The sequence below is a fragment of the Listeria sp. MAN/IMW/UF464 genome (assembly GCF_058683955.1).
Window position 1 is genome coordinate 576,716 of record NZ_JBZWZP010000001.1, and the last position, 57,671, is coordinate 634,386.

A 57,671-nucleotide genomic window follows, 5' to 3' on the forward strand; every position below is an offset into this window, starting at 1 on the left:
GTAATGATTCCCGAAAAAGGTGGATAGAATTAGTTTGCGTATAACTCATGTTTCCATTTTTAAGGGGATAGTAATCTAACTTTCCCGCACTATCACCTAGGGTTGTAGCATGATTATTCATTTTTTCTTTATTAATACGAATTTTTGTCATGGTTGTTTTCCCTTTCTGTATGTGAAGTTTGTATCATGGTTCTATTATAATGATATTTACACGAGCTGTCATTTAGTAACATTGAAATATAAAGCTAAATTTGAACCTAGAAGATTTAATGTTTTAGCAAAAAAACACCCTCGTTAGTTCTATTTTACATGAATCTAACGAAAGTGTTTTTTTAATTGTTGTCTTTTATAAAAATCTAGTCCATCCAATGTCTTTTCAAAATGAAGAATTAGATATGTCTTCTAACCCCCAACTTACTTCACAAGTAGATCATTATCAAAAAAATCATAAGACTTGCCAATATAGGTATTCTCTTAATCATTGTTTCCATTATACTAGCCAATATTGTTATATCTGTCGTTCATTCTGTTTCGAAATCAAATTTACAATTGCAGCATACTTATTTTCAATTATTTTAGATAATTAACATCAGTAAAAAATTAAACACGCTCTTTTATTTTATTAATAATATTTTTACCAAAAGGTGACAATTGATTATATACCTTTCCGTTTCTATATAACTTAAGCAGTTTTTTTTCGGTTCCCTTTATTTCATTATAATTATCAATTTCATTGCTAATTAAATTTATATCTTCTTTCGGGAATCCTAAATCAGTTAAAATCCTTTCATATCCATCTTCCGAATCAGAATATGATTTTATCATGTTAATACTTTGTATAAACGCTCTATTTCTATCCCTACTAAATAAATTTTTTTCATCAAACAATTCATAAATAGCAATCATTTTCATCATTTTAAATTTTATGAATTTATCGATTTGGAATAATGTGTCAATAAATAAATTAATATCTTCACTAGTATGTTCTTTATAAATTTTAGTAAACTTAGTAATTACTTGCTTCATTCCTTTACCAGAAGTAAGTAAATAATACACAGGATCAAAAGAAAGATATCTTTCTTTATTTTTCGAATCAAAAAATGAATATTTATCTAATTTCACACCCCTCAAGTAGTTATTTTCTTTCAATATTTCATATTTGAGGTCACGAATTACATCAAACTCTTTGTTATGAGAAGTTATAGTATCAAAACACTTAATAAATCTATCAAGTATTCTAAATTCAATACCAGCTTCTATTATTTCGTGATAATTAATATTAAATTTTTCATTAAGTTCATTAGATAAACTATCCACGCTATTTTTCGCCTCTTGTGTTAATTCCTTATCTAAATATAAACATTCATCTTCAACATTAGTAGTACTTATTTCTGAACTTTCAAATACAATATTTAAATCTATCCAATCATTTGGATTATACATATCAAGTGTACTTTGTTTTGTTATAAAAACTTTTCCTCTTATAGGATTTTCTATATTTAGTCTTCCCACTCTCCCTATAAGATTATTCAATTCAAATACATTTCTAGGAGTATCTACTATTACCAATTGATTAGTAGGTGTATTTATACCTTCAATTAGAGTACTTGTACATAGGATAGTATGTATACATCCATCTAAACGTGAAAATTCATTTTCTATGTACTTTCTTAGAAATATAGGTGTTTCCCCATGATGAATTCCAACGCCTTGTTTTAAATACTCAACGTAATACCATTTTGGGTGTATATTTTCTGATATCCACTCAATTATTTCGTTATCTCCACTTCTATATGCTAAATCCCTCTTATTATTAATTTCTAAAAATCGTTTTATGCTTTGGGGAGATTTAAAATAAACAAATCTTTTATCCTCATGATTTCCTAAGTAGTTTACTAACTCGGGCGTATATTCAACTTCATTGTATACTAGATTTAAATTTGTTATAAATTTTTCAATCTGTATATTAGATTTAGCAAAACTAACACTTCTTATGAAAGGGCCAAGTAATAAAATTTTATCTGCTCTACTAAGTAAATACTTATATATATAATTCATTTTAATTAATCTACTATCTTCATTACTTTTTCGTTTGTTGCGATTATTAACCGTATTTTCTGAATTAAGTTTATATATTTCATCATAAATTAACAAATCAATTCTTTTATTATTTAAATATTGCTGAAATAAGCTTGTGTTAATTCTTTCTGGAACAACTATTATTATTTTTTTTGTAGTATCATAATATTGTTTTAACTCTGCATCAGAGGTAATCAACGTATAGCTTTTACCAAAGTAAGTAAAGCATTTTTCTCTTAATTCATTCATTAATGCAATAGTAGGTACAACAAAAACCACGTCATCAATTTTTGAACTATTACGCTTAATATACTCTAAAGCGATAAACGTTTTTCCAAAACTAGTGGGAGCACTTATAAAGAGATTTCCTTTTTGGAGTAACTCTAAGCATTTTTCTTGTTCGCTAGTTAAGATAATATTTTGATTGATGAAAGATTGCCTATTCGCTTGGTTCAATTTAGAAAAAAAACTATCACTCTTTGAATAAATATCTAAATCTGAAATTCCTAATACAGCATCATGAATAGTTTCTTTATCATATACTTTTCTTAAAACCACTTTTCTAAACTCATCCATTTTAATATCTAAATATTTCTCTTCATTTAAAGTCATAATATTTTTCTCCTTCTAGTTCAGACTGTATTTGAAAGAATTTCAGAAAATTTTCTTTATCTAAAATAGGTAAAACAAATATTAGTACTTCAAATTTCTCTTTCAGTTTTTTAACTTTACAGTTTTTTTCAATTATCTTTTTTACTTTTGCTTCTTGATATGTATCAGCGCATATTAAAAAAATAATTAATTTTTCTGTTACATCGTCAGTTATTTCAATTAATTCATGAGTTCTATTAGTTTTAATATTTCTAAACAATTCAGCACTATAATTTAGATCTTCATATAAGTCATCATTATGTTTTTCCAGCGAGTCTACAGCTCTATTTAATGCTTCAGTTAAACTATTATAAAACTTAGCTTCTAAATAATATATTTCTTTTTTTTCAGGTATATAGATAGAGCCATCATTACCATAGACAGCCATAGTAGGGTTTGTTTTAAATATAAGTTTAGGATAAATATATTTATCACTGTTACTTTCAAGAAATTCACTCACCAAACTATGCATTAGAAATTCTCCTATATCTCCCTGTAAAATAGTGTGCGTGGTATCTATTCCCCCTTTTTTTATAAATCCCAAATTTTTTAAAGCACTAAAGCATTTCTTTACAATTAGCCTTTCATCATAGGCTGCATCAGGAGTATATGTGGTAGCTAAATTTATAATATTTCCTTTATCGAAAATTAAATTTGAAATTTTTTTGAATAAAATCTCGTTCTTTGCAGTTAATTCTCTCCAGCTAAAATACTTAAGTTTTATTTTACTAGAGATTTGATCCAATTTCTTATTTCTAAATGCTATATCGTCATCAATATGTAATACTTTATAATAATAATCTTTTTCATAGGTATTATTATCTTTAATTCCTAATTCTTCTATAAGAATATTCGATATTTCACTTCTAACTTTATTGAAAAAAAATCTGTTGTTTTTATAAGTAATTTTACCTACACTGTATTTAACCTTTAAATTATTGGTATAAGCAATAATAAAAAATAAATTTTCATGGTTTCTACTATAAGTACTATAAAAATATTCAACCTCTTTAACACGCTCTGAATATGTGATTTCTCCAGAGCTTTCAAATAAATTATAAACATATTCCGAAATTGTATAATGCATCAACACTTTCATTTTCATTCAATCTCCTTATTTTTAAAATATTTCTCTTTAGTTCATTTTATCACAAAATATTCTAAACAAAAATTTTTACTAGCTTATTAATCCATAAAAATAACGTTTGTTCAAGTCTACTGAATGAAAGACTATTAAATGTTATATATATGTTTTATATTATAATGGAGCACAATATAATAAAAGGATAAACTTTTTTATCAGCGAACAGTATTTAAATTAGCAGCTGATTATAAAATTAAAAACCCTACTTTAAGACGCTTTCATGTTATCTTGCGTAGCCCAACGAAAAAATTTCTAAGTGATCTCTGAGCGATTAACACTTGGCGATATACTATATATAAAAGCAATACATAAAAAATACTACCAAATATTAGATTTTAAGTTATAATAGACTTTAGACGTGTGGTTAGATTTTTAACTTGTGTTTCGCAAGTTTTGATAAAAAAGGTAGAGAGACTTGTTCATTATCCTTACTGTACCATAGGCGCTATTGCCTATAAAACGTAATGAGTAACCACACGGTCTATTTTTTTTGGAGGTAAATAAATATGGATACTTTTGAAGATGTAAATTCATTAGAAGAGCTTGCTAAAATTCTAAAAACACCGAAAAAATTTTTGACTTATATTTTATATAAGAAGAAGGTTGAAAACTCATATACAAATCTCTTAATCCCTAAAAAAAGTGGAGGTCAGAGAAATATTAGCGTCCCTTCGAAAGAATTAAAAGATGTTCAAAGAAATATCGTGAAAGTAATGTTAACACAACAAAATATATTCCAGTTTGAAAATAATATTAAATCTAATATTTCTCATGCTTTTACTAAAGATAAAAGTATTATAACAAATGCTGAAATACATAAAAATAAACGTTTTGTTCTTAATATAGATTTAGAAGATTTTTTTGAAAGTTTTCATTTTGGAAGAGTCCAAGGATATTTTGAGAAGAATAAGAGCTATTTATTCCCTAAAAATATAGCAACAGTTTTAGCTCAATTAACATGTTACAATGGTTCTCTACCACAAGGTGCGCCGTCATCTCCAATAATAACCAATCTAATTTGCAATATTTTAGATATGAAATTATTAAAAATTGCCAAAAAATATAAACTAGATTATTCAAGGTATGCTGATGATTTAACTTTTTCAACAAATAATAAAAACTTCGAAGAAAAGTCAGAAGAATTTTTTTATCAATTAGAAATAATTATTAAACAATCTGGTTTTAAAATTAATCCAAAAAAAACTCGACTCCAATATAAAACATCCAGACAAATTGTTACTGGATTGGTCGTAAATAAAAAAGTAAATGTAACTAGAGAGTTTTATAAAAATACTAGAGCAATGGCAAACTCTTTATATAAAACTGGCGCTTTTACTATAAATGATACAAAAGGTACTTTAAGACAGCTTGAAGGTCGTTTTTCATTTATAAATCACATAAATAAAGTAAATAATAAAAAAAGACAAATAAATGATAAAGAGTTGACATTTAATTTTAGATGTTTAAATGGTCAGGAAAAAGAATTTCAAAAGTTCCTATTTTATAAATATTTCTTTAATAATGAAAAACCATGCATTTTAACAGAAGGACCTACAGATATTCTTTATTTAAAAAGTGCTCTTAAAAACCTCTATGAAGATTATCCAAAATTAATAAAAAAAGTAAATGGAGAATTTATATTCAAAATTTTCTTTTTAGAAAGATTGAAAGACAAAAATACACAAAAAGTATCAAAAATGCAATATTTTTTTGGCTTAGAAAAAGATGGTGCTGATACTATGAAACAAATCTATAACTACTATGTTTCTGATAAAGAGAAGAAACATTGTCCAAATTATAGTGAATTGTTCAAAAAAATGAATGTCACTTCTAAGAATCCATGCATACTTATATTAGATAACGAGCTTAGTGTAAAGGATAAACCATTAAAAAATTTACTAAACTATATAGGTATAGATAAAGAGTGTAATAAGATTGCGGAATTAAAGGAAAAATATTATTTAAATATTACTTCAAATTTGTATGTTGCTACAAATCCCTTAGTTAATGAACTAAAAGAATGTGAAATAGAAGATTTATTAGAAGAAGCTGTCTTAAAGACAGAGCTTAATGGAAAAACATTTGAAAAATCCGAAAAAATTTTTAATAATACTAAAAATTATGGAAAAAGAGCTCTCTCTAAATATGTATGGAAAAATTACGATGATATAAATTTTGAAAACTTTAGACCTCTATTAGATGCCATTGATCAAATAGTAACAAAATATAATGATTAATTAATTTTATGTAAAATAAAGCCTAGAATCTTTTTAAAATAAGGATTCTAGGCTTCTTTTTATCACTATTCCCACTCAACCGTAGCTGGTGGCTTACTCGTAATATCATAAACAACACGATTCACATGATCCACTTCATTCACAATCCGCACCGAAATTTTCTCCAGTACATCCCACGGAATACGTGCCCAATCCGCTGTCATACCATCAATACTCGTCACCGCACGGACAACCACAGTATGGTCATACGTTCTACCATCACCCATAACACCAACGCTACGGATATTTGGAAGAGCTGTAAAGTATTGCCAGATTTCGCGTTCTAGGCCTGCGTTTTTGATTTCTTCGCGCAAGATGTAATCAGAATCACGAACAATTTCTAGTTTTTCTTCGGTGATTTCGCCAAGGACACGGATTCCTAAGCCTGGGCCTGGGAATGGTTGGCGCCAAACGATTGCGTCAGGCATGCCAAGTTCTGTTCCTAGTGCGCGAACTTCATCTTTGAAAAGTGTATTTAATGGTTCGATTAGTTTAAATTGCATATCTTCTGGTAAGCCGCCAACGTTGTGGTGAGACTTGATTGTTTGGGCAGTTGCTGTACCACTTTCGATGATGTCTGTGTAAAGTGTTCCTTGTGCAAGGAATTCTACGCCGTCTAGTTTGTTGGCTTCGTCGTCGAATACGTAAATGAATTCGTTACCGATGATTTTACGTTTTTGTTCTGGATCGGAAACGCCAGCAAGTTTGTCCATGAAGCGTTTTTTCGCATCTACTTTGATGATGTTCATGTTGAATTCGCCTTGTAATGTTGCCATTACTTGGTCAGCTTCCCCTTTGCGAAGAAGTCCGTGGTCAACGAAAATACATGTTAATTGGTCGCCAATTGCTTTATGAATTAACACACCAACAACAGAGGAATCTACGCCGCCAGAAAGTGCAAGCAAGACTTTTTTGTCGCCTACGATTTCTTGGATTTTAGCGATTTCAACTTCACTAAAGTTTTCCATTGTCCAGTCGCCTTTACAGCCACAAATGTTTAATGCAAAATTCTTCAGTAATTCGTTGCCGTAAGCTGAGTGACGTACTTCTGGGTGGAATTGCACGCCGTAAAGCAAACGATCTTCGTCCGCAATACCTGCAATTGGGCAAGACTTACTAGTAGCTGTTACTTCAAATCCAGCTGGTTCCTCGACAACTAAATCGCCATGACTCATCCAAACAACTTGATCTGTTGGTAGGCTAGCAAATAAACGGCTTGGGTTTTCAACGTGAATGTCCGCTTTCCCGTATTCGCGGTCTTTCGCACGTTCTACTTTGCCACCGAAGTGCGTTGTCATTAATTGCATGCCGTAACAAATTCCTAAAATCGGAATTCCCATGTCAAAGATTCTTTCGTCTGCGCGGAAGGCATCTTCGTCATACACACTGTTAGGTCCTCCTGAAAAAATAATCCCCGTTGGATTTAGTGCTTTCATTTCTTCAACTGTAATAGTATGCGGATGTAATTCACTATACACACCGAACTCACGAATGCGGCGCGTAATTAGTTGATTGTACTGACTACCAAAATCTAGAACGATAATTTTCTCTTGCTCGGTAAAGTCTTTCATAATTTTAAACAAAACCACCCTTATCTATAAAATGAAACCGCAAAATCGCGGTTACTTCACAATAATATAAGAAAAGGACAAATCACTTGTCCTTTTCATCTTCTTTCATTTTAACGTTTCCCCTCTAAAGTTGCAACACCTTATTTGGAATTTTTCGCGTTCATTAAGGCTAGACCTTGCGTGAGAATCTTATCCCCGCGCATCCGCCCGAAATCGAGTGAATCAATATTAGCGCAAGGAATATTTAGTTCTCCTAATACTTCCTCCACTGTTTTGTACATATATTTCACTTGTGGTGCTACTAAAACGGCATCGACTTGCTCTTTGTAATCACGGAATTTCCCGGCTGTAATCGCGCCGACCGGTCCCATGACAACAACCAAATCTCGCTCGCTGTATTTTTCGCGAAAACTATCTTTATATTTCACATCATCTGGAAATAGTAGAACAGCGTCCATTCCTTCTGATGTCGCGCTTTTCACGACATTTTGTGCCATTAAGCTTGACGTCGCACCGCCAGCACAAACAATCATCAACGTTTGCATTTGTCATCCCTCCAAAAAAATGATTCCAGGAGAGTCCTAGAATCATTCATGTTTTATCACCTATATGCCTTTTCCGCCGAGTATGTCTAATTCTTGTATTTGTTTTATATCTTTTATTAAAGGTTTGGCGCGTTTAATTGTTTCTTGTACAGCTGGGTTATCAAGAGATGCTTTATGGTGCCCTTTGTCAACCCAAATTTCAGAAACAAACACCGTGTCTGGCTCGGTTTCAGATTCGCTGACAATATACTGAATACACGTGTTGTAATCATCCAATCCTTCAGCCGCTTCAAGCAAAATTTTAACTAAATTATCTTTTTCTCCTGGATGTGTATAAAATGCAGTTAATAAACCATAACCAACTTTCATTTAAACAGCCTCCTATTTCCAGAAATCGTCAAATATAGTAATTGCCATATGGCGTTTATGTTCGGTTTTAATAAACCAATTCTCAATTTTTGCTGCGGCATCTGCTGGAACTTCTTTGCCTTCTAAGTAATCGTCAATTTGGTCATAAGTCACACCAAGCGCGACCTCATCAGGAAGAGCCGGTTTATTATCTTCTAAATCTGCTGTCGGTTTTTTCAAATATAAATGTTCTGGGCAGCCAAGCTCTTTAAGAAGCGCCTTGCCTTGTCTTTTGTTCAAGCGGAACAGTGGATTTATATCCGTTCCCCCGTCGCCGTATTTCGTATAAAAGCCAGTAACAGCTTCCGCGGAGTGATCGGTTCCAACAACGACGCCTTTGTGCATCGCTGCAATCGCGTATTGAACTTTCATCCGTTCGCGTGCTTTTTCATTACCTTTCGCGAAATCGGATAGTTCAACTCCTGCTTCTTTTAGCGCCGCAACACTCGCATCAACCGAAGCTTTAATATTTACGGTTAAGCGATTATCTGGTGCCATAAAATCAAGTGCATCTTGACGGTCCGATTCATCTAGTTGTGTTCCGTATGGTAAGCTCACCGCGAAAAATTGATACTCATCGTCTCCCGTTTCCGCTCGTAATTCGCTTATCGCCATCTGTGCTAGTTTTCCAGTTAAAGTCGAATCTTGTCCCCCAGAAATCCCCAGAACAAAGCTTTTTAAGAACGTATTCTTTTTTAAATATGCTTTTAAAAACTCGACACTTTTCCGGATTTCTTCGTGTGCATCAATTGTTTCTGCCACTTGCATATCTGCTAAAATTCTTTCTCTGATTTCCATTATAATTCCTCCTAAAACGGCATATCTAGTTCAACTGGTGAATGAAGTTGGACACTTTTACGTACTTTTTCGATATTGCGCATCTTGTTTTTCCAACATTTAACGCTTAAATCAACTGGGTATTGCTCCGGACGAACTGTTCGTTTATACTCATCCCAAAGCAGCGCCAAGTTTTCTTCTTTATATGCTTTAATTTCATCTAAAGTCGGCATGTCATAAACAAGTTCCCCATCTTTAAAAATCGGTACAAGTAACTCGCGAGCAGTGAAATTCTCGACGGTCTTCATAATATACGTATGAACTGGGTGGAACATCGTTAGTTTGTCGACATTTTCAAGTGATTCATCCGCTAAAGCAATATAATCACCTTCTGCTTTTAAGCCATCTTCATTCGTAATAATCCGGTAAACTTTCTTCTTACCAGGTGTTGAAACTTTTTCGGTGTTACTAGAAAGTTTAATCGAATCTTGTAAAATATCATTTTCATCAGCAATCGCCGCCATTTTGTAAACTGCTCCCAGCGCTGGTTGATCGTAGGCCGTGATCAGTTTCGTACCCACACCCCAAGAATCGATTTTGGCTTTTTGCGCTTTTAACGACAAAATGGTATGTTCATCTAAATCACTTGAAGCAAAAATTTTCGCTTCTGTAAAGCCAGCCTCATCCAACATTTGGCGCGCTTTTTTAGATAAGAAAGCCATATCTCCACTATCTAGGCGGATGCCGATAAAGTTAATTTTATCGCCCATTTCTTTCGCTACTTTAATCGCATTTGGTACGCCGGATTTTAGCGTATCGTATGTATCTACTAAGAAAATCGAATCAAAATGCGTTTTTGCGTAACTTCTAAATGCTTCTAGTTCGTCGCGGTAGGCTTGAACCATCGCATGTGCCATCGTACCAGACACAGGAATACCGAAAATCTTTCCAGCTCGAACATTACTTGTGGAATCACAACCGCCGATGTAAGCCGCTCGTGTGCCCCAAATAGCCGCATCCATTTCTTGTGCACGTCTTGTACCAAATTCAGCAAACGTTTCGTCGTCAATAACAGAACGAATTCGCGCCGCTTTTGTTGCAATCAGCGTTTGGAAATTCACAATATTAAGCAAAGTTGTTTCAATCAATTGTGCTTCTGCCAAGCTTGCTTCTACTTGAAGGATTGGCTCGGTTTTAAACACGAATTCCCCTTCTTTCGCAGCAAGAATATTTCCTTTAAATTTAAAATTACGTAGATATTCGAGGAAAGGTCCGTCAAACCCAAGTTCATCATGTAAATAAGCAATATCCGTTTCTGTAAAACGTAAATTTTGCATATAATTAATAATTCGTTCCAGTCCAGCAAATACAACAAAACCTGAATCAAATGGCATGTCTCGGAAAAAAACTTCAAATACCGATCTACGCTCATGAAGTCCATCGTCAAAATACGCTTTCATCATATTTAGTTGATATAAGTCTGTATGCAGCGTTAGACTATCATCTTGAAATAAATTTGTCATTTCTTCTGCTCCTATCATAACTAGTTCTTTGCGTTATTATTTATACATAATAATAGCACAAAACAAGCCTACCACCTAATAATTGAACATTACCGGTCTGCCTGTTTTGTGCTACGACTATTTTAAATCATCTTTAATCTTGGAAGTAGAAATACCGTCTGTCCGTGGTAAATAAACAACTTCACAATAAGGTTTTAAGAAGTCAAATTCGCCTTCCCAATCATCACCCATCACAAAAATATCAATATCACGATTTTTAACATCTTCTAATTTTTGTTCCCAGTTACTTTCTGGAATCACTTCGTCGACATATCTGATTGCCTCTAAAATTAATTTGCGATGTTCAAAGTTATGGTATGCTTCTTTGTGTTTGATTCGATTAAATTCATCGGTTGAAATGGCTACAATAAGGTAATCACCTAAAGCTTTTGCTCGTTCTAATAAACGAATATGCCCCCAGTGAATTAAATCAAATGTGCCATATGTAATTACTTTCTTCATCAGCCCACCTACTTTCTTTAGTAGTATATCAAGAAAACAAAAATTTCTCTACTTGTTAGCAGTGCTACTTTTCAAGCTGTTCTTTTAAAAAGGATACAAAACGCTCACTTGAAAATCCATCCGAATATTTATTCCATTTCTCAGCAAATAACCGAACTTTTTCCAAATCAAACGTATTATTTTGTATTACTTCAATTAGCTCAGTCGTTGTAAAAACATGGGGGCCAGGAATGGTTTCTAAAAAGCCATCTGAAAGTCCTCTAGCATTATCATATTCCGTTAAATCATACGTAAAGAAAATCATTGGTTTTTGAAGTAAAGCAAACTCAAACGGAATGGAAGAATAATCAGTAATTAAAATATCCACAACTGGTAGTAACGTTTCAATCGGCGTTTCTTTATCCACATAAATGACAAAATCATCATCTAGTTTCTCTAAATCATTACTAATAGAAGGATGTAATTTTAAAATCAATTGATATTCATTTCCTAAGGCTTGTTTCATTTCCGCAATATCTAAATGTAACTTTGCCATTCCCAACTCATTATCCCGAAAAGTCGGCGCATATAGTAATTTTATTCTGTTTGTTAAATGTAAATGCTCGAATGACCACTGATAATTTTCTTGTAACTGCGCTTCTATGAAGAAATAATCAGTCCGTGGAACACCAAGTTTCAACATGTTCGATTCATCTAGTAAAAATGATTTTTGGAAAATTGATGCCATTTCATCAGAACCAACAAGTACTTTTGTAAAACGCTTATATACTTCTTGAAATCTTTTCTTATCCCGATCTGACCTTTTTTGCGCTGCTTTATCTTCCCAGCCAAATTTCTTAAGCGCACCGTTTGCGTGCCAAACTTGGATACAATTTACGCCATTTCGTAATTTCAAGCCAGCTAATTCCACAAAATAATTATCCGTGACAACCACTTTTGCCGTATTGAGGTGAAACATTAATGGAATAAATTGTTGCAGTGTCTTCGGTTTAACTTTTATAAAGTCTAAAGATAGCTTTGATACGTCTACTCTAGGATCATAGAAGACAATTGTTTTTGGAGTGACATTGGCCAGTTTCATTTGCTTAATAATCGCAGTGGGATTTTCTTCAAAACTTATAAGAAAAACAACTTTTTGCTGAACTGGTAAAAGGCTCGCCAAGAATCCAATTATTTTAACAGCAAGCATATACATATAAATTGCTATTTTTTTCAATATTCCCACCGCCTATTTTTCAGCAAAAACTTTTTTCACTGTTTTCTCTGCTGCGTGCCCGTCTTCCCAAGTACAGAATTGTTCTAAAAAGCTTTCTGCAATTTGAGGAGGATTTTCAAGCATGATTTCTATTTCTGCCATTAAAGCATCATTCATTTCAACAAGTGGTCCTGGGGCATTTTGTTCAAAATCAAAGTAAAAGCCTCTAAGTGTATCGCGATATTCAGCCAAATCATACGTATAGAACAACATTGGTCTTTTTAAATTAGCATAATCAAAAAATACGGAAGAATAATCGGTAATTAATAAATCGCTCACTAAATACAAATCTCTAATATCTTCGTGTTTTGAAGCATCTCGTACAAAATCGCCATACTGCGTGAAATCAAAATGTTCTGCTACGAGATAATGCATCCGAACTAACAGAACGACTTCATCGCCAAATTTTTCTTGCATTTTGGCAATATCAATCTTTAAATCAAACTTATATTTTCCGATTTCGTAAAAATCATTATCACGCCAAGTTGGCGCATATAAAATAACTTTCTTATCTTCTGGAATATTTAAGGCCATTTTGATATTAGCGATTTTCAACTCTTTATCCGCACTAAATAAAATATCATTTCTCGGATAGCCAGACTCAATCATTTCCCCAGTGAAACCAAATGCACGTCTGAAAATCGTACTAGAATACGCATTAGGTGAAATTAAATAATCCCACTTCTGCGCCTCTTTCACAAAATCAGCCTTGTATTGTTCGGTTGTTTGGCCAGGCATATGTACTTCATCGATGTCGACACCTAGTTTTTTCAAAGGCGTTCCGTGCCACGTTTGTACATAAATAGTTTTTTTCGGTTTTGGTAGCTCAAGCGGCAGTCTACTATTAGAAATCCAATATTTAGCTAAGCCCATTTTAAACAACCAATTAACAGAAAAACGCTTAACATACGGTACCCCGTGCGCTTCAAACAAATCAACATACTTCGGATTTACACTCCACAACAACTCGTATTCTGGATTATGCTCTTCCATATATTCAAAAATAGCACGTGGATTACAACTATATTGCTTCCCAGAAAAGCTTTCAAACATCACTAATTCTTTTCTTCGAGGTAAAAATCCTACTAGCTTAAATAGGAAATAATATATTTTTTGTACAAACTTCATCAGGATACTCCCCCCTGTTTAAACTTTCGCTTTAAAGCTTTATTTCTTTTTAATTTTCCTAACACACTCTTGATGACATTTAAATCTATCATTGTTATTTTTTGATTTTTGTCTTGGTAAAACACTTGGACTTTCAATTGATATGGTTTTAACCGTGTCACCACTTTTTCAAGTGTACCCTCTTCACGAACAACAATATCCCAAATTGTTTGGGCTGTTTTTCGTTTTACCACTTTTGTTTGCGCCGTACCTACAGATGTACTAGCAAAGAATTCTGCGCCCTCTGGTAAAGTTTCCCGCGCCTCTTCTAGTAAGAGCTCCACTGTTACAGCTTTTCCAGGACGGTAATTTTCTTTTACTGTGACAAGCGGAACTTCTTCTAATTCTGCCGTCTTAAACTGTACTGGCCAGCCGTTTCGCAAAATTGAAAGCATCATTTCTTTTACAACAAGTGGTGTATTCAGTGCTACAATCATCTCCGGACCAACTTCTTGTAATATTTTCTGTAATTCACGCACAAAGATTTCTTGTTCCTGCTCATTTAATACTTCTTTAAAATAAATGTTTTCTTTATAAAAAAACAACTTGGCATGGTACGCGATTAAATACTGCACATATGGAATCACTTCGCCAAAAATTTCTTTAGAGTTTGTTAAATAAGTTTGGTACACCTTTTGTAAAAATGGCGTATATCTTTCCGGTTGCTTCCAAGCTGAACTTACTAAAGAACCTTTTTGCTTTAAATCACGATAGTAATAGTAACCAGCATCGGCAATCAATCCGTAACTTCTATTTTCAAGCAAAAATTTCGTAATTAAAAGCTGATCTTCCGCAAATTTAAGCGTTTCATCAAAGGCAAATTGCTTCAAACTTTCGAAACGAAAAAAAGTACCGCCAATATAAAAATGAATTGCTTGCGGTTCTTTTTCAATCGCTACAACTCGATTTCCATTTGTGAAACGGTCATTTAATTTATGTGGAGAAATTTTTTGTTTTTTTCCAAAATCATCTAAATAATAAAAAGCTGGGACAAGCATATTAACAGCTGATTGTTCTAGGAAGTTCACCATACTAAAAAGCATATTTGGTGATAACAGATCATCTGCATCTAAAAATCCTACAAAGTCAGTGTCTTCTTGTACATTATGTATTCCAATATTTCTCGCCTTAGAAGGACCACCATTCGGGACATCAAAAACGCGAATATTACTCGGATATTTTTCGGCATAGCTATGAGCAATCGCACTACTACGGTCCGTGCTCCCATCATTAATAAGCAGAACTTCCACATGCTTCAAAAAGCTGTAAGTCTGCTTAATTATACTATCTATGGATAAAGCCAACCTTTTTTCCGCATTGTAAAAAGGAATTATAATCGCAAATTTCATTCTTTTTTCCCTCTCCATATAAAACTGGGAAGTTAAGGTCTCGCATATGAACGCCGAATTTCCTCTCGACTGCCTTGCTTCCTAAATATACTTTAGCAAACAAATTCATAAGCGTATAGCCTAAACTCCCCAATGTTTTATTATATCTTCCACTCCATAACGCTTTTGCCCCATGGACTACGTAAATCAGCTTCAAAGGCTTCGATTACATCTTGAATCGAATGCACCGTATGCACTTCACCAACTAGGTTTTGTAAATATTCTACCCCGCGTTTGTTCGTGGATAGAAATTCTACTGTTTTTTCAAAGTCAACCCGGCCGCTACGACTACTTCCGTAAACTGTAAGTCCTTTTTCGAGTACCATACGTGAGTTAAATTCAATCGGATACTCAGAAACTCCTAGTAACGAAATAGTTCCTTCAGGTTTAATTACATCAATAATCTGACTGACTGCATACTGACTACCCATTCCTCCAGCACATTCAAAAGCTTGATCAATGACTAAATCAGCTGGTACATCATCAATCGAATATGCGCCATCTACAAAAGAAAAGAAGTCTAATTTATATGGTGTTTTTCCAAAAATGTAAACTTTACTTTCTGGATACCAATTTTTTAATAATAAGGAAGTGATAAAGCCTAAGTTTCCATCACCCCATACGCCAAAGCTATCACGGTTAGCGTTACTTTTTCCTTCAAAACGTAAAATCGCATGTACAGCAACAGAAATAAGCTCAGAAAATGCCGCTACTTTCATATTGATGTCATCAGGTAATGCAACAACCCGGTCACGACGCATAAAAACATAATCTTGCATTAAACCATCATAACCACTAGAACGGAATTTACTCGAACGTAAATAGTTCTCAGCAATGACTGGATCATTCTCAAATGGTGTGTTCGGAATCATGACAACTTTTGTTCCAGGTTTAAACTCTTTTGTTGCGTCATAAACGACTTCGCCAACGCCTTCATGAATAAGCGCCATTGGAAGTTTTTTAGAAAGCATTTCTTTTCCTCTAGAACCTGTATAGTAGCGTTGGTCTGCCGCACAAATAGATAAATGAGTAGGTCTAACAACGACCACATCACCAGCTAAAGATTCGTCCACATTGGCAACTTCAAACTGTCTCTCTGACACAAGTCTATATACTTGATTAATCATTGGCTATCCGCTCCTGAATAATCGCATTCGCTACTTTCAAATCATATGGAGTTGTAATTTTTATATTGAAAATCTCGCCTTTAACAAGCTTCACCTGATCGCCAGCAAGCAAACAAATTTTACATGCGTCTGTTAAAATTTGTTTTTTCTCTGCGCTTAAGTTTTGATAATGATTATATACTTTTTTCATATTGAAACTTTGTGGTGTTTGCCCTTGATACATTTGATCTCTGACAGGAATATCTGTAATAAATTCATGATTACTTGATTCAACGATTGTATCAAGTGCTTCAATAACAGTATCTACAGCGCCTGTTTCAATCGCAGCATCAATGTTTTCTTCAATAATTCGGTGCGTTAAAAATGGGCGCACAGCATCATGTGTTACGATAATATCTTCATCGTTTAAACCAAATGTTTTTTCGACATAACGAATTCCGTTCATAATTGTTTCATTACGGTCTTCCCCGCCTTCAATTACGACAATTCGATCATCAGAAATATATTTTTTAATATTATCTTCAGCATGATTCATCCATTCTTTAGGTGAAGAAATAAGAATTTTATCAAATCGTGTATTTAAAATAAATTTTTCTACTGTATGAACAATGATTGGTTTACCATTTAGAGGTAGAAATTGTTTCGGCATGCTAACGTTACCCATTCGCGTACCTTTTCCTCCAGCTAAAATTTGAGCGTATATCATCCTCTAATCTCCTTTAACTGTTTTTTTGACATTGTTAATTATATCATATTTCAAAAAGTAAATCTTACTTAATAAGTTCTTTCACAATTCGTTCAGCAGAGTTGCCGTCTAAATCGTCGAAAAATCTTTCTTTAAACACACGAACTTTTTCTAAGTCAAAATCGTTTGCTTTGATTGTTCCAATTAATTCTTCATTTGTACGTACTATTGGACCAGGAACAAATTCTTCATAATTATAATAGAAATTACGTTCTCCTAGGTAACCCTCCAAATCGTATGCATAAAAGAGCACTGGTTTTTCCATAATAGAGAAATCAAACACTACTGAAGAATAATCAGTAATTAAAATGTCGGTATTAATCAAGACATCATTAATATCTTCATTACTCATATTAAATGCAAACTCTTGTAAATCAAATGGAATACCAACGCCTCGAACTACAGAAGGATGCATCTTTAAAACAAGTACGTACTCATCCCCTAATTGTTCCGCTAAACGTCGAATATTTAAATTCATCACAAATTGTTGGCGTTCACCAGGACCACCACGGAAAGTAGGCGCATAAGTAATGACTTTTTTATTTTTTAAAGCAGGATATTTTCCTTCAAAAACGTTTTTAATATAGGCTTTGTATTCTTCATTGAAAAAGCGATCAGTACGCGGTACGCCAAGTGGCAATACATTTTTTTCATCCACATCAAACGCTTCTGCATAAAATGGCACAATTTCACTGGAAGAAACTACTACTTTGGAATAGTTTTTATGTGCATCTCGTTCAAAACTTTCTGTATTACTATCTGCATAACCGATTGAACTAAAACCGAACTTTTTAAAAGCTCCAGCCGCATGCCAAAGTTGAATAACTTCAGAATCTTTACGAAGAGTTAATCCATAAATTTGGCGATAATAATCATCTAAAAAGATGTACTCAGCAGTTGCAATATCCTTATACATTTTTAAAAGTTCTAAAATAGTTCTTTGCGGTTGCTTCAAATAACCTACTACTTTATAATCTGGCTTTTGTAAAATAATTTCATCATAAACTGCTTTAAATGAATCAGCCAACACATCATGTTTATTCGTTAAAAAGATTATTTTACGTTCTTTTTTCCCTAACTTATAAAATGGAAAAGCTATTCTTCTCGCATAAAAATTACGTGATAATCCTACTAGTTTTTTCCAATTTTTAACAACTACTTTTTCAAATCCAGTCGAAATAGTAGATTTTAGCTTACGTGCTACAAGACGGTTATAGATAGGTTTTACTGAATTTCGTTTAGCCGCTTTTTCACCAGCACGAACTTCTTTAGGATAATCGGAGGATAATAATTTATTCAACGAACCTGGATCTAATTTTTCATAAGCTAATCTCAGCGCTCTTAAGTAACTAGGGCGCGCTTTTTCTTTAATGAATGTATAGCGATTAATAGTTTCAAATGTTAATAGTCTTTGGAATACACCTAGATTATTAAACAAATGGAAATCCATTGAATCTACTAATGTACGGAAAGCATCAAACATTTTGATTTGTGTTTCCGCATCGCCGTTCAACAGAATACCTTTGTACGCAGGCCAAATATCCGTTGCAATAATTCGGTCATGGTAATCCACTCTGATTTTTTGAAGTGCAACTGGATTAGTCACATACTCTTTCAAAAGAGCATCAGACAGCTTTATACTTGCAATAATATCTTTAAAACTTACATAAGGATTCGAAGTAACTATTTGTGATAAAGAAATATCTCCTTCATCTTCTCGTGCACGATAATTATAAATAATTTCATCTACGGTATAAATACTTTTAGATTTCAAATACGCTTCAATTACAAAAGGATGATCTTCTGCAACTTTGATCGAATCTGGAAAACGGATATCTTGTACTACTTCACGAAGGTACAGTTTATTACAAGGTCCTAATGTATAAAGCATTTCCGGATTTTGAATAAGTGTTTTACGTCCGCTTTTAAAAACGCCTTTGTTATAGTGCCCGCCAATAAACCATGAACGATTACTATTAAAACTAACAGAAATACCCGTGACTACTCCTACTTGCTCTTTCTCAGCAGCCTCGTACATGATTTCTAACGCTCTTTCCGGGAGGATGTCATCAGAGTCCACAAAACTAATATATTTGCCTTTAGCAATGCTTAAACCATTGTTACGTGCCATACCTGGACCAGCATTAGGTTCCTTAGCTACGCAAATGTTATCAAAACGGTCGCCGTAATCCATAATTTTTTCGAAGCTTCCATCTGAAGACCCATCATCTACTAGTATAATTTCAATGTCTTTTAGTGTCTGGTTTAATAACGATTCAATAGTTTCATCAATATAATTAATTACATTGTAGACTGGAACTATAGCAGATACTTTAGGTTCTGCTAATTTTGATTCTCTTATAATCTCATAGAGCATTCTTAATCTCCCTTTATACTTTTATTTATTTACTTTCTTCAATCTATTACAATTGCCCATAAATGTCAAGATTACATCGTAAAATGTCCCCTTTTAATGTCCAGCTTGAATTAAGATAAGTGAATGGCGTATAATGAACATAATTATAGCAATATATTTTAAAGGAGAGTACATATGAAAGTAAAAAAAGCAGTCATTCCAGCAGCGGGGTTAGGTACTAGGTTTCTTCCTGCCACAAAAGCTATGCCTAAAGAAATATTACCAATTGTGGATAAACCAACTATTCAATATATAGTAGAAGAAGCAGTTGAATCTGGTATTGAAGATATTTTAATCGTAACAGGGAAAGGAAAAAGAGCGATTGAAGACCACTTCGATTCCGTTCCTGAACTTGAGCTTAACTTACGTGAGAAAAATAAATTAGAATTACTTCATTTAATTGAAGAAACAACAAATATCAATCTCCACTTCATCCGTCAGTCTAAGCCTAAAGGTCTTGGAGATGCCATTCTTCAAGCAAGAGGATTTGTTGGTAATGAGCCATTTATCGTTATGCTAGGTGATGATATTGTTCAAGCTAAAACACCATGTGCCAAGCAATTAATCCAACAATATGAAAAAACACATAGCTCGATTATCGGCGTTCAAACTGTACCTCACGAAGAAACTTATCGTTATGGTATTATTGATCCAATTGATGAATACAGCAAAAATTTATATAATGTTAATGGATTTGTAGAAAAACCCGATCCTAATGAAGCACCATCTAATCTTGCTATCTTAGGAAGATACTTACTAACTCCACAAATTTTTGATTTCCTTGAAACACAAAAACCAGGAGCTGGTGGCGAAATCCAACTTACCGATGCTATTAATAGCCTAAATGAAATCCAACGCGTTTTCGCCTATGATTTTGAAGGTGAACGTTATGATGTTGGAGATAAATTTGGTTTCATCAAAACAACGATGCAGTTTGCTTTAAAACACCCTGAAATAAAAGATGAGGTTGCTAATTTAGTAGATGAGCTTTATTTACAACTTCACGCGAAAGATAAAAAATAAATATTAAAAACGCATGGCTTTTACAGAAGCCATGCGTTTTTTTATCTAATTATCTTAGTTTAACGGATTTCTTTCACGGTATTTAACAAGCTCTAAAAAGTAAACTTGTCTGTTTCTATGCGCTATCGTATCAAGAATTAAACCGCAAATGAAGAACAATATTCCCATTAAAATTAAACCTGTTGCAAGTAGTGCACTTGGGAATTTAAGAACTAAGCCAATTTGAGCAAATTGTATTATGACTGGCAAGCCAACAAGAATTCCTACAAGAACAAATAAAGAAGCTAGCAAATTGAAAAATAGGAACGGGCGACTATTTTTAAACAATCTTACAATAGTCATAATTACTTTGAAACCATCCGAGAAAGTATTTAGTTTAGATTCACTACCTTCTGGACGATCACGGTAATCAATTTCAATTTCTTTCACTAGAAAACGATTTTCTAGCGCGTGGATACTCATTTCAGTTTCAATTTCAAAGCCAGGACTTAAAACTGGCATTGTCTTAACAAAATAACGGTCAAAACCACGGTAACCTGTCATTATATCTCTTAAATTACTTTTAAAAATACGATTAATTGTATTACGCACTAGCGAGTTACCAAAGTCATGGAAATTTCTTTTGTTTTCTTCTGTATAAGTTCCATTACTTAAACGGTCACCAATGACCATATTCGCTTCTTTGTTACGAAGAACCTCTAGAATTTCATGGCAATACTCTGCAGGATACGTATCATCCCCGTCCACCATTAGATAATAATCCGCATCAATATCCGCAAACATCGAACGAACTACATTTCCTTTACCTTGGCGCATTTCTTTACGAACGATTGCACCATGCTCTTTTGCTATTTCAAAAGTTTTATCTTTAGAATTATTATCATAGACGTAAATATCTGCATTTGGTAACTCTTTCTTAAAATCATCAATTACCTTGCCTATTGTAAGCTCCTCGTTATAGCAAGGTAAGAGTACAGCTACTTTCTCATTTAGAATTCCCATGATTCTCTCCTTAAATTTGATTTTCTTTATAATTTTTTAATTTAGTTGCAAAAAAGACTATCGGTACAGTAAACACGAAGCTATAACAATATCTAAAGTCCGTTGCCGGCATAGCAATTGCTATCGTGATAATAGCCATCACCACTGGCGCAAATATAAGCAATTTCTTTTTCGGGCGCTGTAAACATACAGCTGCAATAGCAATAACAAGTAGAACTAATGGTATTGCTCCCTTTAATAAATAATTTTGCCATTCTTCTGTTGTCTTCACAAAAATGTCATCAGTTATTTTCTTTATACCAGGTGCTTTAGATATGGAAATTAGTGGATTTGTAGAGTCCTTAATTCTTTCCTTGTATTCACTGTAACTTACAGCTTCTTTTCCAGTCGCATTTTTATATTCTACTTGATAGCCCTGATATCCTAATTTGTTTATCTCTTCTTCCGATAAACCGTCCGGGAAGAATTTCGCGAAAGCTCTGACATCATATCTCATCTCTTGAATATCTGCTGGAGTATCAAAATATACTTTATAATCTTCTGGAGAATAAAACTGCCAAATAACTGCGACTTGATTTAAGTAAGCCTCCACATAAGTCCCAAAATTGGCCGTCAACAGTTTAAACCAGTTTTTAATATATAGACCAAAATCATCCTCAATAACAGATGAATTATATTCAGCGTCATGTTTAATTGGATCTACAGTATATGGATTATAATCTTTTTTCCAATTTTCTTCAGGCAATATGGAAGTAAAATACTCTTTTAATTCTGGCGTAAAATTACCATTATTGTAAAAAGTAGCTCCAATTTGTTGTGAAGGAATAGCTAATGCCTGGTTTAATGGATTTGGTTGAGCATGAAGTACATTCGTCATAACAAGACTAAATAAAAAGTTCAACCCTAGAGTACCAACAATTACTCCAGTTAATATTAGTCGATAATTTTTCATAAAAATAAGCAAACATAGCAGTGAAACGATTATTATCATAATTCCATTGTTTCGTAAGTTTATGCATACAAAAGCGACTAAAACGAAAGCAGCAAAATGCCACCAATTTTTTAACCATAAACCGTTAGACTGCACTATTTTAAGTATTAACACAGTGAAAAGCAGAATAAAAGCGGCAAATGGAAAATCCTTCCATGCTGTAGCTGAATAAATCATTGCTACAGGATAAAGGGCGTAACCGATAGAAATACAAACGCCAATCCAAATATTTGCACCCATTTTTACAAGTGTATAAATTGCAAAACCTACAATTAATGAACCAACGAGGATTTGAGAGAAAATATAACTGGCAGGCGAATTATAGATAGCACTTGTAGTTTCTATCCACAAGGTATGTAAAAGCGGATGCCACTGACTATATTGTCGAATTCCATGAGCCATTCCCCACTGGAAATAAGAGTCAAAAGTCATTTTTGCTGGATAATAAGCGAGGAATGACATCATCCAGACTACAAAAGGAATACTCGAAAATAGGACAAATAGCGTCCATTTGGGTTTGCGTTCTTCTCTTACTTTATATTCTGTTTTCATTTCAAGTAATAAAAGAAAAACAAATGCAGTAATCACAAAAAAAGTTCCTAATAAAATGATACTATTAAAAATAAAATTCCCGCCGTATGGTCCACCATTATATGATGAAGCCATCCAAAACAAACTAATTACTATTGATGTAATCAATGTTGACCATTGAAGTTGAATGTTCCTTACTTGTCTAAAATAAAGAACTGTTAATACTACTACGAATAACAACCAAGTTAAAGTTAGTTTGAAAGATTCTGAGTAGTAGTTAATAGTAAGTAAACTTAGTATTAGTAACAAGACTCCAACTACAACTCTTTTTTTATTTAACACGCTTATTCTCCACTCCCTACATAAAACATTACTATTGTTTAATATAGCAAAAAAAAGATAGTTACGCAACGACAATTTAAAGCGAGCCCCTACGCAAAAGGCGTAAAGGCTCGCTTTAATTTTATTTACTTATATTTTGGTACATCAAAGTCTTGTCTGTAATTTGATAACTGATTATATAGTTTTTGCATACCTGTAGTTTGTTTATATGCCCAGCCAATATCTGTTGCATACATGTGAGTTCCAGGGTTAGCAGGATTATATCTCATTTTGTAAAGTGTATCTTGACCTTTGGCAATGTAATTTTTTGCAACAAAATCAGCACCACCGATGATAGCTTTTTCAGGAGTATCCCAACCTTGTTTATAAGCGTATTCAGAACCGCCACGTAAAGGATCGCTATCAATAGCACCAATCCCGTACATATTATAAACTTTTTTCGGTGTAACAGGCTTACCACCTACAACACTAACAGTAATCCCATTAGCAAGCTTAGATGAACCATTACCAGTTTCCAAGATAGAGTGGGATATTAAATAAATCTCATTAATATTGGAAGTTTGTGCTGCTTTATTGAAGCTACTTGCTTTATTTGCTAATATTCCTTTTCCAGCGAGAATATTTTTATTCACTTCATTTATATCCACATTAGCTGGTTTAGACAGCACTAGGAATTGTAAATATGCCGCAGTATCTTTTTCAAAATTACTTGGATTTAAATAATAAGAAGTATCAGCTTGTGTGGCATTAACCCATTGACGGTTAAATTTAAAATTATACCACTTGCTTCCATCTGATGCTGTTACAGTATTTAAAATAGTAATTTCTTCTCCACTTTTCAGCTTCCCTTGTACAAAACCAGTTTTACTTGCAGTGCTTCTAACTTGCCCAGAAGCATTGATAGCAACGCCTTTATTTGAACCTGTAGTTTTAATTGCTTCTACATTGATATAAGAGTTAGCTGGCTTTTTATCGGTTTGCGGAACATCTGCCATGATTTTCGACAAAGCAGTTGCAAATGTAATAGGATAGTTCGTTTGTTTGTATGTCTTTTTAATTGGTTGATATGGCGTATCACTAAAGTATCCGATGTTCATGTACCCAACTGAGTTACCATAAACAAATTTAGCCCAATTATTATTATCAACGCTACCTACTTCCATCTCTACTTTAGCGCTTTCTGGAATCACGGTAACAGTTGTACTATCATACGTCCGTGCTTGTCTTAAGTTTATATTTCCAGTAGCATATTTCACACTATATTTGGCATTTGGAGTTTTAGCAGTAATATAGGCAGATTTCATGTAACCAATTCTACCTTTATAAGCTACCTTCATCCAACCGTTTGCATCAGTCGAATTCTGTTCTACATAAACTTTAGCGTTTTTAGGCGCTTGAACAATTATCTCAGAATCGTAACTACGGCTGCTACGGATGTTTAAATCACTAATCGCATAGTTTTCAAAATAGATTTTTGTTGGATCATAAGTAGATAAATATGACTCTCTCATAAATCCAGTTTCACCAGTATTTGTGATAATTTTTACCCAACCGTTATTATCCATCGAACCATCTTCTACATACATTTCTTGGTTCTGAGGAATGGAAGTTACTATAGCTGTATCAAAACTTCTACCGGCACGAAGATTGACAAGATTTGGTGCATAGTAAGTACCATATGTTTTTGTTGGATCAGTTAGAGAAAAATAGTTCGTCTTCATATATCCAACTTTACCTTGATACAAAATCTTTGCCCAACCACTTGAATCAACGGAGCCTTGTTCCATATAAAACTGTTGATTTACAGGAATTGTTGTTACTACAGAAGAATCAAACGTGCGCGATTCTCTCACATTGATTGCACCTGGAGCATAATACTTAATATAATCCAATGTCGGATTAGTTACAGAAAGATAGCCTTCTTTCATATAACCGACATGCCCTTCATAAACAATACGCACCCATCCATCGCTATCTTTGGAATTATCTTCCACATAAAACTTTTCATTCGTAGGAATAGCAAGGAGAATGGCAGAATCAAAATTCCGGTCTGCGCGAAGGTTTATTATACTTGGAGCATAATATTCCCCGTAGCTTCTTAATGGATTTAACATGGTTAAATAATTAATTTTCATGTAGCCAGTATGACTTTTATAAGAAATTTCAACCCAACCATCATTATCTTCAGAGCTAGGTTTTACTTTCACTTCTTCATTTTTAGGTATAGTTGTAACTACGCTACTTGAAAAGTCCCTTTGAGAGCGTAAATTTATATCATTAATTGCATAATAATATAAGGATTCTGAGGCTGCGTATGCTTTTACAGTGGGAAAAAGTACCGTACCTAAAAGCATAATAAGTAACAACTTACAAATTAACTTTTTTATTTTTATTCTAATCAACCACTCTTTCGTATACTATCCTTTATCAGGTAGCATAAAATTATTTAATATCTTTAAAACCAATCTATTATTGTAGTATTAGTCTAAATCATGCATGAAGATCGATTTTAAATTTAGACAACTTGTTCAGTGGTTCCTTAAAAATTGTCTTTTTTTAATGATCCCCTTGTTTCCTTGCCCTCCCTTTTAATTTAATACTAGTCTATATTCTACCAAATTTTAGCCCTTTATGCGTTACATCTTTGTTACAAAAACTTATTAAATATGCGTGAAAAGGACTTTATGCCTATTGACTAGCTTGAGAAATAATAGCTTCCATATAAATTCACTAGCCTCCCATCTAGCTTTTTCCATAATTTGAAGCATGTCTCACTAAAAAATGTAATATTTTTATTTAACTACTAACCGTAAAAATTTTTCATTTGATTTTTTGGTGGTAATTAAATTTTTATGCTAAAATGTAATAATATGATACTAAATACTTGCAAGGAGAATGGAACTATATGAAACCCTATTTAACTAATATTGAATTCCACCAAGAGACTCAAACATGGACTATTTCTGGAACGTGCTCTCTTAAAATCGATGAAATACAAGCACACTACACAGAAATGTTCGAATTCCTTCGCCCTGAAAAGAAAGTAAATCTATCTTTTGAAACAAACGGAAATACATTTACTGCCACTATCCCAATGTCCGAAATAGCAGAAAATTCTATTACAAGTAATAAAACACCGTGGAATTTCCGGATAGTCAGCGGTGGCAAAAAATATCCACTTGAATCTGATGGACCAGTTACAAATAAAGAAATAGCACCAAAAAATGCTTTCTATCAATATCTATTTGAATTTCCAGAAGGTCTAGTTACCTTGTTTAGTAAACCGAAAGATATTACAGCTACACTCACAGATTTTGCTATAACACCTGATACTTTATCTGGAGCAATTAAATTAAATATACCAATTGAACCGGATACATACAGAGCAGAATTAGTTATCAAACGTCGTCCCTATTCAGCTCTTTACCTGTTCCATGAACAAGAAGAAGCTTTCCCAATTGGCACGTTAAAAACTGATTCTCTAAATTTCCAAGTGAAATTGCAAGCACTTTCATCTAATCTACTCGTTGACTCAAACAATGTTGTCGATACTTTCATTCGACTAAATTCGCTTTCTATAAATAAACAACATGATTTTTTCTTAAATATCGATACTTCTATCAAAAACATTATTCCAAGAGAAGTAGAGCTTAGTCAACCGAAACACAGCAAAATAACTACTTATGTGACCGGATCTAATCGTTTGTCTTTCTACTTTAGAAAAAATTATCAAGAAATAGTTAGCCTTACAGCTTTCCAAGAAGATGATAATAAAATTGATCTTCAGTTTTCGATTCCTAAAAGCTTCACTGATAGCAAATTAGTTATTAAAAGAAGAGATTATAAGGCAGCTCTCTTTGAATACTATATAGAGCAAGTTTATCCTATAAAAAAAGGCTTAATGAAAACAGGTACAACTATTTCTAGACAAGAATTTTTATCCGGTAATGTCAATAAAGAAAATGCAATCTGGGACTTCTTTATCCGCTCCAACGATCAACCTGATTTACCAATTTTCATTCCTGACACAATTGATTTATCGAAAAATAAATTCCATAAAGTAGCTAATCATCCATTCCTAGCTAGAATCATTAAAAACGGAGCAAAAAACCTTTCAATCAATACTAATCCTGCTCCTGAATCAAATGCCAACACGCTAAAAATAGCTGTAATGGGATCTTGTTTTAGTAGAAATGCTTTTAATTCTAAACCCTTTTTCAATCCAGATTATAAACGCTTTTTTGAAGTTACGTTTACCCAGTCTCATACTTCTCTTTTTAGTGTTTTATCCAAACCTTACACGGGAGTAAATATTGATGACTACGGTAATATGACAGATAATGAGAGAAGAACACTTCAAGCTGATTTTGATAAAGGCTTCTTTGAAAAACTAGAGAATTCCAACTCTGATTATCTACTATTAGATTTGTATGCTGATGTTTTACGTGGTCCAATTTGGTTGGAAAGTGGAGAAATCCTTAGCTTATCATATATAAGTGAGCAATCAGGTATCCTTAATGATTTACCAATCAAGCGTCTACTCGACCATTCTAATAACGATGCCTTTTTCCAAGAATGGACAAGTTATGCAGATAAATTTATTGAAAAATTATTAACTGTAATGCCAGCTGAAAGAATCATTTTAAACAAAGGTGGCTTTACAACGAAGTATTATGATAAGAATGGCGCGATTCAAGAATATAAAATTAAAATGCGTATCGAGCGCAATAATTATTTCTGGGATCGACTAAATAATTATTTCCTATCTAAAGTCCCTACTGCTCAAGTAATCGACTTTACTAAAAAACCGTATATAGGAGATTACTATTATCCATTTGGTCACTCATTCTCTCACTATGAATCTGGTTACTACAAAGATTTCATGCGTGAAATGATTTATATTACTGAACGCGAAAAAAGAAAGTTAGATAATTAATTAAAAAATCCCCGCTTACTATAGAAGTAAGCGGGGATTTTTTTATAATTTGGTCTCAATATGCTTGTTATCGATTTGAACGACTTGCTCTTCTTGATGAGGTGATCCTTCACTAATCAATCCTTTAAATGATTTACCAGTTGCAACGAGTGAAGCAAACAATACAGTAAGCACGATTAACACTGTTAAGAAGCATTTATCAAATAGTGTTAAGCGATATTTATCTGCATTTGGATTAGGATAAACCTTTTTCTGTGGAGCTTTTTGATGTTCTTTATGTTCTTTTTGATATTTTTTCTTGTAATCATTTGGTTGTTTATTAAACCATTTTACAAATTCATCATATTTTTGAGCAACTTCTTTCGCCTCGCCCATTTCACGAATTTCACCGTGATGCATCCAGATGATTCTGTCACACAAACTTTTAACTTGTCCAAGTGAGTGACTGACAAAGACGATAGTTTTTCCACGTGCTTTAAATTCATTTATTTTATTAACACATTTTTCATAAAAAGTTTGGTCCCCTACTGATAAAGCTTCATCAATAACCAAAATATCAGGGTTAGTATGCACGGAAATTGCAAAACCTAGACGTGAACGCATACCACTCGAATAGTTTTTAATTGGTTGGTTAATGAAATCGCCAATATCAGCAAATTCAATAATACTAGGCATTAGTTTGTTAATTTGAGAACTTTTCATACCATGCATAAGTAATTTTAAGCGGATGTTCTCATAACCGGTCAGCGGGCCTTTTAGCCCCACCGCAATGGCAATTAATGAAGTTTCCCCGTTAATAACAACTTCGCCTTGTGTTGGCGGGATAACACCTGACATAATACTAGAAATAGTCGACTTACCGGAACCATTAATCCCGATTAAACCAACTGTTTCACCATCATGAATATCAAAAGAAACGTCTCGTAAAGCCCAAAAGGATTGCATTTTTTGACTTTTCGGCATGAACAAGCCTTTAATCTTATCTGATTTATTTTGATAGAGGTCATATTCTTTCGACACATGTTTAAATGCAACTTTAATTTTTTTATCCATCTGTCTAACCTCCTATAAATAATCCACGAAGCGTTCGCGGAATTTCATGTGTAGTGTCGCGCCGACAAATAACAATGTCAGAGTGATTAACCAGAAATACATCGTGTATGATGGAGATTCCCAAAATCCACGGTGCATTAAGAATGTTTCTCTAAATCCATTAACAACATAATAAATCGGATTTAGTTTTAAGACATTTACCAACCACTGCGGTAACATTGTCTCTAAATTCCAAACAATACCAGACATGTAAAAAAGTACACGCATAACCGATTGCAACATAATATAATAGTCTCTTACTAATACACTAATCGTTGCATTAAATAATGTAACACTATACAGAAAAGCAATCATCGCTACAAAATAATACAAATATTGTCCCCAAAAAATGGTAATAGGTGTTCCATTAATTGCAAACAATCCTAATAAAATCAGCATCATCGTAAAATAACTAGTTAGATTAGAAACAATCGTTATATTCGGTAGGATACTCATTGGAAAATTCATTTTTGAAACCATATTTATTTTATTGTAAATACTATTCGCACCTTGTAAAATTACTGCACTAATGAAGAACCAAGGTATAATACCTGCAAGCATCCATTCAATGTAACTTGCTCCAGAACCAGATTTTGCATTCATTGCGAATCCAAACACGAAATAATAAATAGCTATTTGGATTAATGGGTTTAAAATCTGCCAAGCTAGCCCGAGATAATGACTTTGATATGTAGCCTTATCTTCATAGCGCGCAATGCGAAATATCATTGGTAAATTTTTAATTTGTTCTTTAATAACTTCCATAACTTGTTTCACAAAAACACTTCTTCCCGAAAAATAATATGGTTTTAAAAACCAGATTCAGCTCACTATTTACTTATAGGCAACTCCTCCACTTAAAACCAAGTACACCTTGTTTGTATTATTTGTCGTCTAAGTTGCCGTATTCTTGCTGTTTATGCATGATCTTCTAAGTGTAAATTGCTTTCTTTATTAGGTGAATCACTTTACTAATAAGCTTTAGCAAAAAATCCACCCTATGTTAAATTACCTTAAAAGTCGTTTTTTGTAAAGCTTCATCTGTCATTATCAAAGAATTAGTTTTCAAAAACTGCTTGAATATCTGCTGCACCTTCTAATAATCTTGGACCTGGACGACTTAATTTATTCGCATCCATTTCAAAAATCTGTTCATTTTTAACAGCTGGAAGGTCTTTCCATGCAGCGCGTTTTAAAATAGTTGCTTTTGCATCTGGATAAACGGATAAAATAATATCCGGTTTTAATTCTACAACTTTTTCTTCATTGTATGGAATAAAACCAGTTTCGGTAACGATATTTGTACCACCAGCAAGTTCAAGCATTTCATTCATAAACGTTCCTTTGCCTGCTGTATATAAGTCTGGGCTAATTTCAATCCACACTTTTGGAGATGTTTTCAGCTCTTTGACTTTCTTTTCAACTGCGGCTTTTTGTTTCTCCATCGAGGCAGTTACGTCTTTTGCTTTTTGCTCTTTTCCAGTTAATTTACCAATTGTTTCAATGGAATTTTCAACTTCTTTTAAATTAGTTGCATCTGGCACGACAAACACATTAATTCCTGCATCTTTGAGTAATTGATAAGCGTCTTTTTCAGTGGCAAGCATAGACTCATGACCAAGTACTAAATCTGGTTTAAGTGCGATAATTTTTTCAGTGTCTACAGTAGTTGAAGTGACTTTTTCGATTTTTTGAGCTTCTTTAGGATAGTCATCGTAAGCCGAAACACCTTTTACTTTATCTCCCAAATCGAGCGCAAATAAAATTTCAGTGTTACTCGGTATTAATGAAACAATTTTTGTTGGTGCTTCTTTTAAAGTGATTTTTTGCTCTGTTGCATCTTTCACTTCAATTTTCTTTGTTTTTTCTGTTGGCGCTTTTGTTTCAGTATTCCCGCATGCAGTTAAAATCACAAGTAATAATGCTACGGCAATTCCTTTAAACCATTTCATATGTAAGTTCTCCTTTTTCAGAAAAAACGGGTGCGAAATATAGCGCTATTGATTCGAAAAAACGTCTGTTTACTACGTTTAAAATATCGATATTTAAAGTTTGCTACTTTAAATTAGCGTTATATTCCCACCCGTTAATCGTTTATGTTTTTTTATTTTCTGTTTACTTCAATTAATAGATCACCAGATTCGATAGTGTCGCCGTCAGAAACATAAATGCTACTAACTTCTCCATCGAATGGCGCTTGAATGGTTGTTTCCATTTTCATTGCTTCTGTGATTAATAATGGATCACCTTTTTTCACAGAGTCGCCTTTTTTCACAACAACTTGAATAACGGAACCTGTCATTGTAGCTCCAACATGTTCTGGGTTTGTTGTATCAATTTTACGGCGGGCAATAACTGTTGATTGAACATTCATATCTTGGATGTTGATTTCACGTGGTTGACCATTTAGTTCGAAATAAATGACACGTGTTCCATCCGCAATTGGTTCACCTATCGAATTAAGCTTGATTAGGAGAATTTTTCCTTTTTCAAGTTCTACTTCAATCGTTTCACCTAAGCGCATACCTTTGTAAAATGTTGGTGTATCAAGGACTGTTACATCACCATATTTACTAATCATCTCTTGATAATCTAGGAATACTTTTGGATATAAGATATAGGAAATGACATCTTTTTCAGATGGTTCATAGCCCATTTTCTCTTTTAGTTCAGCTTTGACATCTGCAAAGTTAACTGGCTCCATTAGAGCTCCTGGACGATCTGCAAGTGGTGTGCGTCCTTTGAGTACTAGTTTTTGAAGTTTTTCTGGGAAACCGCCATATGGTTGGCCAATTTCGCCCATAAAGAATTCGATAACGGAATCTGGGAAGTCGATAGTATCGCCTTTTTCATAGACATCTTCTTCTGTAAGTTCGTTTTGAACCATAAATAGTGCCAAGTCCCCAACAACTTTAGAAGATGGTGTAACTTTAACGATGTCTCCAAACATTTGGTTTACAACAGTGTACATTTCTTTTACTTCATCCCAACGATCGCCAAGTCCAACAGCAATTGCTTGTTGTTGAAGGTTGGTATATTGACCACCTGGCATTTCATGGATATATACTTCTGTTTGAGGCGAGTTAAGTGCGTTGTCAAAGTCTTTATAATAATGACGAACATCTTCCCAGTAATGATTAATAATTTGGGAGTTTTGTGCGTCTAGGTTGGTTTGACGATTACCATTAACTAATCCGTAATAAAGACCAGTCATACTTGGTTGGCTTGTCGCTCCACTCATCGCACTTGATGCTACGTCAACAATGTCAACTCCTGCACTAACTGCCGCTGCATACGTATAAATACCATTACCGCTTGTGTCATGTGTATGAAGGTGAATCGGAACATCTACTGTATCTTTTAATTCCCCAATTAAACGGTAAGCCGCTTGTGGTTTTAAAAGTCCAGCCATATCTTTAATTCCTAAAATATGCGTACCTTGAGCAACGAGCTCTTTCGCCATATCTTTATAGTAGTCAATCGTGTATTTCGTTCTTGTGTCATCATCAATGTCTCCTGTATAGCAGATAGTAGCCTCTACGACCTTCCCTGCTTCACGAACAGCATCAATTGACACTTCCATACCTTTGATCCAGTTTAAGCTATCAAACACCCGGAATACATCGACACCGGATTGCGCTGATTGCTTAACGAATTCGCGAATAACATTGTCTGGATAGTTTTTGTATCCGACAGCATTGGCTCCGCGAAGTAGCATTTGGAACATTACATTTGGAATTTGTTTTCTAAGTGTTTCTAGGCGCACCCAAGGATCTTCATTTAGGAAGCGATAAGCTACATCAAAAGTTGCCCCGCCCCACATTTCAAATGAGAACATATTTGGTAATAAATGAGCCATCGCATCTGCTATTTGGAAAATGTCTTTCGAGCGAACACGTGTCGCAAGTAAAGATTGGTGCGCATCCCGAAGTGTAGTGTCTGTTAAGAGCACTTCTTCTTGTTTTTTCACCCAGTCTACAACGCCTTCTGGTCCTTTTGCATCCAAAATTTGTTTAGTTCCCGGTGCGATTTGCGAACCATAAGGAATTTTAGGCAAACGTGGCTCTGCGTATACAGGTTTGTCACGGTGCTTAATTCCTGGGAAGCCATTTACTGTTACATTACCAATATAGCGCAACGTTTTCGTACCACGGTCGCGAATATGTGGGAATTTAAATAGTTCAGGCGTAGTATCGATAAAGCTTGTATTATAATTACCACTTGCAAAATCCGGATGACGAACAACATTTAATAAGAAAGGAATGTTTGTTTTCACACCGCGGATACGGAATTCAATTAAGTTACGACGCATTTTGCGCGTTGCTTGCTCAAATGTCATACCCCAAGTACATAATTTTACAAGTAAAGAATCATAAAACGGTGTTACTACTGTTCCTTGGAAACCATTACCTGCATCTAAACGAACACCAAATCCACCTGTAGAACGGTATGTGTCTACTCGACCAGTATCTGGCATAAAGTTATTAAGTGGATCTTCAGTAGTAATACGGCTTTGAATTGCAGAGCCGTGAATATGGATGTCTTCTTGTTTAGGAATAGCCACTAGCTGATCGTGAAGCGCATAACCATCTGCAATGAATAGTTGAGATTGAACAATATCAATCCCTGTAATCATTTCAGTAATTGTATGCTCTACTTGCACACGAGGATTTACTTCAATAAAGTAAAAATTATCGCCTTCAACTAAAAATTCTACTGTTCCCGCATTGATATAATCAACGTTTTTCATTAATTTAACTGCTGCATCACAAATACGGTTACGAAGTTCAGAAGTAATCGCATTACACGGAGCAACTTCCACTACTTTTTGGTGACGGCGTTGAATAGAACAATCACGCTCAAATAAATGAACGATATTACCGTGAGTGTCACCAAGAATTTGTACTTCAATATGTTTTGGATTCATAACACATTTTTCTACGTATACTTCATCGTTTCCGAAAGCGGCTTTTGCTTCAGAAGACGCACGTTCAAAACTTTCTTTCACATGTTCTTTTGATTCTACGACACGCATACCACGACCGCCGCCTCCAAGGGAAGCTTTAATCATTAAAGGATAGCCGTTCTTTTCACCGAATTCTTCTACTTCTTTAATACCAGCTACCGGACCATCACTGCCTGGAATTACTGGAATATCAGCTAATAAAGCTTGTTCTTTTGCTTTAATTTTGTCGCCAAACATATCTAGGTGTTTTGATTTAGGACCAACGAAAATAATGCCTTCTTGCTCACAACGACGAGCAAATTCAATGTTTTCGGACAAGAAACCATATCCCGGATGAATCGCGTCTGCACCAGATTCTTTAGCAATTTCAATGATGTTTTCGATATCTAGATACGCATCAATAGGCTTTTTCCCTGCTCCAACCAGATAGGCTTCATCTGATTTATACCGGTGAAAACTTCCAGTATCTTCTTGTGAATAAATAGCCACTGTTTTGATTTTGAGTTCAGTACATGCACGCATAACGCGGATAGCAATTTCTCCACGGTTTGCTACTAATACTTTTTTAATTCGATTCATTTTTTTCCTCCTAACCAACACTGATCTGTTCTATACTTGATACGATGCCTAAATGGACGAAATGATTATGTATACTTTTAAGCTCTCCCTTTTTTAGGCTGTAAAACGGTATATAACTTCAATTATAGTATTAAATGCCATCAGATGTAAATTATTTTCTTTCTAAATATTTAAAACAATATCGAAAACACGAATAAACTGGCTATAAACCGCCAATAACATGCGGTAAAACGAAAAAAGAAAAAGCCAATTAAATGACTTTTTCTTTTGAAATCTATCGTCTTTTTTGCTTTTTGGGAACTTCTTTTTTAGAACCATCTGCACTATACAAACGGTGATATTTATTAAACATCGAAATATTTGCTACAATTCCAAGCATCATGGAAAGAACCATTAATGAAGAACCACCGTAACTGATAAATGGAAGTGTTACCCCAGTTAGCGGGATAAGTCCACTTGCACCGCCTAAATTAATAAATGCTTGAATAGCAATCAAACTTGCAATCCCGTAGCACATTAATGAAGCAAAAGGATCTTTCGCCCTGAGTCCGGTAGAAATCGTTTTAAAAATAATGAAAAACAGCGCTAAAATAATGAACATTACGCCAAACACACCTAATTCTTCTGCAACTACAGCAATAATAAAATCGGTATGCGCTTCAGGTAAATAGCCTAGCTTCTGAACACTTTCGCCGAGACCTTGCCCAGAAACACCACCTGAACCTATTGCATAAAAGGAATTAATTAGTTGATGTCCTTCTTTATCTGCGTATTCAAACGGATTCATAAAGGTCGTAATCCGCGCTACTTTTGTTGGTGATACGATTTCCATTCTGACTTTATCTGGTAAAGCGAACAAAATTAGTGTAAGGGCGACAATGACCCCGACTCCAATTCCAATTAGTTTCATAATTGTTCGAAGTCTCATCCCAGAAGCAATAATAATACAACAGCCAACAAGGAAAATAATAAACGCAGTACCTGTATCCGGTTGAATCGCAATCAAGAAACAAACAAAAGCAAGGAAGAATATTGGTGGCAAAACACCGCGGTTAAAGTCATCAATATAACTTTGCTTTTTCGCATAAATTGCAGACATATAAATAATGACAGCTAATTTTGCAAATTCCCCGGGTTGAAGTGAACGCGGTCCGACTACTAGCCAACTATTCGCATTATTCACCGTCTTCCCAACTAAGAAAATCAGTAACAAAACACCGATTGAGCCAAATACAATTAACATAAGAACTTTATTGTTTTGATAAAACTTAAAAGGGATAAGCGCAAAAAGAACAAAGAAAATAAAACTAATTATAAAGTTTTTTACTTGGCGTGCATAATAGTAGTCAGCAGGTAAATCTTTACCAATAGCTAGAGACCAGCTTGCACTATAAATCATTATAATTCCAAATAAACAAAGCACTATAAAAACAGCAATAAATGCATAATCATATGATTTTAAAATTCGTTTTAACATTGGCATCTTCCAATCCCTGAGAAGTTACTATCCCATCTTGTATTCTATTCTTTCTATTATAAAGGAAAAAGCCTTCAAATGAAAAGAAGAATTGCCTCCTTCTTTTGGCTCATTTTTCCTGCCAAACAAAAAAAGATGTCAGAAAGAATCAGACATCTTTTCAATTAAATCATTATTTTTTGCTCATGGAAAGTTCATGTAGCGCGGATAATTCTTTCTCTAGTGTGGAAATTAATTTTTTTCCTTCTTCCGGTTCAATTAGTCCTAGGCGGGTTGCAAAATTAATTTCACGGGATAAGCCATACATCTGTGTATCAAGAACTTCTTCATATGCTGGACATTGCGGTAATGTTAAATTATCCATTTGAACTTTAATCAACTGTAAGATTCGTTTTGCGTCTTGTTTTAAAAGCTCAATTGCCTCTTCTCTGTGATCTATCTTTTTATTTGCCATCACAGAACCCCCTATCATCCGCTATAATAAGCGCTTTATTTTCATCTTAAGAGAACCCTTAAGTAAAATTTAATACTAGATAAGTCTAGTATATCACAAATTAAAAGCCACGCAAGCAAGAATAGACTAAAATTTTTTGAAAAATCCGCTTTTACTCGCCTTTTTCTATAATCGTGCTATAATACTTGTGTGAGGTGAAGATAAATTGAATGCAAAATGTATCTTATGCGAGCGTGTAGACGAACTAGACAATCGTGAATTTAAAACAAAGCAATTACGTAATAAACCAATTAGAATGTATTTATGTCCTGAATGTGAACATCGTGTAGCTATTAAAACTATCAGTCGCGTGAATTCTGGTCATTTTAATTTCCATAAACCAGTTGTAATGTCGAATAGTGAGTTAAAGAATTTAATAGAAAGTACAGAGAAATAAAAACTACTAACTTAATAAGTATCTTTAAAATAAAATACACCTTCCATTTAGAAGGTGTATTTTTTCTGTTTTATAAATCAGACATTATCTATTTGCTAATAGGAAAGTTTACAGTAATATTCCCCTTGGTTGTTCCTTTAACAGCTGGTGAATTAAAATCATTCGGATTGTTGGCAGTTATTGTTGTACCCTGCTTTAATTTTGCGTAATCTTCATTATTTAACATATAAGTGACATAACCTTCTTGTTTCGTCATTCCCGGGAATACCACGCTAGTATGGTTTAATTGTTTATCAACTGGTATAAAATTCTCTAGGCTCCCACCTTTTGAAATGCCTTTTCCATTTAATGAGATATGATCCGCTTTATAACTGATGGTGGTGTTAGTTGTATTTTGTATAATAACATCTAGTGTAACCACATATCCATCACGTCTACCTAAATAAGATTCTGGTGAATAGGCGTCAATTTGTTTATCAGAGCCAACAACACTTTCCACTTTGTACTTGCTAATAGTTATATTAAGTGGTCCGAAGAAAAACATTTTTGGACTTGTACTATTATAAACTGTCGTAACATTACCTCCCGTAATTGGAAGTGTAGTCGATTGATTAAATGTAGTTAGCGAAATAGAGCTAGCTGCTGGTACTGCCTTTTTTTCTGTATTAGTTTCTGCTTTTTGTGTTGTTTCTTCCTTATTAGGTTGTTCATTCTTTATAGATGCTTCATTCTTTTCAGGTGTATCTTCTGTTTTTTCTTGTGCTTTTTCAGTACTTTTATCTGTGTTTTCTTTGCTGTTAGGTTTTTTTGCATTATTTTTTTCTACTTCTGTATTTTTGGAAGTTTCTTTTTGCTCTTTTTTATCAGCGTTATCTTCATTCCCGCCTCCACAAGCCGTCAATAAACTTATTCCCAAAATAAGAAGAACAAGACTTAACTTTTTCACCTGAATCACTCCTAACAACTCTTTATTTTATTCCTACTACCATTATCTATTACTTTTGGCGGTCTTGTCTAGGAAAAACGACTTAATTTTATATCGTTTTGTTTACAGTTTACTACATAGACTATACTTTTGTAATAAAATCAGATATTCTTTAATGTATAATTAAATTTTAGAAGGGATTTTTGTATTGAATATTAAAAGAAAAAGTATCGTTATTATTTTAGGTTTGACACTCCTAACAACTTTCTCATTACCATCATATGCATCGGCTGAAGATTCTACTACCAACTCTCCTATAGATGCTGAAACAATTCTAAATGATGATACAAATGAATCCATTTACACTCCAAAGGAACAGAGTGAAGCAGACAAAGAAGAGGCAAAAGCAAAACCAACTGAAGAAGTGAATTCAGGCGTACAAGCTAAAACAAACGCTCGCCTTTTTTCTAGCTTGCAAGGCCTTTCTTCCGCTAATCAATACATTATTAATCAAAAATATACCAATCCGGTTATTGAGCAGCAGATAAAGAACTTTGATAGATTTGTTTATAAAGATGGTTATGGCAAGCCAAGAGGTTTTGTAGTCCACGAAACAGCAAACGATAATTCGACAATTACAGGTGAAATTAATTATATGACAAATAATTGGCGCAACGCATTTGTTCATACATTTGTCGACAGTAGTCGCATTATCCAAATCCATCCAACCGAATATGCGGTTTGGGGAGCTGGTTCAAAGGCCAATCCTTATTTTATTCAATCTGAATTAGTTCGCGAAAAAACAAAAGAAAAATTTTATAAATCAATAAACAACGATGCATACTATGTTGCTTATAATTTAAAACAATACGGTTTAAAACCAGTAAATGCCCATAATACAGGTGTTGGTACTGTGTGGTCCCATGATGCTGTAACTCGCTTTTTAGGCGGAACAACGCATGGTGATCCCGTTTCTTATTTTGCTAAATGGGGATATACCTTTAACGAATTTTTCGATTTAGTTAATTACAAATATAATGAACTAACTGTTCCAGCTTTAAAAACGTATTATGCTAATTCTGCTATTAGTCTTAGAACTACTGCAGACTGGTCAAGCAGTATATTAATAAACATTCCTGAAGGCGAAAAAGTAACTATCGATGAAAATTCAGTGACACAAGATGGATTTTATAAAGTTAATTATGGTGGCAAAACTGGTTGGATGAAAATCGGATATTTCTCAAAAAATCCTGTACTCCAAACTTATTATTCCGCTTCTGAGATAAACTTAAGAAGTTCACCGTCCTGGAATAGTTCAATTAAAGGAACACTTCCAACTAACGCAAAAGTTGTAATTAATAATTCTACAAACACTGATGGTTTTTATAAAGTTAATTATAATGGAATGGTTGGCTGGATGAAATTATCTTATTTTGCAACTAAACCAACATTAGAAGACGTTTATGCAATGTCAGATATCAATTTAAGAAAAGAAGCTAGTTGGGATAGCGCCATCGCTTTCACGATTAAAGAAGGCGATAAAGGTGTTCTAAATAATACAACTGGTAAAAACGGCTTTTATCAAGTTACAGTAAATGGAAAAGTTGGCTGGATGAAGAAAGAGTATTTCGCTAATAAACCTGTCCTAGAAACGCTTTATGCTTCTTCTGAACTTAATTTGCGTTCAAAACCAGATTGGGACAGTTCCGTTTCTGCAACACTTCCTGTAAATACTCAAGTTAAACTTAATAACACAACGTTAACTAATGGATTCTACCAAGTCACTGCAAATGGAAAAGTTGGTTGGATGAAACGAAACTACTTCTCCACTACTTCTGTTTTAGAAACACTTTATGCAGAAGATGCTGTAAACTTACGTCAAAGCCCTACTTGGGATAGCCCAGTTGTTGTGAATATACCTAAAGGAGCAAGAGTCTCCCTGAATAACACAACACTTACAAATGATTTCTATCAAATTACGTATAATGGTAAAACTGGTTGGATGAAACGTGGGTATTTCGTAAAATAAACATTAACTAAAAAAGAAGCTATAACCAATAAATGGTTATAGCTTCTTTTTATTAAATTTATTCATAAAAAAACTGGTTGATAACGTTAAATTATCAACCAGCCAGTATATATTATTCAGCAGTTTTTGAACGTTTTGCTGCTTTTTCACGTTCGTTTTTGTTTAGAATTTTTTTACGTAAACGGATGGATTCTGGTGTAACTTCACAGTATTCATCTTCGTTTAGGAATTCTAATGATTCTTCTAATGATAAGTGACGAGGTTTTTTGATAACGTTGGTTTGGTCTTTGTTAGCAGAACGAATGTTAGTCATTTGTTTTGCTTTTACAATGTTTACAGCGATATCGCCTTCACGGTTGTTTTCTCCAACGATCATACCTTCGTAAATATCAGTTCCAGGTTCTACAAAAATAGTACCACGATCTTCTACTTGCATTGTTCCGTAAGTAGTAGATTTACCTGTTTCCATGGATACAAGAACACCACGGCTACGTCCACCAACGCGACCTTTTTGGATTGGTTGGTAGCTATCGAATGTATGGTTGATAATACCATAACCACGTGTCATTGAAAGGAAATCAGTTGTATAACCAATTAATCCACGAGCTGGAACCATGAATTGTAAACGAACTTGGCCGTTGCCGTCGTTAATCATGTTTTTCATTTCGCCTTTACGTTGGCTGATAGATTCAATAACTGAACCCATGAATTCTTCTGGAGTATCAATTTGAACGTCTTCTACTGGTTCACATTTCACGCCATCGATTTCACGGATGATTACTTCTGGTTTAGAAACTTGTAACTCATAACCTTCACGACGCATCGTTTCAATTAAGATAGACAAGTGAAGCTCACCACGACCAGATACTACCCATGCGTCTGGAGAAGCTGTTGGTTCAACGCGTAAAGATACATCCGTTTGAAGTTCTGCAAGTAAGCGTTCTTCAATTTTACGGCTTGTTACGTGTTTACCTTCACGGCCTGCGAAAGGACTGTTATTTGTTACAAAAGTCATTTGCAAGGTTGGCTCATCAATACGTAAAAGTGGAAGTGCTTCTTGGTGGTCAAATGGTGTTACTGTTTCACCAACGAAGATGTCTTCCATTCCTGCAAGTGCTACTAAGTCACCCGCTTTTGCTTCTTTAATTTCGTCACGTTTTAGTCCGAAGAAACCGAACATTTTCGTTACACGGAATTGTTTTACTGTGCCGTCTAGTTTAATTAAGGCAACTGTTTGTCCTACGTGCATTGTTCCACGGAAAACGCGGCCAATACCAATACGACCAACATAGTCATTATAATCAAGTAATGAAACTTGGAATTGTAATGGCTCGTCGCTGTTATCAACTGGAGCTGGAATATGTTCAATAATAGTGTCTAAAAGTGGTTTCATTGTTTCTTTTTGTTCTGCTGGGTCGGATTCAAAGCTTGAAGTTCCGTTGATTGCAGAAGCATAAACAACTGGGAATTCTAATTGATCGTCGTTCGCACCTAGTTCGATGAATAATTCTAGTACTTCATCAACAACTTCTTCTGGGCGAGCAAAGTCACGGTCAATTTTGTTTACTACTACGATTGGAGTTAGGTTTTGTTCTAGTGCTTTTTTTAGTACAAAACGTGTTTGAGGCATAGTACCTTCATACGCGTCCACTACTAAAAGAACACCATCAACCATTTTCATGATACGTTCTACTTCTCCACCGAAATCGGCGTGTCCAGGTGTATCCATGATGTTTACGCGTGTATCTTCATACTTAATTGCTGTATTTTTCGCTAAAATTGTAATACCGCGTTCTCTTTCTAAATCATTGTTGTCCATTGCACGTTCTGCAACTGTTTCATTGTCGCGGAAAGTACCTGATTGGCGTAGTAATTGGTCTACTAGTGTAGTTTTACCATGGTCAACGTGGGCAATAATTGCTACATTACGAATATCGTTTCTTAAATTCAATCTTGTTTCCTCCTAAATTAAAAATCCAAACATTTATCGTGAAGATTAGCCAAAAGAAAGAGGAAAATAGATTTATTTTCCTCCGTCGCTATCGTCTCGTTTAAATCAACTTACCTATTATAGCATAGCTAAGCGGATTTAGCACTATTTTTATTTTCTGAAAATGAGTTTTTTTATGTTGAGCGCTTTCTTTAAGGCAGGTAGTTGTCTAATAGGGTTTGATGAATTTTTGGTGTTGCAACGATGGAACTTCCTTTTTCCAGCATATTGATTTTTGAGCCGTCAATTCGGGTGACAATTCCCCCTAATTCTTCCACGATAATTTTTCCAGCAGCAATATCCCACGGAGCTAAATTAGCCGAAAGATATGCCCCTGCTCGCCCGGTTGCAACGTCCATATATTCAAGTGAAGCTGCTCCGTGAAGTCGTAGCCCTCTTGAGACTTTTACGGCTTCCCACATAGTTGGAAATTTTCTTGTCACACTTAGGTTGGCAATTAGTAGTGCATCTTGCAAATCCATATCTTTATCGATTTTAGGAATTTGTTTGCCATTTACTGTTGCGCCTTTTCCTTTTTCCGCGAAGTATAGTTCATCACGAGTAACATCATAAATATAAGCCAAGTGCCCTACTCCATCTTGATAAATTGCAAGTGAAATGGCAAAATCTCGTTGTTGCTCCACAAAATTAAGTGTGCCGTCGATTGGATCAAGAATCCAAACAATTCCATTTAAATCGGTCACATCATCTGACATACCTTCTTCTCCAAATAAGCGATGGTTTGGAAAATGGTCTTTGATTTGTTTGACAAAAAAAGCTTCTGTTTCTTTATCCATGTTTGTCACTAAATCATTTCGGCCAGACTTTATATCAATGTCTAATGTTTCTTTAAAAGATTGTTTGATTTTTGCTGCTGCTTCCATAATCCATAACCTTGCTAAATAATCTATTTTTTCGCTGTCCATGCTAACACCTCTTTTAGACTCGTTTTGTTTATTTTATCACAAAAATGAATTATCTGAATAGAACAAGATTCTTTCACTTAGAACTTAACTTCCGTATAATGAAACTATATGCAAAATTAGGAGGAAAACAGATGACTTTTAAAGGATTTAGTAAGAAAGATTTTAAAACAATGCAAATTTCTGGTCTAGACGCACGTATGGCTGGAATTCAAAATGATATTCAGCCGAAATTTAAAGCAGTTGGGGAAGAATTAACTACTTATTTAAGTGCCAAACTTGGCGATGAAATGTTTTTACATATTGCTCGTCACCAAAGACGTTCGGTTAACCCACCTGAAAGCACATGGCTTGCGATTTGCCACGATAAACGCGGTTATAAAAAGCACCCTCATTTTCAAGTAGGACTTTTTGATAATTATTTGTTCATCTGGCTCGCTTTTATTTATGAAAATGAAGAAAGCTCAAAAATCGCCAATCGCTTTTTGAAAGAAAAGAAACTACTTGCTGATTTACCTGATACATTTGCGATTTCGCCAGACCATACGGAAGAGAAAACATACCCGGTGCACGGCGGTCAACTTGACGCAACGCTTAAACGTTTCCGTGATGTAAAAAAAGGTGAATTTTTGGTTGGAAAAATTTATCTACCTGACGATAACCATTTATCCCCTGGAAAAGACTTCATCAAAGAGGCTGAAATGGTACTTGATGAGCTTATTCCGCTTTATAAGGCTGCTCTTCAATAAAAGATGTACAAATGACTATAATCTAGGTATAATGGTAGAGTTGTGAATTACTATGGTTTGAAGGAGTTGAGGAACGTGAAAAAGGAGCAGCAAACAGCAAGTGACCCTGGTCCACATCGAAGTATTCATACAGGTGATTTTTCACGGGAACGATACTCTAACCGCGTGAAATTTACCTGTTAAAAAAGGAGGTAAAAAGCATGCATCAAATTTTCAAATCAGATGAAAACGGCAAATTAATTGAATTAGAAGAAGTGACACGCAACTGTTGGATTAATATCGTTGCCCCTACTTCAGAAGAAATTAATAAAATTGCCGATAACTATGAAATCCCTTTGGAGTTCTTAGAAGATCCACTAGATAAAGATGAAAGTGCTCGTATTGAACGCGATGATGATTCAGATTCCGTTTTAATCGTCTGTGACTTTCCAGTAGTTGATGAAGATGATATTCATTACGCTTCATTTGAAACGATTCCGATGGGGATTATTATTACAAAGGATTATTTTATTACAATTTGTACGATTGATTCTTCTATTGTACAATCATTTATTAGAAACCGTATTAAGGGCTTTTATACGCACATGAAAACACGATTTGCCTTACAAATTCTATATATGATTTCAACTACGTTCCTGCGTCACTTAAAACGCTTGAACCGCCAAACAGATGAAATCGAAAAAGAACTACATGAATCTATGAAAAATAAACAGCTTTATGATTTAATGGGAATTGAAAAAAGTTTAGTTTACTTTGTAACAGCCCTTAAATCGAATAAAGTCGTACTCGATAAAATGATGCGTCAAAATATCGTTAAAATGTACGAGGAAGATCAAGACTTACTAGAAGATGTTATTATTGAAAATCGTCAGGGAATCGAAATGGCGGAAGTTCACTCGAATATTTTAAGTGGGATGATGGATGCTTATGCTTCAATTATCTCCAACAATATGAATATCGTGATGAAATTCCTCACTTCTTTTACTATCATTTTGACGATTCCGACGATGGTTTTTAGTTTTTATGGAATGAACGTGAAATTACCGTTTATGGAAACACCTTTAGCTTGGATATTAACGCTTGGTTTTGCTTTTGGGATTGCCGGAGCGCTTGCGATTGTATTCTGGCGGAGGAAATTCTTTTAAAATAAAAAACGAATGTATTGCCTATCAATTTAGGCAATACATTCGTTTTTTTACTTAGCTAATTCGCCGTCAAGTAAGTCGCGTAACTCTTCAGGGCTAATGTGTTCATCAAAAATATGTTCACCAACAATTACAGTCGGTACAAAAACAACATTTGCCGCGTTTGCTTCAGCGATTATTTTTTCAGATGCAGCTTTGTTGTCTTGCTCTGTTAGGCCTAGTGTAGACTCCATATAATCAGCTACTTCTGAAAGACTTAGGCTACCCCATTCATCTTGGGTGCTATAGATTTTATTGATGGTTTCACGCGTTTCTTCTGGTTTAGAATAATCTAAGTAACGATGCGCTACATTTCCGCGTTGTAAAGATTCTTTTTCTTTATCAAATGGTTTAATGATTAATTCGATTTTTCCTGCTTGAATATATTCAGTTAAGACGTCTTTAGATTTTTCATTCCACTCACGACAAAATGGGCAACGTAGGTTAATGAATGTCATTACTTTAACTGGGGCTCCCTTTTCCCCTACGTGTATTCCTGTTTCTGGTGTTACTACTTCTGCTTTAATTTGACTAATATCCATGAAAAAATTCCTCCTCTTAATTATGGTTGCATTTTTATTTTGCTGGTTGTTGCGTTTTTTACGAGTTGCATGACTTTATAGGCCGAATAACCACTTGCTTTTTCAAAGTCTATGCCAATCCGTTTTTCTTCTCCTTTTGCAGGTACTACTTGTTTAAATGCTCGGTATTTTTCTTTGAGTTCAAGTGTATCAATACCTTTTTCATATGCTCGTTCGATAGCTTCTAAAAATTGTACAACAATCGTCATTTCTTCGGTTGTCCAGTCTGGATTTAGTGGATAACTATATTCCATTAACTAATTCCTCCCTTATTATGCAGTAACCCCAATTTCTCGGTAGTTTTTGTTGTAATTCGCTTTAATTCTTTTTGTTCGTCATCGGATAGATTTAACTCCAGTAATTCTCTTACTCCCTCAGCGCCTACAACAGCTGGTACGCTAACGAAAACTGGACTTTCTAAGCCATATGCTTCCTTCACTTCTACGCCTACTGTAAGCACCCTTGCTTCATCTCGTAAAATGACTTCTGTTAATTCAGCGAGCACAGTTACAGTACTAAAGCGGAAGCTACAGCTATCTTTAGTTTCAACAGGAAAATCAGGAATTTTTGTAATCATGTTTGTTAAATTTTGTAAATCATCCGATGTGATTCTTTTTTGTTCTTCGGCTAAATAACTTAAAATCGGTTTGCCACCAAGGAATGCTCGACTCCAAACGGGAATGACATCCTGAGTACTCTCTCCAATAATATAGCCATGCACGTTTTTAGGACTGATTTTAAATAACTTAGCAATTTCTACTTGAAAATAAGAAGTTGCTAGCATGGTGCCAGGTGTAATAATTTGATTTGCCGGCAAGCCAGAAAAATGTTTAATTAAGGAAGCAACAATATTACTTTCGGCAGTCGCCACTAACACTATTCCTTGAAAACCAGTCGCCATCATCTTCTTCACTTTTTCTTTGATTAATGCTAAATTATCTTCATTTGAGAAAGACTCATTTGACATTTCTTCTTGAAAAAAAAGGACGAGATCCGCACTTCGACATTCATTAAAGGTTCCAGTGTTAACGGTTGCTGAAGAATGATAGTAGCTCGCATATTCAAAGTCTTGCACACTTGTTTTAGCTTGTTCATCTATTAAGTAAATCTCGGCGGGTAGTTTTTTTAAAAGAATTGTATGAATGTAGAGATTTTGTAGATTACTTCTGCCGATAACGACAATCTTTTTCTTCTTAGATGGCATATGGGTCTCCTCCTCATCAAGTCTCTTATTGTTATTTTAGCATGCTTCTACGGCAAAAATAAAATAACTTGACCGCATAAATAAAAAGCAATGCTCATTCGCTTTGCTTTTTACAAAATAATCTTATTTTAAGCCATTTCACGTCGTTTTACTTTTAAATAATGCGTTGCAAAACAGAAGAAGATTGGTAATACATAGCTAACGATAATAAGAATAATTACTTCTAAGATTCCTTTACCGATGTAGCCACCAGTCATTTTTACAAAGCCCGTGATTGGAGTTTCGAGAATTTGAATAACGGAACGCCATCCACCTGTATCATGCATGTGATGAATAAATCCTACAATAAAGGCCACAATCGTTAATAAAAAACAAATTCCTGCTACTACATACGCAAACCAAAATAGAGCTTTCTTCCAAGTTGCTGTTTGTTTCTCCATTTTTTCACCTGATTCAATTAGATTTGACTTGTTACGTTCACTTGTTACATTATACTCCTTTTTTTCTAAAACGGATACTTTAAATATTTCAAAAAATGAACTAAAAGAGTTTTTGTGAAATCACGCACTTATTTATATAGATAAAAAGCGGAAATACCCGTAAAGGATACTTCCGCTTTAAGTTGATTACATGTGAATTGGACGACCTAAAGCAAGTTCAGCTGCTTCCATTGTAAGCTCTCCAAGGGATGGATGAGCGTGGATAGTAAGCGCGATGTCTTCAGCTGTAATACCTGATTCGATTGCTAAGCCGATTTCTGAAATAATATCAGAAGCGTTCATTCCGGCAACTTGTGCACCGATAACTAGACCATCTTCTTTACGAGTAACTAGACGAACAAATCCTTCAGGTGCATCTAAAGAAAGCGCACGACCGTTACCGCCGAATGGGAATTTAGCAGCTTTTACATCAAAGCCTTTTTCTTTTGCTTCTTTTTCTGTTAAACCAACTGTTGCAAGTTCTGGGTCACTGAAAACAACAGCTGGAAGTGCTGTATAATCGTTTTCTGCTTTTTCGCCAGCAATTGCTTCAGCAGCGATTTTTGCTTCATAGCTAGCTTTGTGAGCTAGAGGAACACCAGGAACGATGTCACCAATTGCGAAAATGTTAGAAACGTTAGAGCGACCTTGTTTGTCAACTTCTACTAAACCGCGTTCTGTTACTTTAACGCCAGCTTGTTCTAAACCGATTTCGTCTGTATTTGGACGACGACCTACTGTTACTAAAACATAATCAGCTTCGATAGTTTTTGTTTCACCGTTAGCTTCATAAGTTACTTTAACGCCGTTTTCAGTTTCTTCAGCAGATTTTGCAAGTGCTTTAGTAACCATTTCAACGTTTTTGCTTTTCAGATTACGTTTAACTAGGGAAACCATGTCTTTTTCGTATGTTGGTAAGATTTCTGGACCACCTTCAAGGATAGTTAGTTCTGTACCAAGGTTAGCGAATGCTCCACCTAGTTCTGTTCCGATATATCCGCCGCCAATTACGACTAATTTTTTCGGAACTTCTGTTAGTGCAAGCGCACCAGTTGAGCTTAATACACGTTTACCATATTTGAAACCTGGGATTTCGATTGGACGAGATCCTGTTGCAATGATAACGTTATTGAATGTATAAGTTTGAGCGGAGTCAGGGTGGATCACACGCAGGGAATGATCATCCACGAAGAACGCTTCTCCTTCTAACATTTCAACTTTATTTTTCTTAAGAAGGCCTTTAACACCTGATGTAAGCTTGTTAACTACGCCGCCTTTCCATTCTTGTGCTTTTGTGAAATCTAAGTTCACGTTGTCCGCTGTAATACCCATGTTATCAGAGTGTCCAGCTTCTTTAAAACGGTGACCGATTGTGATAAGTGCTTTAGAAGGAATACATCCAACGTTTAAGCACACACCGCCGTAATATTCTTTTTCAATAATGGTAACTTTTTGTCCGAGTTGTGCAGCTCGGATTGCGGCTACATACCCACCTGGGCCTGCACCGATGACTATGGTGTCTCTTTCTTCTGGAAAATCGCCTACTACCATTTTGTTACACCTCCATTAGTAATAATTCTGGGTCGTTTAATAAACGTTTAATATTGTTCATTGCTTTTTGAGCAGTCGCGCCGTCAATTACACGGTGGTCAAAGCTCAAGGAAAGCGCTAGTACTGGTGCTGCTACAATTTCGCCATCTTTTACGATAGGTTTTTGAGCAATACGACCAACACCAAGGATAGCAACTTCTGGGTAATTAATTACTGGAGTGAACCATTGTCCGCCGGCAGAACCAATATTAGAAATAGTTGCGGAACCGTGGCGCATTTCGTCAGCTGTTAATTTACCATCACGTGCTTTTCCAGCTAGTTCGTTGATTTCATCAGAAATTTGGAATACGGATTTTTTGTCAGCATTCTTGATTACTGGCACGTATAAACCGTGATCTGTATCTGCTGCGATACCAACGTTGAAGTAATGTTTGTAAACAAGTTCTTCAGTTGCATCATCTAAAGTTGTGTTAAGCACTGGGAAGTCACGAAGCGTTGCAACAAGAGCTTTCACCATATAAGGTAAGAAAGTAAGTTTGATACCTTTTTCGGCAGCTACTTCTTTGAAACGTTTGCGGTGAGCCATAAGTGCAGTTACTTCGATTTCGTCCATTAAAGTAACGTGTGGTGCTGTATGTTTTGAGTTTACCATTGCTTTTGCAATCGCACGACGAGTTGGTGTTAATTTTTCGCGTGTTTCTGGGTAAGCATCGGAGCTTGCAACTGGTTGTTTTGCAGCTGCTTTTTCTGCTTTTGGTGCTGCTGCTTTTTCTTCTGTTTGAGCAGTAGTTGTTGCTGCAGCTGGTTGTTCGCCGTTTAGGAAAGCATCGATATCAGCTTTAACTACGCGGTTATTTTTCCCAGAGCCTGCTACTTCAGCGATATTAACGCCTTTTTCACGAGCATATTTACGTACAGAAGGCATTGCAATTACAAGGCCATTAGGATCTTTTTTAGATGATGGAGTTCCGTTTCCACCTGTAGCTGGAGCGGAAGTTGCATCGTTGTTTGTAAGTTCAGCTTCTTCTGCTGGGGATTCTGGAGTAGATTCATGACTAGCTTCTCCTTCAAAATCACCTTCAAATGTTACTAATACTTGACCAACTGTTGCTACTGTTCCTTCGCTAACTAAAATATCTTTAACAGTTCCATCTACTGGAGAAGTAATTTCTTCGACAGATTTGTCGTTTTGCACTTCAAAAATGGACTGATCTTCTTCTACTTTATCGCCCGGTTGAATAAACCATTTAACAATTTCACCTTCATGAATTCCTTCGCCAATATCTGGTAATTTGAATTCAAAAATTCCTTTTCCGCTAGCTTGTGCGGGTGCAGGAGTTGATTCTGTGGATTCTGCTTTTGGTGCTGCGCTTTCTTCTTCGGCGTCGTCTTCGTGACCTTCTACGCCATCAAATGTTACTAGTACTTGTCCAACTGTAGCAACTGTACCTTCAGCAACTTTGATTTCTTTAATTGTTCCTGAAACTGGAGAAGTGATTTCTTCCACTGATTTGTCGTTTTGTACTTCAAATAGGGATTCATCTTCTTCAATCTTATCGCCTGGTTGTACAAACCATTTAACGATTTCACCTTCATGGATACCTTCACCGATATCCGGTAATTTAAATGAATATGCCATTTTATTAAGCCTCCTGTAATTTCTAAGGTTCAGATAAACTGAACCTTAGTATAAAAATATTTCTTTCCCCTTCTAAAACTCCCCATAAGTTTTAAAACGGTCATTATTAATTAAAATGCAATAACTTCTTTTACTCGTTCAATGATATCGTTATGATTTGGTAACCAAACTGTTTCTGCTTGAGAGAACGGGAATACGCTATCTGGAGCAGCAACACGCATAACTGGTGCTTCTAGAGAAAGGATTGCATGGTCGTTAATTTCTGCAACGATATTAGCTGCAATACCTGCTTGTTTTTGTGCTTCTTGAACTACTACAGCACGGTTGGTTTTCTTAACGGAAGCAATGATTGTTTCCACATCAATTGGGCTAATTGTACGTAAATCGATAACTTCTACAGATACGCCATCTTTTTCAAGAGCTTCTGCTGCTTTCATTGATTCTTGTACCATTGCACCGTAAGTGATGATAGAAACATCAGTACCTTCACGACGAACAGCTGCTTTACCAATTTCTACTGTGTATTCGCCTTCTGGAACTTCTTCACGGAAAGAACGATATAATTTCATATGCTCTAAGAAAATAACAGGATCGTTATCACGAATTGCTGAGATTAAAAGACCTTTTGCATCGTATGGAGTGGAAGGAATTACCACTTTTAAACCAGGAGATTGAGCCATTAATCCTTCTAAGTTATCAGCGTGCATTTCTGGTGTATGAACTCCACCACCAAAAGGTGCGCGAATTGTAATTGGAGCAGTACGAGTTCCGCCAGTACGGTAACGCATACGAGCCATTTGACCAGCAACGGAATCCATTACTTCAAATACGAAACCGAAGAATTGAATTTCTGGAACTGGACGGAAACCTTCAAGTGCAAGACCGATAGCAAGACCACCGATACCAGATTCTGCTAGAGGAGTATCGAATACACGATCTTCGCCAAATTTTTCTTGTAATCCTTCTGTTGCACGGAATACGCCGCCGTTTTTACCAACATCTTCCCCAAAAACTAATACGTTTTCGTCTTTTTCAAGTTCTACTGCAAGCGCATCTGTAATCGCTTGAATCATTGTTTTTTGCGCCATGATTATTTCGACTCCTTCGCTTCATAGATTGCCAGTTGCTCTTTGATAGGAGCAGTTGGTGTTTCGTACATATTTTTAAGAAGATCAGTTACAGTTTGTTTTGGTGTAGCGTCTGCTTCTTTAATTGCTACTTTGATTTCTTCTTTAGCTTGATCGATAACAGCATTTTCTTTTTCTTCGTTCCAAAGGCCTTTACCTTCTAAGAAAGTACGGAAGCGAACGATTGGATCTTTAAGTTCCCATTCTCCGTCAAGTTCTTTTGTACGGTAACGAGTTGGATCATCACCAGAAAGTGTATGTGGACCATAACGGTAAGTCATCGTTTCGATTAATGTTGGGCCTTCACCAGCAACTGCACGTTCACGAGCGAATTTAGTTACAGCATATACTGCAAGTGGATCCATTCCGTCTACTTGTACGCCTGGGATTCCGGCTGCAACTGCTTTTTGAGCTAATGTTTCAGCAGCTGATTGTTTTTCACGAGGTGTAGAAATCGCGAATTTGTTATTTTGTACTACGAAGATTGCTGGAGCATGGTAAGCACCCGCAAAGTTCATTCCTTCATAGAAGTCACCTTGTGAAGAACCACCGTCACCTGTATAAGTGATTACAACAGCGTCTTTTTTACGTTTTTTAAGACCTAGAGCAACACCGGCAGCTTGCACGATTTGTGCACCGATGATGATTTGTGGTGATAATACATTTAAATCTTCAGGGAATTGGTTACCTACAAAGTGTCCACGAGAGAAAAGGAACGCTTTTGTAAGTGGAAGTCCGTGCCAGATAAGTTGAGGCACATCACGGTAACCTGGAAGAATATAGTCATGTTTTTCAAGTGCATAGTGACTTGCAAGTTGGGAAGCTTCTTGTCCAGCAGTTGGAGCATAGAAACCTAGACGTCCTTGACGGTTAAGTGAAATAGAACGTTGGTCAAGTACACGAGTCCAAACCATGCGAGTCATTAATTCTACTAACTCGTCATCAGTTAAATCCGGCATTAAATCTGGATTTACGATTTCTCCTTTTTCATTTAGAATTTGAACTAATTCAAATTGTTTATGAACAGCCTCAAATTGTTTCTTTACGTCGATAATAGCCTTCTTTGTTTTAGAAGCCATTTCGTATCCACCCTTTCGTCATTCACATTGTACAGTTTCAAATTCTTCATTAGTTAGGTATGCGTTTTATGTAACGCTCGTCCGGTCATTTACCCATCTAAATGAATTCTTTTAAAACTGCCATCCTGATTGTGTATTAATTATAATAGCGTAGTAAAAAGAAAAGTTGTTCTATAGAAAGAAGCAGATTCCGGAAGCTTTTTTCTAAATTCCTATCAACTAATTACGCAGCCTCTCCAGTTATTACCACAAAATCCTCATTGAAAACATGGGTTTTAAGAGAGTTTGTGAAAAAACATTCATTCCTTCACAATGTTTCATAAAAAAACAGGAACTTTACTTTTATTTAAAATGTTAATTCTGTTTTACTCAAAAACAAGAATTTTATTAATACACTAATCTTCTCTCTTAATTTACACTACCAAGATTATGAAGTCAATAAGTTAATCTCTAATTATTTTATCGCTTACAATGGCATTATAACTTAAATCATTCGCTTTCCAGTTCTGTATTAAAAAAAGATAAAACAGATGCAAACTGTTATATAATATTGCAACTCTCGCATTATCACACCTATTTCGACGTTTTATTTATAAAATATTGTTAGTTTGTGAATTCACAAACTTATAAAATTTTTCACCGTTTCGTTTATACGAACAATATATCTATTTTATTTATAAATGTTCGTTATTTAAACTTTGCTATTTTTAACAAATATGCCTTTAGTCCTAAAAAAACACGGTTTTTTCTTGGAAAGTAATATTTCATTCCTTTTTTTTCGTTCTTTTGTTAAAATAAGGATATGTTATTAAAGAACAGGAGAGAATCAAATCATGCTTACAATGGACGATATTGTACGAGAAGGTCATCCAGCACTTCGCGAAGTTGCAACAGAAGTGACTTTCCCGCTTTCAGATGAAGAAAAAAAATTAGGGCACGATATGCTCGAGTTTCTAATTAATAGTCAGGATGAAGAGTTAGCAGAAAAATACGGTTTGCGTGGTGGTGTTGGAATTGCGGCTCCACAACTAGCTGTAACAAAACGTTTCCTAGCTATCCATGTACACGATGAAAAAGATCGTCTTTATAGTTATGTGCTTTATAATCCAAAAATTCGTAGCCATTCTGTACAACAAGCTTGTCTTTCTGGTGGAGAAGGTTGCCTTTCCGTTGACCGTGAAGTTCCTGGTTATGTTGTACGTAGTGAACGAGTGACAATTGATGCCTTTGATGAAAATGGTACGCCACTTAAGCTCCGTTTTAAAGGCTATCCAGCAATTGTTGTGCAACATGAAATTGATCATTTGAATGGCGTTATGTTTTATGACCATATTAATAAAGAAAATCCATCTTACTTGCCACCTGATGTGGATGTATTTGGATGAAATGAATAAAACCCCGCAGGAATCTATATCCTGTGGGGTTTTTATTTTATAAATGTCCGCCAACTTTTTCTATTTTTATATCTAACTTGCGAAATTTACGTTCATAAGCATCGCCTGAAAAAAGAACTAAGTCTAGTTCATCATGTACGAAATTACCAGCTGTATCAATTAAAGTTTCCTCCATTAAACGTGTGTCAATTTTAGCAAAAACAGTATGATAGTCAGCATCTCTAATCGTTTGACCTACCGTACATTCAAAAATAATCGGGCATGAATCTATGTATAGTGCTCCGCTTTCACTTTTGGTTAGCTCAATCTGGTATTCTTTTACTTTATCGATACGCTTTCCGGATGAAAAGCCACCTTGTTCAATTAAATCGAACTGTTTAGTGGTCGGAAAATTCACGGCGAATTTCTCTCCCGGTTTTAAATAGTTGCTCGCGTTACTTTCGGCAGATATACCAATGACTAAAGTATCTCCAAGTGTATACGATGATGATCCCGTTGACATTTGCGCTTCTCCTAGTTCGTTTAAGTAAGTTAATAGAAAAACTGGATAAGCAGGGTAAAATTTGGTTGTGTCTAGTTTCTTTTTCATAGTTAGCACCTCTAGGTTTTAATTTTCTTTCTATTATAAAGTTCGTGAAGTGGAATTACAAGAATAAATCGGAACCTCGTAGATAGCTTCTTGCAGTGATTTTCTGGTAAGATAAATAGGAAAGAAGGTGGAAAACTTGGAACGTTATGATAGACAAATGCGAGTCGCAAATATAGGTAAAATCGGTCAAGAGAAATTGCTTTCGAAAACGATTCTGATTGTTGGTGTTGGGGCAATTGGTTCCTACGCGGCGGAAATTTGTGCGCGCATGGGTTTTGGGAAATTAATTTTAATTGACCGCGATTATGTAGAATTAAGTAATTTACAACGACAATCACTTTATACAGAACTAGATGCGCTCGAGAAACAAGCAAAAGCGTATGCAGCTCAGAAAGCACTATTGTTAATTAATAGCGAGATTGAAGTGGAATATATTGTTGACGATGCGAATATGACAAGTTTAACCACTTTTGCTAAGAAAATTGATTACATACTTGATTGTACGGATAATTTTATGACTCGCGATTTTTTAAACCAATTTTGTTTTATCCATCAAATTCCTTGGATTTTTACTTCTTGTGCGGGAAATTATGCTAATCTTATGCCGATTATCCCTCCTGACTCTGCTTGTTTACACTGTTTGCTTGGTGATATTCCCCAAACAAATGCTGCAAGTTGCAATATTGTTGGAGTTGATGGCGCGCTCATTCCGATTGTCGCAGGAATGCAAGTCTCGTTACTTACACAAATGATTTTAAACCCTGATTTCACTGCAAATACATACTATCAAATAGATAATTGGCAGTTGAATTTCCAATCACTAGCTGTCAAAAAACGCCCTCACTGCACAGGCTGCTCACCTGAAAAAGTACGTTCGGAAGTACCCTTTTCTAAGCAAACTATCGCACTTTGTGGACGAGATACCGTACAGTTTCACCTCCAAAATAAAAGTAACTTCCGCGAAATAAAACAACGATTAGCGGAACAAAAAATGCTTTATACGGAAAATCCAGCTTTACTAAGTTTTAATTATGAAAAATATCAATTTGTTATTTTTAAAAATGGTCGAGTTTTACTGCACGGAACTGAAAATTTAGCGGAAGCAAAGAAAATATACCAACTATTTTTTAATTAAGGGAGGAAGTTATGGAGCAAAAAACGTTTATTAAGGTAACTTGTAGTATTTTGACGATTAGTGATACAAGGAATTTAGAAACCGATACGAGCGGCAAACTGATTCAATCTTTGTTAGAGGCTGCGGGACACCAAGTGATTACACGAGTTATTGTTCCTGACGACGCCCCTCGTATAAAACAGGAAATGGACAAATTAGCAGCTAACGGTTCCTTTTGTTTAATTACAAATGGCGGTACGGGAATTGCTAAGCGCGATGTTACTTATGAAGCTTTATTCGCAACTATTCAGCAAGAAATTCCTGGTTTTGGAGAAATTTTTCGAATGCTTAGTTACGAGGAAGTTGGTAGTCGCGCGATGGTGTCTCGTGCTTTTGCAGGTTTTTCAGAGAGCGGTTTGCTGATTTTTGCCTTACCGGGGTCAAGTAATGCTTCGAGACTCGCTACGGAAAAATTAATTATACCTGAATTGCCGCATTTAATAGCGGAACGACAAAAATAAAACCATCCGGCTCGCGGGCCGGATGGTTTTATTTATCCACCAATTTGGCTCATACGTCGCCAAGTTGGTTTATTAGATTGAACTTCATCTTGTAATTTCAATGCCATTTCATGATTTTCTGGTTTATTATCAATTGCTTTTTGGACAAGTTGCATTAATTTTACTGGTTCATGTATAAATGGACGAATATTCATTTCCTCATCCCAGTACAAACAGGCTTTAATATAGCCATCTGCCGTGAGTCGCAATCGGTTACAGCTATCACAAAAATGCGAGCTAACTGGATGTATTACACCAAATGTTCCTTTCGCTCCTTTAATTCGGAAGTTTTCAGAAGGACCATTTCCGCGAATAGTATCAACTGGTTCATATTCGAAACTAGCATCATCACACGCTTTAAAAATAGTATCTAGTGGCAAATACTTTTCTTTCCAACTCGTACCCGCATGACCAATCGGCATATATTCAATAAAGCGAATATTAATGTCTTTATCTTTTGTAAATTGAAGGAAATCCGTTATTTCGTCGTCGTTTTGCCCTTTGATTAAAACAACATTTAGTTTAATTGGGAATAGCCCAACTTCTTCGGCTTTTTGAATACCATCGAGTACTTTTTGCAAACGGCCGCCACGTGTAATTGCTTGAAAACGATCTGCATGCAAGGAATCCAAACTAATATTAACACGGGTTAATCCTGCTTCTTTCAAGGCCTCTGCTTTTTTCGCCAAATACATCGCATTCGTTGTAATCGAAATATCTTCTATCTCAGGAATTGCTCCAAGCCCACGAACAATTTCCACAATATCGGTTCTAAGTAATGGCTCTCCTCCCGTGATGCGAACTTTTTTGATGCCAAATTTCACCATTAACTCCATAAAACTGACAATTTCATCTTTGGATAGTACTTTTTCATGAGGCAAAAATGTCAGGCCTTCTTCGGGCATACAATACACACACCTTAAATTGCATCGATCTGTTACTGAAATCCGAATGTAATCGTGTACCCGCCCAAATTTATCCTTTAATAATTGCATAAAACAAAACTCCTATCCTACAAAATAGTTACGCTTCTGCTTTAAATGTCCCGCTTTTTCCACCTGTTTTTTCGACTAAATATGTTTTTTCTATTTGCATCCCTTTATCCATTGCTTTACACATATCATAAATTGTTAATGCCGCAACGGTAACTGC

At 35.0% G+C, this 57,671-nt stretch carries 48 protein-coding genes (2 of these 48 running past the window's edge); 10 read left to right on the forward strand and 38 right to left on the reverse strand.

Annotated elements, in window-relative coordinates; all coding sequences use genetic code 11:
* From AC4PG0_RS02960 to AC4PG0_RS02970, 3 genes are all read right to left on the reverse strand, one after another.
* Nucleotides 1-151, reverse strand: the 5' portion of a protein-coding gene (locus AC4PG0_RS02960; protein WP_187124994.1) for a DUF3130 family protein. 134 nt of this gene lie to the left of the window's left edge; the window shows 151 of its 285 coding nt (coding positions 1-151); its start codon is at nucleotides 149-151; the stop codon falls past the left edge of the window.
* Between the two features lie 449 nt (nucleotides 152-600).
* Nucleotides 601-2,691: a DEAD/DEAH box helicase gene (locus AC4PG0_RS02965; RefSeq protein WP_207578487.1), complete on the reverse strand. Its 2,091-nt coding sequence runs from the start codon at nucleotides 2,689-2,691 to the stop codon at nucleotides 601-603.
* Nucleotides 2,678-3,829 (reverse strand): Hachiman antiphage defense system protein HamA, encoded by a 1,152-nt coding sequence (locus AC4PG0_RS02970; RefSeq protein WP_070006887.1) that lies wholly within the window; start codon nucleotides 3,827-3,829, stop codon nucleotides 2,678-2,680. The genes AC4PG0_RS02965 and AC4PG0_RS02970 overlap by 14 nt, the downstream gene beginning before the upstream one ends.
* A gap of 551 nt (nucleotides 3,830-4,380) precedes the next feature.
* On the opposite strand from AC4PG0_RS02970, the gene AC4PG0_RS02975 reads away from it, so the two are divergent.
* The gene (locus tag AC4PG0_RS02975) at nucleotides 4,381-6,111 is read left to right on the forward strand and encodes a retron Ec67 family RNA-directed DNA polymerase/endonuclease (RefSeq protein WP_207578486.1); all 1,731 of its coding nucleotides are present in this window, start codon (nucleotides 4,381-4,383) and stop codon (nucleotides 6,109-6,111) included.
* Nucleotides 6,112-6,176: 65 nt separating this feature from the next.
* Here the strand turns inward: AC4PG0_RS02975 and guaA are convergent, their stop codons facing one another.
* From guaA to AC4PG0_RS03035, 12 genes are all read right to left on the reverse strand, one after another.
* The gene (gene guaA / locus AC4PG0_RS02980) at nucleotides 6,177-7,733 is read right to left on the reverse strand and encodes a glutamine-hydrolyzing GMP synthase (protein ID WP_077916460.1); all 1,557 of its coding nucleotides are present in this window, start codon (nucleotides 7,731-7,733) and stop codon (nucleotides 6,177-6,179) included.
* Nucleotides 7,734-7,861: 128 nt separating this feature from the next.
* A complete protein-coding gene (locus tag AC4PG0_RS02985; RefSeq protein ID WP_045553399.1) occupies nucleotides 7,862-8,266 on the reverse strand; it encodes a PTS sugar transporter subunit IIB in 405 nt (134 codons plus the stop codon).
* A gap of 60 nt (nucleotides 8,267-8,326) precedes the next feature.
* Nucleotides 8,327-8,635 carry a putative quinol monooxygenase gene (locus tag AC4PG0_RS02990; RefSeq protein WP_003771336.1) on the reverse strand — a complete coding sequence of 103 codons (309 nt, stop codon included), beginning with the start codon at nucleotides 8,633-8,635 and terminating at the stop codon, nucleotides 8,327-8,329.
* A 12-nt stretch (nucleotides 8,636-8,647) separates the two neighbouring features.
* A complete protein-coding gene (gene nadE, locus AC4PG0_RS02995; RefSeq protein WP_153648226.1) occupies nucleotides 8,648-9,472 on the reverse strand; it encodes an NAD(+) synthase in 825 nt (274 codons plus the stop codon).
* An 11-nt stretch (nucleotides 9,473-9,483) separates the two neighbouring features.
* Nucleotides 9,484-10,974 carry a nicotinate phosphoribosyltransferase gene (locus AC4PG0_RS03000; protein ID WP_492167452.1) on the reverse strand — a complete coding sequence of 497 codons (1,491 nt, stop codon included), beginning with the start codon at nucleotides 10,972-10,974 and terminating at the stop codon, nucleotides 9,484-9,486.
* A gap of 117 nt (nucleotides 10,975-11,091) precedes the next feature.
* Complete coding sequence (tagD, locus tag AC4PG0_RS03005) at nucleotides 11,092-11,475, reverse strand: glycerol-3-phosphate cytidylyltransferase (protein ID WP_003724631.1); 384 nt, start codon at nucleotides 11,473-11,475, stop codon at nucleotides 11,092-11,094.
* Between the two features lie 64 nt (nucleotides 11,476-11,539).
* Nucleotides 11,540-12,691 carry a CDP-glycerol glycerophosphotransferase family protein gene (locus AC4PG0_RS03010; protein ID WP_492167451.1) on the reverse strand — a complete coding sequence of 384 codons (1,152 nt, stop codon included), beginning with the start codon at nucleotides 12,689-12,691 and terminating at the stop codon, nucleotides 11,540-11,542.
* Between the two features lie 12 nt (nucleotides 12,692-12,703).
* Nucleotides 12,704-13,858 carry a CDP-glycerol glycerophosphotransferase family protein gene (locus AC4PG0_RS03015; protein WP_492167450.1) on the reverse strand — a complete coding sequence of 385 codons (1,155 nt, stop codon included), beginning with the start codon at nucleotides 13,856-13,858 and terminating at the stop codon, nucleotides 12,704-12,706.
* Nucleotides 13,858-15,246: a glycosyltransferase family 2 protein gene (locus AC4PG0_RS03020; RefSeq protein WP_492167449.1), complete on the reverse strand. Its 1,389-nt coding sequence runs from the start codon at nucleotides 15,244-15,246 to the stop codon at nucleotides 13,858-13,860. The genes AC4PG0_RS03015 and AC4PG0_RS03020 overlap by 1 nt, the downstream gene beginning before the upstream one ends.
* Before the next feature lie 140 nt (nucleotides 15,247-15,386).
* Nucleotides 15,387-16,412: a ribitol-5-phosphate dehydrogenase gene (locus AC4PG0_RS03025; protein ID WP_003761653.1), complete on the reverse strand. Its 1,026-nt coding sequence runs from the start codon at nucleotides 16,410-16,412 to the stop codon at nucleotides 15,387-15,389.
* Entirely contained in the window at nucleotides 16,405-17,118 is a 714-nt protein-coding gene (locus AC4PG0_RS03030) for an IspD/TarI family cytidylyltransferase (protein WP_003766398.1), read from the reverse strand. Before AC4PG0_RS03030 ends, AC4PG0_RS03025 begins: the two co-directional genes overlap by 8 nt.
* A 64-nt stretch (nucleotides 17,119-17,182) precedes the next feature.
* Nucleotides 17,183-19,534 carry a bifunctional glycosyltransferase/CDP-glycerol:glycerophosphate glycerophosphotransferase gene (locus tag AC4PG0_RS03035; protein WP_185484269.1) on the reverse strand — a complete coding sequence of 784 codons (2,352 nt, stop codon included), beginning with the start codon at nucleotides 19,532-19,534 and terminating at the stop codon, nucleotides 17,183-17,185.
* Between the two features lie 174 nt (nucleotides 19,535-19,708).
* Here AC4PG0_RS03035 and galU point away from each other — a divergent pair, with 174 nt between their 5' ends.
* On the forward strand, nucleotides 19,709-20,596 hold the full coding sequence (galU, locus tag AC4PG0_RS03040) for a UTP--glucose-1-phosphate uridylyltransferase GalU (RefSeq protein WP_003766393.1): 888 nt from the start codon (nucleotides 19,709-19,711) through the stop codon (nucleotides 20,594-20,596).
* Nucleotides 20,597-20,650: 54 nt separating this feature from the next.
* Here the strand turns inward: galU and AC4PG0_RS03045 are convergent, their stop codons facing one another.
* From AC4PG0_RS03045 to AC4PG0_RS03055, 3 genes are all read right to left on the reverse strand, one after another.
* The gene (locus AC4PG0_RS03045) at nucleotides 20,651-21,598 is read right to left on the reverse strand and encodes a glycosyltransferase family 2 protein (protein ID WP_003771326.1); all 948 of its coding nucleotides are present in this window, start codon (nucleotides 21,596-21,598) and stop codon (nucleotides 20,651-20,653) included.
* 10 nt (nucleotides 21,599-21,608) lie between these two features.
* Nucleotides 21,609-23,462: a DUF6020 family protein gene (locus AC4PG0_RS03050; protein WP_492167448.1), complete on the reverse strand. Its 1,854-nt coding sequence runs from the start codon at nucleotides 23,460-23,462 to the stop codon at nucleotides 21,609-21,611.
* 125 nt (nucleotides 23,463-23,587) lie between these two features.
* Nucleotides 23,588-25,816: an SH3 domain-containing protein gene (locus AC4PG0_RS03055; protein WP_492167447.1), complete on the reverse strand. Its 2,229-nt coding sequence runs from the start codon at nucleotides 25,814-25,816 to the stop codon at nucleotides 23,588-23,590.
* A gap of 551 nt (nucleotides 25,817-26,367) precedes the next feature.
* On the opposite strand from AC4PG0_RS03055, the gene AC4PG0_RS03060 reads away from it, so the two are divergent.
* Nucleotides 26,368-28,398, forward strand: a complete 2,031-nt coding sequence (locus AC4PG0_RS03060; protein ID WP_003771322.1) for a DUF6270 domain-containing protein — start codon at nucleotides 26,368-26,370, stop codon at nucleotides 28,396-28,398.
* A gap of 42 nt (nucleotides 28,399-28,440) precedes the next feature.
* Here AC4PG0_RS03060 and tagH read toward each other — a convergent pair whose 3' ends face one another.
* The 6 genes from tagH to AC4PG0_RS03090 form a co-directional block, all read right to left on the reverse strand.
* On the reverse strand, nucleotides 28,441-29,451 hold the full coding sequence (gene tagH, locus AC4PG0_RS03065) for a teichoic acids export ABC transporter ATP-binding subunit TagH (protein WP_003771319.1): 1,011 nt from the start codon (nucleotides 29,449-29,451) through the stop codon (nucleotides 28,441-28,443).
* Nucleotides 29,452-29,463: 12 nt separating this feature from the next.
* Complete coding sequence (locus tag AC4PG0_RS03070; protein ID WP_003766380.1) at nucleotides 29,464-30,267, reverse strand: ABC transporter permease; 804 nt, start codon at nucleotides 30,265-30,267, stop codon at nucleotides 29,464-29,466.
* Nucleotides 30,268-30,548: 281 nt separating this feature from the next.
* Nucleotides 30,549-31,442, reverse strand: coding sequence for an ABC transporter substrate-binding protein (locus AC4PG0_RS03075; protein ID WP_010990734.1), 894 nt, complete (start codon nucleotides 31,440-31,442; stop codon nucleotides 30,549-30,551).
* Between the two features lie 152 nt (nucleotides 31,443-31,594).
* On the reverse strand, nucleotides 31,595-35,035 hold the full coding sequence (locus AC4PG0_RS03080; protein WP_003761630.1) for a pyruvate carboxylase: 3,441 nt from the start codon (nucleotides 35,033-35,035) through the stop codon (nucleotides 31,595-31,597).
* 274 nt (nucleotides 35,036-35,309) lie between these two features.
* The gene (locus AC4PG0_RS03085; protein WP_280376734.1) at nucleotides 35,310-36,512 is read right to left on the reverse strand and encodes an FtsW/RodA/SpoVE family cell cycle protein; all 1,203 of its coding nucleotides are present in this window, start codon (nucleotides 36,510-36,512) and stop codon (nucleotides 35,310-35,312) included.
* Between the two features lie 172 nt (nucleotides 36,513-36,684).
* A complete protein-coding gene (locus tag AC4PG0_RS03090; protein ID WP_003761623.1) occupies nucleotides 36,685-36,966 on the reverse strand; it encodes an Fpa/YlaN family protein in 282 nt (93 codons plus the stop codon).
* Nucleotides 36,967-37,171: 205 nt separating this feature from the next.
* Here AC4PG0_RS03090 and AC4PG0_RS03095 point away from each other — a divergent pair, with 205 nt between their 5' ends.
* Nucleotides 37,172-37,402 (forward strand): YlaI family protein, encoded by a 231-nt coding sequence (locus AC4PG0_RS03095; RefSeq protein WP_003761622.1) that lies wholly within the window; start codon nucleotides 37,172-37,174, stop codon nucleotides 37,400-37,402.
* A gap of 88 nt (nucleotides 37,403-37,490) precedes the next feature.
* On the opposite strand, the gene AC4PG0_RS03100 is transcribed toward AC4PG0_RS03095, so the two are convergent.
* Nucleotides 37,491-38,348, reverse strand: a complete 858-nt coding sequence (locus tag AC4PG0_RS03100; RefSeq protein ID WP_492167446.1) for a DUF5068 domain-containing protein — start codon at nucleotides 38,346-38,348, stop codon at nucleotides 37,491-37,493.
* 187 nt (nucleotides 38,349-38,535) lie between these two features.
* On the opposite strand from AC4PG0_RS03100, the gene AC4PG0_RS03105 reads away from it, so the two are divergent.
* Nucleotides 38,536-40,356 (forward strand): N-acetylmuramoyl-L-alanine amidase, encoded by a 1,821-nt coding sequence (locus AC4PG0_RS03105; protein ID WP_492167445.1) that lies wholly within the window; start codon nucleotides 38,536-38,538, stop codon nucleotides 40,354-40,356.
* A 112-nt stretch (nucleotides 40,357-40,468) separates the two neighbouring features.
* On the opposite strand, the gene typA is transcribed toward AC4PG0_RS03105, so the two are convergent.
* Nucleotides 40,469-42,307 (reverse strand): translational GTPase TypA, encoded by a 1,839-nt coding sequence (gene typA / locus AC4PG0_RS03110; RefSeq protein WP_003771308.1) that lies wholly within the window; start codon nucleotides 42,305-42,307, stop codon nucleotides 40,469-40,471.
* Between the two features lie 191 nt (nucleotides 42,308-42,498).
* Nucleotides 42,499-43,272 (reverse strand): inositol monophosphatase family protein, encoded by a 774-nt coding sequence (locus AC4PG0_RS03115; RefSeq protein WP_003771306.1) that lies wholly within the window; start codon nucleotides 43,270-43,272, stop codon nucleotides 42,499-42,501.
* Between the two features lie 131 nt (nucleotides 43,273-43,403).
* On the opposite strand from AC4PG0_RS03115, the gene AC4PG0_RS03120 reads away from it, so the two are divergent.
* Both AC4PG0_RS03120 and AC4PG0_RS03125 read left to right on the forward strand, forming a co-directional pair.
* Nucleotides 43,404-44,018, forward strand: a complete 615-nt coding sequence (locus AC4PG0_RS03120; RefSeq protein ID WP_492167444.1) for a YktB family protein — start codon at nucleotides 43,404-43,406, stop codon at nucleotides 44,016-44,018.
* Nucleotides 44,019-44,218: 200 nt separating this feature from the next.
* A complete protein-coding gene (locus tag AC4PG0_RS03125; RefSeq protein WP_003736222.1) occupies nucleotides 44,219-45,163 on the forward strand; it encodes a magnesium transporter CorA family protein in 945 nt (314 codons plus the stop codon).
* A gap of 50 nt (nucleotides 45,164-45,213) precedes the next feature.
* Here AC4PG0_RS03125 and AC4PG0_RS03130 read toward each other — a convergent pair whose 3' ends face one another.
* The 8 genes from AC4PG0_RS03130 to pdhA all read right to left on the reverse strand — a co-directional run bounded on the left by AC4PG0_RS03130 (nucleotide 45,214) and on the right by pdhA (nucleotide 52,862).
* Nucleotides 45,214-45,744 (reverse strand): DsbA family protein, encoded by a 531-nt coding sequence (locus tag AC4PG0_RS03130; protein WP_003761610.1) that lies wholly within the window; start codon nucleotides 45,742-45,744, stop codon nucleotides 45,214-45,216.
* Between the two features lie 20 nt (nucleotides 45,745-45,764).
* Complete coding sequence (locus tag AC4PG0_RS03135; protein ID WP_003722685.1) at nucleotides 45,765-46,037, reverse strand: UPF0223 family protein; 273 nt, start codon at nucleotides 46,035-46,037, stop codon at nucleotides 45,765-45,767.
* Nucleotides 46,037-46,987, reverse strand: coding sequence for a Rossmann-fold NAD(P)-binding domain-containing protein (locus tag AC4PG0_RS03140; RefSeq protein ID WP_492167443.1), 951 nt, complete (start codon nucleotides 46,985-46,987; stop codon nucleotides 46,037-46,039). Before AC4PG0_RS03140 ends, AC4PG0_RS03135 begins: the two co-directional genes overlap by 1 nt.
* Before the next feature lie 128 nt (nucleotides 46,988-47,115).
* A complete protein-coding gene (locus tag AC4PG0_RS03145) occupies nucleotides 47,116-47,427 on the reverse strand; it encodes a hypothetical protein (RefSeq protein ID WP_003725567.1) in 312 nt (103 codons plus the stop codon).
* Between the two features lie 186 nt (nucleotides 47,428-47,613).
* Nucleotides 47,614-49,017 carry a dihydrolipoyl dehydrogenase gene (lpdA, locus tag AC4PG0_RS03150; RefSeq protein ID WP_003727021.1) on the reverse strand — a complete coding sequence of 468 codons (1,404 nt, stop codon included), beginning with the start codon at nucleotides 49,015-49,017 and terminating at the stop codon, nucleotides 47,614-47,616.
* A gap of 4 nt (nucleotides 49,018-49,021) precedes the next feature.
* Complete coding sequence (locus AC4PG0_RS03155; protein WP_003730099.1) at nucleotides 49,022-50,656, reverse strand: dihydrolipoyllysine-residue acetyltransferase; 1,635 nt, start codon at nucleotides 50,654-50,656, stop codon at nucleotides 49,022-49,024.
* Nucleotides 50,657-50,766: 110 nt separating this feature from the next.
* Nucleotides 50,767-51,744 carry an alpha-ketoacid dehydrogenase subunit beta gene (locus tag AC4PG0_RS03160; RefSeq protein WP_003722680.1) on the reverse strand — a complete coding sequence of 326 codons (978 nt, stop codon included), beginning with the start codon at nucleotides 51,742-51,744 and terminating at the stop codon, nucleotides 50,767-50,769.
* Nucleotides 51,745-51,746: 2 nt separating this feature from the next.
* Nucleotides 51,747-52,862 carry a pyruvate dehydrogenase (acetyl-transferring) E1 component subunit alpha gene (gene pdhA, locus AC4PG0_RS03165; RefSeq protein WP_003727023.1) on the reverse strand — a complete coding sequence of 372 codons (1,116 nt, stop codon included), beginning with the start codon at nucleotides 52,860-52,862 and terminating at the stop codon, nucleotides 51,747-51,749.
* An 833-nt stretch (nucleotides 52,863-53,695) separates the two neighbouring features.
* Between pdhA and def the strand changes: the two genes are divergently transcribed.
* Complete coding sequence (gene def / locus AC4PG0_RS03170; protein WP_003761600.1) at nucleotides 53,696-54,247, forward strand: peptide deformylase; 552 nt, start codon at nucleotides 53,696-53,698, stop codon at nucleotides 54,245-54,247.
* Between the two features lie 46 nt (nucleotides 54,248-54,293).
* On the opposite strand, the gene AC4PG0_RS03175 is transcribed toward def, so the two are convergent.
* Nucleotides 54,294-54,845, reverse strand: a complete 552-nt coding sequence (locus AC4PG0_RS03175; protein WP_003761597.1) for a flavin reductase family protein — start codon at nucleotides 54,843-54,845, stop codon at nucleotides 54,294-54,296.
* A 136-nt stretch (nucleotides 54,846-54,981) separates the two neighbouring features.
* Between AC4PG0_RS03175 and AC4PG0_RS03180 the strand changes: the two genes are divergently transcribed.
* On the forward strand, nucleotides 54,982-55,980 hold the full coding sequence (locus AC4PG0_RS03180) for a ThiF family adenylyltransferase (RefSeq protein ID WP_492167442.1): 999 nt from the start codon (nucleotides 54,982-54,984) through the stop codon (nucleotides 55,978-55,980).
* Nucleotides 55,981-55,991: 11 nt separating this feature from the next.
* The gene (locus AC4PG0_RS03185) at nucleotides 55,992-56,480 is read left to right on the forward strand and encodes a MogA/MoaB family molybdenum cofactor biosynthesis protein (RefSeq protein WP_003761595.1); all 489 of its coding nucleotides are present in this window, start codon (nucleotides 55,992-55,994) and stop codon (nucleotides 56,478-56,480) included.
* Between the two features lie 32 nt (nucleotides 56,481-56,512).
* On the opposite strand, the gene moaA is transcribed toward AC4PG0_RS03185, so the two are convergent.
* The gene (gene moaA / locus AC4PG0_RS03190) at nucleotides 56,513-57,514 is read right to left on the reverse strand and encodes a GTP 3',8-cyclase MoaA (protein ID WP_045554627.1); all 1,002 of its coding nucleotides are present in this window, start codon (nucleotides 57,512-57,514) and stop codon (nucleotides 56,513-56,515) included.
* A gap of 28 nt (nucleotides 57,515-57,542) precedes the next feature.
* Nucleotides 57,543-57,671 carry the final stretch of a cyclic pyranopterin monophosphate synthase MoaC gene (gene moaC, locus AC4PG0_RS03195; protein WP_003761589.1) on the reverse strand. The gene runs 354 nt beyond the window's last position, so only the last 129 of its 483 coding nucleotides appear in the window; the start codon falls outside the window, past its right edge; the stop codon is at nucleotides 57,543-57,545.

What these genes read in the sequence shown, in the direction of transcription:
- AC4PG0_RS02965 (WP_207578487.1), bottom strand. Translation starts at nt 2,691, where the DNA reads ATGACTTTAAATGAAGAGAAATATTTAGATATTAAAATGGATGAGTTT.
- AC4PG0_RS02970 (WP_070006887.1), bottom strand. Translation starts at nt 3,829, where the DNA reads ATGAAAGTGTTGATGCATTATACAATTTCGGAATATGTTTATAATTTA.
- AC4PG0_RS02975 (WP_207578486.1), top strand. Translation starts at nt 4,381, where the DNA reads ATGGATACTTTTGAAGATGTAAATTCATTAGAAGAGCTTGCTAAAATT.
- AC4PG0_RS02985 (WP_045553399.1), bottom strand. Translation starts at nt 8,266, where the DNA reads ATGCAAACGTTGATGATTGTTTGTGCTGGCGGTGCGACGTCAAGCTTA.
- AC4PG0_RS02990 (WP_003771336.1), bottom strand. Translation starts at nt 8,635, where the DNA reads ATGAAAGTTGGTTATGGTTTATTAACTGCATTTTATACACATCCAGGA.
- nadE (WP_153648226.1), bottom strand. Translation starts at nt 9,472, where the DNA reads ATGGAAATCAGAGAAAGAATTTTAGCAGATATGCAAGTGGCAGAAACA.
- AC4PG0_RS03000 (WP_492167452.1), bottom strand. Translation starts at nt 10,974, where the DNA reads ATGACAAATTTATTTCAAGATGATAGTCTAACGCTGCATACAGACTTA.
- tagD (WP_003724631.1), bottom strand. Translation starts at nt 11,475, where the DNA reads ATGAAGAAAGTAATTACATATGGCACATTTGATTTAATTCACTGGGGG.
- AC4PG0_RS03015 (WP_492167450.1), bottom strand. Translation starts at nt 13,858, where the DNA reads ATGAAGTTTGTACAAAAAATATATTATTTCCTATTTAAGCTAGTAGGA.
- AC4PG0_RS03020 (WP_492167449.1), bottom strand. Translation starts at nt 15,246, where the DNA reads ATGAAATTTGCGATTATAATTCCTTTTTACAATGCGGAAAAAAGGTTG.
- AC4PG0_RS03025 (WP_003761653.1), bottom strand. Translation starts at nt 16,412, where the DNA reads ATGATTAATCAAGTATATAGACTTGTGTCAGAGAGACAGTTTGAAGTT.
- AC4PG0_RS03030 (WP_003766398.1), bottom strand. Translation starts at nt 17,118, where the DNA reads ATGATATACGCTCAAATTTTAGCTGGAGGAAAAGGTACGCGAATGGGT.
- AC4PG0_RS03035 (WP_185484269.1), bottom strand. Translation starts at nt 19,534, where the DNA reads ATGCTCTATGAGATTATAAGAGAATCAAAATTAGCAGAACCTAAAGTA.
- galU (WP_003766393.1), top strand. Translation starts at nt 19,709, where the DNA reads ATGAAAGTAAAAAAAGCAGTCATTCCAGCAGCGGGGTTAGGTACTAGG.
- AC4PG0_RS03045 (WP_003771326.1), bottom strand. Translation starts at nt 21,598, where the DNA reads ATGGGAATTCTAAATGAGAAAGTAGCTGTACTCTTACCTTGCTATAAC.
- AC4PG0_RS03055 (WP_492167447.1), bottom strand. Translation starts at nt 25,816, where the DNA reads ATGCTTTTAGGTACGGTACTTTTTCCCACTGTAAAAGCATACGCAGCC.
- AC4PG0_RS03060 (WP_003771322.1), top strand. Translation starts at nt 26,368, where the DNA reads ATGAAACCCTATTTAACTAATATTGAATTCCACCAAGAGACTCAAACA.
- tagH (WP_003771319.1), bottom strand. Translation starts at nt 29,451, where the DNA reads ATGGATAAAAAAATTAAAGTTGCATTTAAACATGTGTCGAAAGAATAT.
- AC4PG0_RS03075 (WP_010990734.1), bottom strand. Translation starts at nt 31,442, where the DNA reads ATGAAATGGTTTAAAGGAATTGCCGTAGCATTATTACTTGTGATTTTA.
- AC4PG0_RS03080 (WP_003761630.1), bottom strand. Translation starts at nt 35,035, where the DNA reads ATGAATCGAATTAAAAAAGTATTAGTAGCAAACCGTGGAGAAATTGCT.
- AC4PG0_RS03085 (WP_280376734.1), bottom strand. Translation starts at nt 36,512, where the DNA reads ATGTTAAAACGAATTTTAAAATCATATGATTATGCATTTATTGCTGTT.
- AC4PG0_RS03090 (WP_003761623.1), bottom strand. Translation starts at nt 36,966, where the DNA reads ATGGCAAATAAAAAGATAGATCACAGAGAAGAGGCAATTGAGCTTTTA.
- AC4PG0_RS03115 (WP_003771306.1), bottom strand. Translation starts at nt 43,272, where the DNA reads ATGGACAGCGAAAAAATAGATTATTTAGCAAGGTTATGGATTATGGAA.
- AC4PG0_RS03120 (WP_492167444.1), top strand. Translation starts at nt 43,404, where the DNA reads ATGACTTTTAAAGGATTTAGTAAGAAAGATTTTAAAACAATGCAAATT.
- AC4PG0_RS03125 (WP_003736222.1), top strand. Translation starts at nt 44,219, where the DNA reads ATGCATCAAATTTTCAAATCAGATGAAAACGGCAAATTAATTGAATTA.
- AC4PG0_RS03130 (WP_003761610.1), bottom strand. Translation starts at nt 45,744, where the DNA reads ATGGATATTAGTCAAATTAAAGCAGAAGTAGTAACACCAGAAACAGGA.
- AC4PG0_RS03135 (WP_003722685.1), bottom strand. Translation starts at nt 46,037, where the DNA reads ATGGAATATAGTTATCCACTAAATCCAGACTGGACAACCGAAGAAATG.
- AC4PG0_RS03140 (WP_492167443.1), bottom strand. Translation starts at nt 46,987, where the DNA reads ATGCCATCTAAGAAGAAAAAGATTGTCGTTATCGGCAGAAGTAATCTA.
- AC4PG0_RS03145 (WP_003725567.1), bottom strand. Translation starts at nt 47,427, where the DNA reads ATGGAGAAACAAACAGCAACTTGGAAGAAAGCTCTATTTTGGTTTGCG.
- lpdA (WP_003727021.1), bottom strand. Translation starts at nt 49,017, where the DNA reads ATGGTAGTAGGCGATTTTCCAGAAGAAAGAGACACCATAGTCATCGGT.
- AC4PG0_RS03155 (WP_003730099.1), bottom strand. Translation starts at nt 50,656, where the DNA reads ATGGCATATTCATTTAAATTACCGGATATCGGTGAAGGTATCCATGAA.
- AC4PG0_RS03160 (WP_003722680.1), bottom strand. Translation starts at nt 51,744, where the DNA reads ATGGCGCAAAAAACAATGATTCAAGCGATTACAGATGCGCTTGCAGTA.
- pdhA (WP_003727023.1), bottom strand. Translation starts at nt 52,862, where the DNA reads ATGGCTTCTAAAACAAAGAAGGCTATTATCGACGTAAAGAAACAATTT.
- def (WP_003761600.1), top strand. Translation starts at nt 53,696, where the DNA reads ATGCTTACAATGGACGATATTGTACGAGAAGGTCATCCAGCACTTCGC.
- AC4PG0_RS03175 (WP_003761597.1), bottom strand. Translation starts at nt 54,845, where the DNA reads ATGAAAAAGAAACTAGACACAACCAAATTTTACCCTGCTTATCCAGTT.
- AC4PG0_RS03185 (WP_003761595.1), top strand. Translation starts at nt 55,992, where the DNA reads ATGGAGCAAAAAACGTTTATTAAGGTAACTTGTAGTATTTTGACGATT.
- moaA (WP_045554627.1), bottom strand. Translation starts at nt 57,514, where the DNA reads ATGCAATTATTAAAGGATAAATTTGGGCGGGTACACGATTACATTCGG.